Raw genomic sequence first — 54392 nt, forward strand, 5'->3', positions numbered from 1 at the left:
ATTCATGCTAATCAGCCAGCGCAGCCTTCACGCAAGGTGTTTGTCGTGCGCCCAGGGCCACGCTGCCGACCGGATGGGTAGGGAAGTGCGGGGGAAGCACGCGGCACTCTTCCGGCCTGCTGTCCGGCCCGGCGCTGGCCACGACCCTGAGCCGGGACTCCGGGACAACCCTGGGATCCGCCTCCGCTGACCGCAACCAGTGGTGTACCTGGGTACCCGGGTACCGCAACTCGGGTGGTATCCGCGGTGTCCGCCCACGTCGGACGCCCTCCGCTGCGTCCTGACGCGACCGTAGGCGGCATGGAAACGGTTGCCGCCTGCCTGCTGGGCCTCACCACCGCCGGGTATCCCGCCCTGGCCGGTGCGGGGCTCGGCCTTGGCATGCTGCTGCGCTTCCTGGGCCGAACCCCGGCCGAGCGGCGCCGCGTTCTCGGCCGCACCGCCGCGCGCCAGCGCGCCCACGACGTGTGGCTGCTGGCCGCCGCCGCCTTCCTGTCGTGCGGCTTTCCCTCCCTCGCCGCCGGCCTGGTGGCCGGGCTGTGGCCGCCGCTTGCGCTGCTCACCGCCGGGACGCTCGCCCGCTACGCCGGGTACCGCGCGCGTGCCGTGGACGCCGTGCTGGCCGGGAGCTGGGCGGCGGCCACGGGCTGGGCGTGGCTGCTGGCCTCGTTCCTTAGCCGCGACCCGCTCCGGCCGGGCACGGGGGCCGCCGCCGCGCTGACCGCCGTCGCGGTGCTGCTGCTGTTCGTCACGCACGGCACGGCGTACGCGGCGCTGCGGCTGACCGGCGAGCCGTTCCAGCGGGCCCGGCAGTTCGCGGGGCGGCAGGCCGGGCGCCGTTCGCTGCCGCTGAGCGCCGCCGTGCTGGCGGCGCTGCCGCCGCTGTCGGGCGCGCGGCTGCCGCTGGCCGAGCACGCCGCCGCGGCGCCTGTGCTGGGCGTGCTCATTCCGCTCGTTCCCGCGGTCTCGTGGTGGCTGTGGCGGCGCGCGCTGCGGGGGACCGGGGGAGCCCGGTGGCCGGACGGCGACCGCAGCGGACCACTCAACGACTACCGCTGACTGACCGATGACCAACCCATGGCCAACCCATGACCGAGGAGGCACACCGATGACCACCACGCACCAGAACGCCGCGCCGCCGCCGGCGCCGCCACCCGGGCGCCCCGGGGTGTTCGAGCGTCTGGCGGGCTTCGCCTACCGCCGCAAGTGGCTGGCCCTGCTGCTGTGGGTCGCCGTTCTCGTCGGCGTGCAGGTCGCGTCCTCGGCCATCAGCAACGACTACCGCAACGACTTCTCGCTGCCGGGCACCGAGTCGCAGCGGGCCACGGACCTGCTCACCGAGCACGGCTCGGACCGGGCGGGCGACACCCTCGACGTCGTCCTGCACGATGAGTCCGGCCTGAGAAGGCCCGAGGTCGAAAGCCGCGTCAGCGGCATGCTCGCGGACGCCGCCGAGCTGCCGCACGTCGTGCAGGCGGTCAGCCCGTACGAGGACCAGGCGGCGATCTCCCGCGACGGCACCATCGGCTACGGCACCCTCGTGCTCGACGTGAAGTCCGAGGCGATGTCCCGGACCGACGTCGAGCGGATCTACGAGACCGTCACCACGATCGAGGGCGACGGGCTGCGCGTCGAACTCGGCGGCGAGGCGGCCCGGGCGCTCACGGAGGACGAGGGCGGCGCGGCCGAGGGCATCGGCATCATGGCGGCGCTCGTCATCCTCGTGTTCATGTTCGGCACGGTCATCGCCGCCGGGCTGCCCGTCATCACCGCGGTCTTCGCGGTCGGCAGCTCCATCGGCGCGATCGCCCTCTTCTCGCACCTGTTCACGATCGCCGACTACACGCCGTACGTGATGATGCTCGTCGGCCTCGGCGTCGGCATCGACTACGCGCTGCTGATCTTCGCCCGCTACCGGGGCGAGCTGGTCAGCGGCCACGGCTCCGAGCAGGCCGCCCGGGCGGCGCTGGACGCGGCGGGCCGCACGGTCTTCTTCTCCGGCTGCACCGTGATCGTCGCGCTGCTCGGGCTGGTGGCGCTGGGCATCGGGGCGCTCCAGGGCATGGCGCTGTCCGTCGCGCTGACGGTGCTGGTGACGATGGTGGCCTCGCTGACGCTGCTGCCGGCGCTGCTGGGGCTGTTCGGCGAGCGTTTCGCCCGGCAGTTCACGGCCAAGGCCGCCAAGCGGAAGGCCAGGGGCAAGCCCGCCAGCGGCGAGGCGTGGCGCCGGATGGGCGGGGCGGTGCAGCGTCACCCGGTGGTGTCGCTGGTCGCGGCGGTCGCGGCGCTGCTGGCGCTGGCCTTCCCGGCGCTCGGCCTGCGGCTGGGCTTCGCCGACGCGGGCAACGACGCTCCGGACTCCACCAGCAGGCAGGCGTACGACCTGCTCTCGGAGGGCTTCGGTCCGGGCTTCAACGGCCCGCTCGTCGTGGTGACCGACGCCAGCGGTGCCGACGGCGGGGCGGAGCAGGCGGCGGGCGCGGTCTCCCGCGTGCTCAACGAGACCCCCGGCGTGGCCTCGGCGACGGACCCGATCCCGGCGTCCGAGGACGGGCAGCTCGCGACCGTGCTGGCGTTCCCCGAGTCCTCGCCGCAGGCGGAGGACACCGCCGACCTGGTGTCCACGCTGCGGGATGACGTGCTGCCGGCGGTGGCGTCCGACACGGGCGCCGAGTACCTGCTCGGCGGGCCGACGGCGGCGGCGCAGGACTTCTCCGCGACCGTGGCGGAGCGGATGCCGCTGTTCGTCGTCATCGTCGTCGGGGTGTCGATGCTGCTGCTGATGACGGTGTTCCGCTCGGTGCTGATCCCGCTGAAGGCGGCGGTGCTGAACCTGCTGAGCATCGGCGCCGCGCTCGGGGCGATGGTGCTGGTGTTCCAGGAGGGCAACCTGGGCGCGGAGCCGGGGCCGATCGAGGCGTTCCTGCCGGTGATGATCTTTGCGATCGTCTTCGGGCTGTCGATGGACTACGAGATCTTCCTGGTCTCCCGCATCCACGAGGAGTGGACGCACAGCGGGGACCACTCGCGGGCGGTGCGCGAGGGCCTGGGGCACACCGGGTCGGTCATCACAGCGGCCGGAGCCATCATGATCGTCGTCTTCGCGGCGTTCATGCTGTCCACGGAGCGGATGCTCCAGCAGATGGGCTTCGGCATGGCGGTGGCCATCTTCGTGGACGCTGTGATCATCCGCTGCCTGATCGTGCCTGCGGCCATGCAGCTGATGGGGCGTGCCGCCTGGTGGCTGCCGTCGTGGCTGAACCGGTGGCTGCCCAGGGTGCAGCTGGAGCGCGAGGAGCGCGCGGCCGAGCCGGCCGTCCGGTCCTGACGGCCCCGGGCGGGGCGGGATGCGGGAGGGCCCGTGGTCCCGCTCCGCCCGGCGGCGTTTCAGTCCAGGAATCCGGTGGCCAGCGACGGCGTCTGCGGCGCTTCGGCCGCGGGCTGGCTCGCGGGCCCGGCGGCCGGCGCGGTGCCGGCCTGCCGTGCCGCGGCCGCGTAACCCGCGTAGATTCCCTCCACGACGCGGTGCCCGGGGGGACGGCGAAGCCCCAGCGGGCCGGCGGCGTTCCGCAGGACGGCCGCCACCGTGTGGCCCGCCCGCTCCAGCTGCTCCGGCAGCAGCTCGGCGGGGGCCTCCCGCACGGCCATCCCCTGCCGGATGACGTCCGTGAACACGGACTGCACCCTCTTGTACGCCAGGTACCGCGGCAGGTCCTTGACCAGACCGTCCGCCGCGCCCGGCCGGGCCGTCTCCATGGCACCCGCCCAGCGGACCACCATCGCGTGCTCCTGGGCACGGGGGTACCCCATCAGGTGCAGGTGCGTCGCCAGGTCGTAGACCGGGTCGCCGAGCAGCGCCAGCTCCCAGTCGATGGTCCACAGCGAGCCGTCGTCCTCACCCACGATGAGGTTGTCGCGGTGCAGGTCGCCGTGGAGCAGGCAGAACGGCCGGTCCGTCAGCCGGCCGGCCGCGCGCCCCAGCGGCCCGTCGGGCGCCAGGACGCCGGGATCGATGCCCAGCGAGGCGAACAGGGATCCGAACTGGGGGCGGTGGGTGTGCCACACGCGTGTCCTGGTGAAGCGGAGCAGGCTGTGCAGGAACTCCGCGCTGGTCCGCGGCCGCTTTCCGGGCGGGCAGCTGTGCACGAGCGTGAGCGCGGAGGGAGGGACGGCGGCCATCTGGCCGAACAGGCTGGCCAGCTGCCGCAGGTGGACGCGGGCCAGGGATGTGCCCTTCGGGCGGAGGGCGGACAGCACGGTGCCCTCGATGTAGCCGTGGACACGTATGTCGGCGGGGTCGCCGTGCTCGCTGGAGGAGAGCCGGTAGACCGGCGGGACGCGGTCGAAGCCCAGGAGGGCGAGTTCGATGAGGAGGTCTTCCTCGTTGCGGAAACAGCGGGGGTCGAATCGGTGGACTCCCAGCCGCGGCCTGGCGGCCTTCAGCCGCCCGAGGGCGGCGAGTTCTCCCTGCGGACGCAGGATCTGCCAGACGCGGTGGTGCCCGCGCAGGGTGGTGGTCCGGGTCAACTGCTGGCTCATGTCGGTGTGCTCCAGGGCAGCGGTAGGGCGGACACGTGGGGTCCGCGAAAAGGGCTGGAACTGGGGCTAGAACTTCGGTCGTGCAGGTGTCGGTGTCGCTGTCGGAGTCATTGTCGAGCCGGTGTGCGGGGGTGCGCGGGTTTACCGGGTAGCAGCACGGTACGCCCGGTACGTCCCCCTGCCGATGGCTCACTTGACTCATTTCACCCGCGCGTTGCGGTGATCAGGGCAGTGAGTATCTCGTCCAGCGACCTCACCACGAGCGGTGCGCCCGCGTCTTTCAGCCGTGCGGCGGCCGCCGGCGTCGGCGCATAGCCGAGGAACGCGACATCAGCCGCGCGGGCGGCGAGGCAGTCGGTGGGTGAGTCGCCGATCATCACGGCGTGTTCCGGGGGCGTGCGGGTCGACGCCAGGGCGCGCAGCAGCGTGTCGGGGTGCGGCTTCAGCAGCGAGGTGTCGTGGGTGCGCCCGTGGATGCGGCCGCCGAAGTAGCCGGCCAGCGAGTGGCGCGTGAGGTAGTGCTCGACCGCGAGCGGAGAGTTGTTGGTGGCCACCGCCACCTGGCGGCCGCGCGCGGTGAGCGCGGCGATCAGCGCGGCGGCGTGCGGGGTCGGGCGCGCGGTGCCGGCCGCGGCTATCTCTTCGCTGGTCAGCGCGGCCTCGACCCGGCGCACCACCGCCGCTCCCGGGCGCTGGGCGGCGACGCCCAGGAGGACGACCTGCGGGTCGGGCGTGGCCCGTAACTCGTCGGTCAGCAGCTGTGAGGCGCCGATGGCCTCGATGTGGTCGCGCAGCCTGCGGGCCACCGACTCCGCGGGGCGAGCGGCGAAGAGATGACAGACAGGGCCGTCGAAGTCGAAGAGAACACAGCGCGCGTTACTGACGATTCCCCTCATCTAACCGAGTGTGAGCGGTTGCGCGAGCGTTGACCAGAGGGACTCGAACCACTCCTGCGACTCCGCCACGAACGCGGCGTCCTGCTCGTCGCGCCCTTCGGGGTCGGCGGAGGCGCGGAAGACCTTCGAGTTCAGGCCGAGCACGTCGTAGATCTCCAGCTGCTCCTGCTCGTACTCCACGGTCCGCGGCAGCACCTGGTAGTAGGCCGTCAGCACCTCGGTGCCGTTGAGAATGTACAGCTTCTGCACGGGTGTCAGCGGCACGCCCCGGATCTCGACGTTCACCTTCGGCACGAGCCGCATCTCGGCGAGCGAGGTCAGCTGGTGCCGCAGTGAGGTGGCGAACGTCCGGGTCAGCTGCGCCAGGCGGGCCCGGGGGCGGGCGTCGCTGGCGTCCGAGACCAGCCGGGGGTACGCCAGCGGGCCCTCGGGGTCGGGCAGCAGAATCCGCACGGTGATCGAACGGGGCGTCAGCTCGCCCGCCGAGATCGCGATCAGCGGCGCGGCCAGCGCCGAACTGAGCGTCTCCGTCGTCAGCGAGAACGCGTCGATGGAGACGTCCTCCGCCTGGAACGCCACGGCGATGCGGTCGGCGACCTCCACGCCCGCCGGGCGCGGCCCGTCCTGCCCGGGCAGCGTCACCACGGCGGGCGCGCCCCGGCCCCGGGCGCTGAGGTACCCCTCGCGCTCCAGGATGGCCAGCGCCTGGCGCACGGTGGCGCGGTTGACCTTGAACTCCTCGACCAGGACCCGCTGGGTCGGCAGCTTGCTGTGCCGCGGCAGCGCTCCGGAGCGTATGCGGTCGCGCAGCTCCCCCGCGATGCGGTCCGCGGACGGCGCATCCTCGTGACTCACGCGGGACACCATACAACTTTCGGTCAGTTCCGGAGGGTTATCCAATCAGTGTTTGCTCAGCGTGGCCAACCGGGCATCACAGGCATATAGTTGGCGTACAACTTGACCAACTCGCAGTCATCTCGGCGAAGTTGGATGCTCCTGGGGGTCAGGGCCCCCGGAGTTCTGGGTGATCCGGGAGTTCGCGGCGGTCAACGAGGTCACAGGGATCAAAGGGATTCGTATGAGGAGAGGAGGGGCCATCATGCTCGTTTCCACGATCGTTGTCGCTGCGGTGGGCATCGTGCTGGAACGGGCAGTAGAGCTCCAGTACGGACTGCCAGGGCTGATCGGGCTTCTGATCATGCGGACGGGCTTCCGCAAGCGGAACGTCACGTGCACCGCCGTGGGCGTCACCGTACTGGTGACGCTGGCCGTCAGCGCGCTGTGACGGGGGCGCGCGACGGGGGATGACAGCGGCCCGGCGGGAGAGCGGGCCGGAACCGGCGGCCGCGGGGAGCGCGCGGCACCGCGACGGGAACGAAGACCGGACACAGGATCGGGACGGGCACGCACCAGCCAGAGGACATCGGAACAAGACAGGACGGGCAGGCGCCAGGGCTCGGCGCCTGCCCGTCCGCGTGCGGCCAGCAGCAGCCGGCCGGAAACAGCCGCTAGAAGATGTCTAGGCAGAACGGCCGCCGCGCGGTGCGCAGCATGAGATCGGCACGGGCCAGCGCTCCGGCCCGCTCCTCGCTGACGAGCCCGAGCGCCGCCAGCCGTGACGCCGGCTCCTCCCCGAGGTACAGGCGGCTCAGCGCGCCCGTCGTCAGCGCCAGGTCCGGCTCCTGGCCGGTGGGCACGCACCGCGCCTCGCCCGTCTCGTCAGCCTCCAGCAGTACCCTGCCGCCCGCGAGCCCCAGGGGATCGGTCACGTCCAGCACCAGCCGCCCCGGCACGGCGTAGGTCCGGGCGGCCAGCATCCGCGGCAGGTCCAGCGGGCGCAGCCACAGGAAGTCGCCGCGCGTCGTCAGCCGCGCCGCCCGCGGGTCGGGCAGCAGGTCCGGCAGCAGCGCGTCCGGCGGGCAGCTGCCGGAGTCCACCGTCTCCATCCAGTCCAGCGAGATCAGCAGGTGCCACAGCGCGCGCTCCGCCTGCGGCGTCGTCGCCAGGAAGCCGGACACCTTGGCAACGTCGGTGGGCTGTGTGCCGACCTCGGACTTCTCCTCGACGGTGAACGAGGCCATGCCCTGCGGCTGACCGGAGGCGTCCCGGTACACCGCGAAGTACGGCTCCAGGTAGGGGCCGCCGAAGGAGACCTCGCCGGTGTACAGCCGCCACCACAGCTCATCACGGCTGATCGCGCCCGGCTGCGCGCGCCGGTAGGCGTCGTGCAGTCCGGGGCCGATCTCGCGGATCTCCGCGGCGTCCGTCAGCGTCACGCTGCCGTCGCCCGCCGCCTCGGCGGCGGTGCGGGCGGTGACGCCGGAGCGCGAGGCGGTCACCCGCCAAGTGGAGTACGAGGTGGCCGGGCCGAAGCCGAACCGGCCGTAGATCCGGTACTCGGAGGCCACCAGCGTCGCCACGGCGTCGCCGCGCTCCTTGGCCTCCGCCAGATCCCGCTCGATGAACCGGCGCACCAGTCCCTGGCGCCGGTAGGGGGCCGTCACCGTCACCGCCGAGACCGCGTTCGCGGTCAGCGGTGCGCCGCCCGGCACCGTCAGCTCCTGCGGGAAGCTGCGGTACGTGGCCACGCACCTGGGGCCGTCGAAGACGCCGAGCGCCCTGCTCAGATCCTGCTCCTTCAGGCGGGTACGGACGCTCTCCGGGGACGGCCGGTGGGGCCGGAGGAAGCCGTAACCCGCCGCGTACATCCACGCCTTAGCGGCGTCGGGGTCATCCGCGACGTTGCGTATGTCCAAGGCCATGGCCCCGACCCTAGGTCAGGGCTTTTCCGGGGTCACCGCATTTTCCGTGCCCTCCGCCGGGCCGCCCTGGGCCGCGTGGCCGAGCAGGTCGTCCACGCGCACCTGGCCCTCCCGGTACCGCCGGGCGATCTCCGCGCCGCACTCGTCCGCCGTGCGGTGCAGCTCCTGCCGCCGCCGCGAGATGCGGGACTCGTGACGCGCCAGCCGGGCCAGCGCCCGGCGCAGCTGCAGGTCGTCCAGCGCGCTGAGGTCCGACAGCTGCACCTCGGCGAGTATCTGCTCCGCGAGCCGCCGGTACTCCTCGCTCACCGGCGGCGTCAGCGTCACGTGCCGGGCCGAGGAGCGCTGCGGCGGCGGCCCGTCGGCGAGGATCCGGGCGAGCCGGTCCGCCAGCGGGCCGGAGCCGCCCGCCTCGGACCGCCGGCGCCGCTGCTCGGCCAGGAGGATGTCGATGCGCCCCTGCACCAGCCGCCGCACATAGCTCAGGTCCGCCTCTTCGCGGTGAGCGGTACGGCGCAGCGTCCGCAGCTCGGCCAGGCTCAGCAGCCGCGCGTCGGGCGGAGGGACGGCACCGGAAGCCGATGTGATCATGCGTTTTTTGTCCTTCGTCCCCTGTTTCGGTGAGCCTTCAGCGTCTTCTTCGGGATGTGGCCTGGTACGTACCCAGTGCCAGGCATCGTGTCACCGCTACGCCAACGAGGGCACCCATCCGGCCGCTTCAGGCAGGATGAGGGGCATGAGAGCGGTAGTGCAGCGAGTCGACGGAGCCGCCGTCGAGGTGGACGGCGAGACCGTCGGCAAGATCGAGGGTGAGGGCCTGTGTGCCCTGGTCGGTGTCACCCATGAGGATGACGCGGCGACGGCGGCGAAGCTCGCCCGCAAGCTGTGGACGCTGCGGATCCTCGAGGGCGAGAAGTCCTGCTCGGACACCGGGGCACCGCTGCTGGTGATCTCCCAGTTCACGCTCTACGGCTCCACCCGCAAGGGCCGTCGGCCCAGCTGGCAGGCGGCCGCGCCCGGCGAGGTCGCCGAGCCGCTCGTCGACGCCGTCTGCGCCGAGCTGCGGTCGCTCGGCGCCCGCGTCGAAGAGGGCCGGTTCGGAGCCCTCATGAGGGTGAGTCTGACCAATCACGGCCCCTTCACCGTGCTGGTCGAGGTATAGGACCGCCGTCCGGGTCGCTCCGGCGGGCGCCCGCCGTGTCTGCGGAATAACCGCTGGCGGACTGCCGATTGTCGCTAGACATGAGGAAGACACCCGCGACGGACCTGGGCCGTGTCGGCATCTGGAGCCCCGCCCTGCGGGCGGACGACGCCGGTCGCCGCTCCGAGACCGCCGACGCCGCCCGGACCATCGAGGAACTCGGCTACGGCACCGTCTGGCTGGGCGGCAGCCCGGGCATCGCGCACGCGCTGCCGCTGCTGGCGGCCACCACCCGGCTGACCGTCGCCACCGGCATCCTGAGCATCTGGGACCACCAGCCCGGCGACGTCGCGCGGGAGACCGCCCGCGCCAACGCCGCCCACGGTGGCCGGTTCCTGCTGGGCCTCGGCGTCAGCCACGGCGCGCGCCCCCGGCCGCCCTACACGGCGATGACGGAGTACCTGACCGCCCTCGACGAGGCGCCCGAGCCGGTCCCCGCCGGGCAGCGTGTGCTCGCCGCCCTCGGCCCCCGCATGCTGCGGCTCGCCCGCGACCGCGCGGCCGGGGCGCACCCGTACTTCGTCACCGCCGACTACGTCGCCCGCGCCCGCGCCGCACTCGGACCGGACGCGCTGCTGGCACCGGAGCTGAAGGCCGTGCTCGACCCCGACCCCGAGCGGGGGCGCACCATCGCCCGCGGCTACCTGGCGACGTACCTGGCCCTGCCCAACTACACCAACAACCTGCGGCGGCTCGGCTTCACCCAGGCCGACTTCGCCGACGGCGGCAGCGACCGGCTCATCGACGCGACCGTGGCCATCGGCGAACCCGCGGCCGTCGCCGAGCGCGTACGCGGCTTCCTGGCCGCGGGCGCGGACCACGTCGCCGTCCAGGTGGTGACGGGGGAGGACCGCGCCCTGGCCGTCCCCCTCGACGCCTACCGCGCCCTGGCCGCCGAACTGGCCGCCGAACTACGCGGCTGACCCGCCTGACGGGACGGGGCGGGGCCGGGGGCCGTCACCGGCGCGCGGGGCGCGCGCCGGTCAGGCCGGGACGATGACCTCCTGCGCCGCCGTCGTCGTGCCCGCGAGCAGCGTCGCGTCCGTCGGGGTGTTCCGCTTCACCACGGCCAGCGCGATCGGCCCCAGCTCGTAGTGGCGCGCCGACGTCGTCACCACACCCAGCTGCCTGCCCTCGGGCCCGTCCGCCGCCAGCCGCACCGGCGCGCCGTGCTCCGGCAGCGTCACCTCGCTGCCGTCCAGGTGCAGGAAGACCAGCCGCCGCGGCGGCCTGCCCAGATTCTGGACCCGGGCGACCGTCTCCTGGCCCCGGTAGCAGCCCTTGTGCAGGTGAACGGCGGTCTTCAGCCAGTCCAGTTCGTGCGGGATGGTGCGGTGGTCCGTCTCCCGGCCCAGCCGCGGCCGGTGCGCCTCGACGCGCAGCGCTTCCAGCGCCAGCACGCCGATCGCCGGGCCGTTGGCCTCCGCGAACGCCCGCAGCGACGCCCGCGGCAGGAACACGTCCCGCCCGTACGGCGTCTCGCGCACGACGGCGCCCTCACCCGGCTCGGCGATGGACCCGGCGGGCAGGTGCACCACCGCGTAGTCGCCGCCGCGGTCGGCGATCTCGACCCGGTACATGAACCGCATCGACTCCAGGTAGGCCACCAGCGGACCCGCCTGCCCCGGCTCGGTGTGCAGCCACGTCGTGGTGCCGTCGTCCACCAGGTACAGCGCGTGCTCGATGTGCCCCTTGGCCGACAGGATCAGCGCCTCCGTCGCCTGCCCCGGCGGCAGCTCGGAGACGTGCTGCGTCAGCAGCAGATGCAGCCACGGCAGCCGGTCCGGCCCCGAGACCGTCACCACGTCCCGGTGCGACAGGTCCACGAAGCCCTCGCCGCGGGCCAGCGCGCGCTGCTCGCGGAACAGGTCGCCGTAGTGTGCGGCCACCCCCGCGTCCGGCTCCTCGGCCGGCACCGCGCCCGGGAGGGCGAGCAGCGGGCTCGCGTACGCCGCCGTATCCGTCATGCCGACGCGCTCCTCTCGCCGGGACCGCCCGGCCCGCCGCCGCGCTCGGCGGCCTTGGCCGAGCACTCCTGGCAGCGGCCGTAGAGAGCGAAGTGCTTCAGGTCCGTGTCGAAGCCGAACGCCGCGCGCAGCTCGCGCGTGAACCCCTCGGCCACCGACACGTCCGCTTCCTGCACCTTCTCGCAGTCCCGGCACATCAGGTGAAGGTGATGGTGACGCTCGGCGAGGTGGTAAGCGGGAGCCCCGTGCCCCAGGTGAGCGTGGGAGACAAGGCCGAGCTCCTCCAGCAGGTCGAGCGTCCGGTAGACCGTCGAGATGTTGACCCCGCCCGCCGTGCGCCGCACCTCGGCCAGGATGTCCTCCGGCGTCGCGTGCTCCAGCTTGTCCACGGCCTCGAGCACCAGCTGCCGCTGCGGGGTCAGCCGGTACCCGCGGTTGCGCAGGTCGGTCTGCCAGTCGGTGCTCACCACCCTGCCAGTGTAGAAGCCCGCGCGAGGCACGGGCCCCGCCCGAGGGGAACGGCGGGGCCCGTGCGAAGGAGGCACTCCCATCTTGGCGGCCGGGCTGTCAAACCGCCGTAAGCACCGCGGGCACAATGGGGGAATGGATCTGGGACTGGCTGAACGCGTGTACGTCGTCACGGGTGGCAGCAAGGGACTCGGCTTCGCCACGGCCGCCGCACTGGTGGCTGATGGCGCGCGGGTCGTGCTGGCCTCCCGCGACGAGAAGAACATGGCCGAGGCGGTGACCCGCCTGGAGGAGCAGGGCGCGGCCGGCCGCGCCATCGGCATCGCCGCCGACCTGGCCGACCCCGAGGCCGCGGGCCGTCTCGCCGACGCGACGCTGAGCCGGCACGGCAGGCTCGACGGCGCGCTGATCTCGGTCGGCGGGCCGCCTCCGGTGCGCGCCGCCGACGCCACGGACGACCAGTGGCGCGACGCGTTCGAGACCGTCTTCCTCGGCGCCATCCGGGCCGTGCGGACGATAATCGACCGCATGACCGGCGAGGGCGCGATCGGCCTGGTGCTGTCCACCTCGGTCCGCTCCCCGATCGCCGGCCTGGGCATCTCCAACGGGCTGCGCCCCGGCCTGGCGATGGTCGCCAAGGACATGGCCGACGAGTTCGGCTCGCGCGGCATCCGCGTCTTCGGCCTGATGCCGGGCCGCATCGCGACCGACCGCATGAAGGAGCTGGACGAGGTCACCGACCCGCTGGCCCGCGAGCAGGCCAGGGCGGCGATCCCGCTGGGCCGCTACGGCGAGCCGGCCGAGTTCGGCCGCACCGCCGCGTTCCTGCTCTCCCCGGCCGCCGGCTACATCACCGGTTCCGTCATCGCCGTGGACGGCGGCGCGCTGCGGTCGCTGTGACGGCGGCGGGCGCCCGGCGGGCCCGGGCGCCCCGGTGGCCGCCGGGCGGGCGGCTCCTCAGCGGAAGAAGGCGATCCCGTCGTCGGGCAGGTCCTTGATGTCCTTGATCCACTCCCGGGGGTCCACGACCTTCTTCAGGTGCGCGGACATGTACGGCCGCAGCGGCACGTTGGGCGTGGCCTTCTCGCCCACCCACATCAGGTCGCCCTTGACGTAGCCGTACAGCCGCTTGCCGCCCGTGTACTCCGGCGCGGACGGCGTGCGGGCGACCGCGTCGGTGACGAGGTCGATCTGCGGCTTGCCCTCCGCGATCTCGCCGTACCAGATCTCGGCCACGCCGTGGTCGCGCACGAGCACGGCCTCGACCTGGCGCGCCTGAGGATCGCTCATGCGCCAGAAGCCGCGCTCGGACTCCAGCGGCTCGCCGCGCGTGCCGTCCTTGTCGAGGCGCCAGGAGCGCGCGGAGTACTCCAGGAAGTCTCGGCCGTCGTGCGTGAAGCTGATCTCCTGGCCGGCGTTGCACGCCTCCTGGCCCGGGTACTCGGCGACGCCCGCGCCCTGCCAGGTGCCGAGCAGGAAGGCCAGAGGGGTCAGCGAGGGGTGCAGGTCGGCGGGAATCTCGATCATCAGCGCTGACCCTGGTACAGCTTTGCCACCACCAGGGCGGCGAAGCCGGCGGTGCCGGCGCCGACGAGGACCATCATGGTGATGAAGAAGGCCTCAAGCACGTGGTGTCTCCGTGTGGCGGGGCGATAGTCGTAGGCAGCCGAGTGTAGTCGCCGCGGCCGGGCGGGGCTGTCCGCGGGGGTGCCGTCCCCGGGTGGGGCGGAAAGGATGGTTTTGACCGTTCCGTGATCACAGGGAATGAACGCGTTCGCCGCCTCGTGCGTCTAACGGCGTGGAGAGGATGTGATCATGAATTGTCCGAACTGTGGCGCGATGATGTACCAGGGACCCAGGGGCGACTGGGTCTGCGGCAACTGCGGCACCGTCCGGTAGCACCCTAGCTCCCGATACCGTGGCGTCATGGCCGACAAGCTGGTGATCAAGGTAACGGCGGGGGCGGACGCCCCCGAGCGGTGTTCTCAGGCGTTCACGGTAGCGGCCGTCGCGGTCGCCAGTGGCGTCGAGGTCTCCCTGTGGCTGACCGGGGAGTCGGCCTGGTTCGCCCTGCCCGGCCGGGCGGCGGAGTTCCAGCTGCCGCACGCCGCGCCGTTGCCCGAGCTGATCGACGGCGTCATGGCCGGTGGGCAGATCACGCTGTGCACCCAGTGCGCCGCGCGACGGGGCATCGAGAAGGAGGACGTTATCGACGGGGTGCGCATCGCCGGGGCGCAGGTCTTCGTCAGCGAGATCATGGCGGACGGCGTGCGGGCGCTCGTCTACTGAGAAGCCACGCGAAACCACCCACGTGTTCACTGCAAGGCCCGACATGACGGGGTAACGGGGACACGGGCCACGGAGTACCACCGCGGATGAATTCCTCACCGCACAGCGCACCGACGACGGCCGCGCCCTGCGTCCGGCAGAACGCAGGGCGCGGCCGTCCCACGCGTCGCGGCCGCGTCACACGGCGATGGACACCTCGGTCAGACCGCCGCGCGTCGCGACGACCTTCCGGTCGGCGGTGGCGCCCGGTACCAGGGCGCGCACGGTCCAGGTGCCCTCCGCGGCGTAGAACCGGAACTGGCCGGTGGCGGACGTCGGCACCTCCGCCGTGAACTCGCCGTTGCTGTCCAGCAGGCGGACGTATCCGGTCACCGGTTCACCGTCGCGGGTGACCGATCCCTGGATCGTCGTCTGCCCGGGCTTGGCGGAGGCGGCGTCGGGGCCGCCGGGCTTGGCTCCGCACATGGCGCGGTCCGTTCCTTCCTCGCGTATCCGCTGCTTGCTCGCCGGGCTACTTGCCGGAGCCGGTCTCGACGGGCACGCCGACCAGCGAGCCGTACTCGGTCCAGGAGCCGTCGTAGTTCTTCACGTTCTGCTGGCCGAGCAGCTCGTGCAGCACGAACCAGGTGTGCGCGGAGCGCTCACCGATGCGGCAGTAGGCGATGGTGTCCTTGGACAGGTCCACGCCCTCCGACTCGTACAGCTCCTTCAGCTCCTCGTCCGAACGGAAGGTGCCGTCGTCGTTGGCCGCCTTCGACCACGGGATGTTCCGCGCGGTCGGCACGTGGCCGGCGACCTGCGACTGCTCCTGCGGCAGGTGGGCCGGGGCCAGCAGCTTGCCGCTGAACTCGTCGGGAGAGCGGACGTCCACCAGGTTCTTCTGGCCGATGGCCGCCACGACCTCGTCGCGGAAGGCGCGGATGGAGGTGTCCTGCGGCTTGGCCTTGTACTGGGTCGCGGGCCGGGTCGGCACCTCGGTGACCAGGTCGCGGGAGTCCAGCTCCCACTTCTTGCGCCCGCCGTCCAGCAGGCGGACGTCCTCGTGGCCGTAGAGCTTGAAGTACCAGTAGGCGTAGGCGGCGAACCAGTTGTTGTTGCCGCCGTAGAGGACGACGGTGTCGTCGTTGGCGATGCCCTTGGCCGACAGCAGCTTCTCGAAGCCCTCCTGGTCGATGAAGTCGCGGCGGACCGGGTCCTGCAGCTCGCGCTTCCAGTCGATGCGGATGGCGTTCTTGATGTGGTTCTTGTCGTAGGCGGAGGTGTCCTCGTCGACCTCGACGATGACGACCTTCGGGTCGTCGAGGTGCTCCTGTACCCAGTCGGCGTCCACCAGGACGTCACTGCGGCTCATGCTGTATCTCCTTCGGCGAGTGGCAAGGGGAGGCAACGCCGGGGAGCGCCCGGCGCGCGGTGCGGTCGCGTGGAATGGCGGGCGGCACGAAGAGGGCGGAGACGTCAGCCCATGCCGCCGCCGGCGGAACGGCGGCGGGTACACAGCATGGCGGCGACGCGGCAGTAGTCCACTGCCCGTCGCTTGGTCAGCCCCCCGGCGGGGGTGCCCGCAGCCTGTCGCCTCATGCCGCGATCGTACGGATGCGGTACGGGTTGTGTCATCGGTGTTCCACATCGTGAGATACACCGATTCGGTATGTGGACGAGGGATGCCGGGGGCCCGGCCCGCGGCGTCAGGCGATGCTGAGGTCCGAGCCGGCCACGTGCAGGAGCAGGCCCGCCTCGGTCGGCTCGACCGACGTCAGCGACAGCCCGTCCGGCAGGTTCTGGATCGTCCGCTCGACGTTCAGCTCCTCCCGCAGCCGCTCGCGGATCCGCTCGCTCTCGACATCGGGGAGCTGGTCGTCCGGGACCTGGAGCCGCACCCGGTCGCCCTCGAGCACGACCTCGCCCTCGGCATCGCCCACGTCCACGCTGTGGCCCATCACCGTGGCCTCCAGCGCCAGCAGCAGCCTGCCGTCACCGCCGTAGCTGAACGTGACGCTGAGGTTGCTGCCGCCGACCTCCAGCAGCTCGCCGTAGGCCCGGCTCAGCTCCTGGTACGAGATCACGCCGTCCCCCTCGGCGCGCGCGGCGACCGCGCTGTCGTAGCCGGAGCCGATCGTGGTGTCGGTGATCTCCAGCTCCAGGTCCTCGACGGTGACCGTCTGCCCGTCCACCTCGGCCTGGTAGCCCTCGAGCCCGAGCCGCACCTCGTCCAGATGCCTGCCGAGCACCTGCGTCAGGAAGGGGAAGCCGCGGATGGACACCTCGGGGTCCTGCTCGAGCCCGAACTCCTCCCGCGCCTGGCTCGCCACCTCGCTCTCCGCCACCTTCACCGCCACCCGGTCGGCGATGACCAGCAGTCCGATCACCACCACGAGCAGGACGGCGGTTATTCGGAAAGCCTTGCTCTTCAGGACGCGCATCGGCCTGGTTCCCCCATGTGGTCGTTCGGAGTACCGCGAGCCTAACCCGGCTGGCGCGTCACACCCGGGTGCGGGGACACGCTTGCAGCACCCCCGTTACACGGCGGTTCACGCCGCGGCGTGCGCCAGCGGGTACACGGCCGGAGCCGCCGCCGTCAGCGGCAGCGCCACACCCGCCGTGAAGTGCACGAAGCGCGAGGGGAAGTCGTAGCTGGCGGTCCGCAGCCCGGCCAGCGCGCAGCAGCCGCCCGCCGCGCCGGCCGCCACCGCCCAGCCGGCCGCGCCGCCGGCCCCCCAGCCGGCCGCGCCCGCCGCCGCGCCCGCACCGGCGCCCGCCAGCAGGCCCAGCACGACGCCCAGCGCCGCCGGGCCCGGCACGGACCGCGCCAGGGCCGCGGCCGCCACGCCCAGCGCGGCCGTCACCACGGTCGCCCCGTCCACGCCCGCCGCCGCCAGGTGCGCGGCGGCCACCACGGTCAGCAGCGTGGCCGCGGCCGTCGCCGTCAGCGAGTCCAGCCGTTCCTCGGCCGAGCCCCGGTGGCGCAGCTGGAGCAGCAGCACCAGCAGAAACCATCCGCCGAGCGCGCCCATCATGGCGTGCGGCACCCGGTCCTCCGGCGCCAGCAGCAGCGCGGCATCCGCGGCCAGCCCGCCCGCGAAGGCCAGCGCGATGCCCTGCCGCGCCGGCCACATGCCGTTGAGGCGGAACCAGCCCGCGGCCGTCACGGCCTGGAGCACAACCACGGCGGGCAGCAGCGCGCCCTGCCCGAGCGCCGCCGTGCCCGCCACGGCGCCGGCCAGCGCCGCCGTCAGCAGCGCGGGCAGCGGCCCGGGGTGGATCAGCGGCGAACGCGCCCGGTGCCGCGCCCGCCCCTCGCCCCTGCCATCAACTGTGGTGTCCGTCACATTCTCCGCCTTCATCCGGGCTCACCCACCGCTCACCTGGAACCGCCGGCGAACGGCGGCAGCACCTCGACCGTCGCGCCGTCGGCGAGCACCACCTCTTCGTGCGGCCGCGAGCCGACCTGCTCGCCGTTCACGAGAAAGGAGCAACGCCCCAGTACGCGGGCGAAGTCCGGGCGGTGGGCGTGGCGGTCCCTGGCGGCCCGCAGCGCCTCGGCGAGCGTGTCCGCCGTGAAGGCCTCCTCGGCCGTCCCGGCGGCTGCCTTGGCCGCCGCCCAGTACCTGATCGTCCCGCTCGCCATGCCGCTCGCCATGCCCGTCTCTCTCGCGCTTTCTTCCGGCTGTCCGCCGGTCATCGCCGGACACCGGGACCCTACTCTGCCGCTCCCGTGCCCGTCGCACCCCTGCGCCAGGCGGCCCGGTTCGGCTATGCTGCTGAGAACGAAGCTAAGGATCCGGTCGGTACCAGGCATTGATGCCAGCCCCGGGTCCTTTCGCGCTTTTCAGGGCAGAGCCGCTCACCCCGTCCGCCGCGCCAGGACATCAGGAAGGACCGCCCCCCGTTATGAGCTCGCTGCTTCTCCTGACCAACGCTCTCCAGCCGTCCTCACAGGTGCTCCCCGCCCTCGAACTCCTCCTCCACAACGTCCGCGTCGCGCCCGCCGAGGGCCCCGCCCTGGTGGATGCCCCGAGCGCCGACGTCATCCTGATCGACGGCCGCAAGGACCTGCCGCAGGTGCGGTCGCTGTGCCAGCTGCTCCGCTCCACGGGCCCGGGCTGCCCGCTGATCCTGATCGTCACCGAGGGCGGCCTCGCCGCCGTCACGGCGGACTGGGGCGTGGACGACGTCGTGCTCGACACCGCGGGCCCGGCCGAGGTCGAGGCGCGGCTGCGCCTGGCCACCGGCCGCCAGCAGCTCACCGCGGACGACAGCCCCATGGAGATCCGCAACGGCGACCTCTCCGTGGACGAGGCCACCTACAGCGCGAAGCTCAAGGGGCGCGTGCTGGACCTGACGTTCAAGGAGTTCGAGCTGCTGAAGTACCTCGCCCAGCACCCGGGCCGGGTGTTCACGCGGGCCCAGCTGCTCCAGGAGGTGTGGGGCTACGACTACTTCGGCGGCACCCGCACTGTGGACGTCCACGTCCGGCGGCTGCGCGCCAAGCTGGGCCCGGAGCACGAGTCGCTCATCGGCACCGTGCGCAACGTCGGTTACCGCTTCGTGGTCCCCGAGAAGGAGCGCCCGGAGGAGGAGAACGCCCGGGCCGTGACGCGCGAGGCCGAGCAGGTCGTCAAGGAGGCGGCGCGCCGGCGCTGACGAGCGCCCCCGGGACGGAACGGGCCGCGTACGCACGGTACCCGGGAGCGTGACTGCGCGCGTAGACTCCCGGGCGTGGGCAAGGTGACGCGGGACGACGTGGCACGGCTGGCCGGGACTTCGACGGCGGTCGTCAGTTATGTCATCAACAACGGCCCGCGCCCGGTGGCGGCCAGCACCCGGGAGCGGGTGCTGGCGGCGATCAGGGAACTGGGCTACCGGCCCGACCGGGTGGCGCAGGCGATGGCCTCCCAGCGGACGGACCTGATAGGACTGATCGTTCCCGATGCCCGGCAGCCGTTCTTCGCCGAGATGGCGCACGCGGTAGAGCAGGCAGCGGCCGAGCGCGGGAAGATGGTCCTGGTCGGCAACTCCGACTACCTGGACGAGCGTGAGGTCCACTATCTGAGAGCGTTTCTCGGCATGCGGGTCTCGGGCCTGGTGCTGATCAGCTCCGGCCCGAGCGAGCGCGCCGCCGCCGAGATCGACGCCTGGGACGCCCGCGTGGTGCTGCTGCACCGGCGCCCCGAGGCCGTCGACGAGGTCGCCGTCGTCCTCGACGACGTCGATGGCGCGCAGCGCGTCACCCAGCACCTGCTCGGGCACGGCCACCCGTACGTCGCCTGCCTCGGCGGCCTGGAGACCACCCCGAAGTGGGGCGACCCGGTCACGGACCACGTCACTGGCTGGCGGCGCGCCATGGAGGCGGCGGGCCTGAGCACCGAGGACCGCCTGTTCCCGTGTGCCTACAACCGCTACGACGCCTACCGCGTCGCCCTGGACCTGCTGTCGGGCCCCGACCGGCCGCCCGCCCTGGTGTGCGCGACGGACGACCAGGCCATCGGCGTGCTGCGGGCCGCCCGCGAGCTGCGCATCGACGTGCCGGGCGAGCTGGCCGTGGCAGGGTTCGACGACGTGAAGGAGGCGGCGCTGACGGACCCGCCGCTGACGACGGTCGGCTCGGACCGCGAGGCGATGGCCCGCGCGGCCGTGGACCTGGCGATCGGCGAGCCGGCCTCCGGCGAGGGGGAGCGGCCGGCGCCGGACCGCATCCGGCAGTTCCCCGTGACGCTGCGGATCCGCCAGTCCTGCGGCTGTCCGGCCGACTCGTAGAGACTCTTCAGGCGCGGCTCAGACTTCTCTCATCTTCCGGGCGCACGCTCGGAAGCATGAGCGCTTATGAACCCTTCCCGCCGGTCCCGGAGCACGCGCCGCCGCGGCCCGCCCACGAGCCGCCGTCCGGCAGGGCCCGCCGCCGCGGCCCGGCCGCCGTCCTGGCCGCGGTCGCGCTCGTCGCCGCGGCCGTCGGCGGCGGCACCTCGGCCCTGGTCACCGAGGCGCTCAGCGGCGACGGCGGCTCCGCCGCCGCCGTGCCCGGCACCAACGTCTCGGTCCAGGCCGGCAGCAGCGTCGCCGACGTCGCCGCGGCCGTCGCTCCCAGCGTTGTGGAGATCACCACGGGCTCCTCGACCGGCGCCGGCGTGATCCTCAGCGAGACCGGCCAGATCCTCACCAACAACCACGTCGTCTCCGGGGCGGAAGCCGCCGAGGTCACCTTCCACGACGGCAGCACGGCCACCGCCGCCGTCACCGCAACCGACCCGGACAGCGACCTGGCGGTCATCCAGGCCCAGGACGTCCGCGGCCTGACCCCGGCCACACTCGGCGACTCCGACTCCGTGGCCGTCGGCGACCAGGTCGTCGCCATCGGCTCGCCCGAGGGCCTGACCGGCACCGTCACCAGCGGCATCGTCTCCGCGCTCGACCGGGAGGTGACCGTCAGCCGGGAGGACGGGCAGCGCCAGGGAAACGGCGGCGCGTGGCCGTTCGTCTTCGACGGCGGCACGTACCACGGCGACCCCGGCCCGGCCACGACGACGTACGAGGCGATGCAGACCGACGCCTCCCTCAACCACGGCAACTCCGGCGGCCCGCTGATCAACATGAACGGCGAGGTCATCGGCGTCAACTCGGCGATGTACAGCCCCACCCGGGACGGCGGCAGCACCGGCCTCGGCTTCGCCATCCCCATCAACACGGTCAAGGACGTCCTCGGCCAGCTCGGCACCGAGGTGTGACCCCCGTCACCGGTGCGAGACTTGGCCCATGAGTGCCGCGAGCGATGCCCCCCGTGTGCTGATCGTGGACGACGAGCCCGCCGTGAGGGAGGCCCTCCAGCGGAGCCTCACGTTCGAGGGCTACGCCACCGACACGGCCGTGGACGGCGTGGACGCGATGGCGAAGCTGGAAAGCGGCGGCACCCCGGACGTGGTCGTGCTGGACGTGCTGATGCCCCGCATGGACGGGCTCACCGCCGCCCGCCGCCTGCGCGCCGCCGGAAACCGGGTGCCCATCCTCATGCTGACCGCCCGTGACACCGTCGGCGACCGCGTCACGGGGCTCGACGCCGGGGCCGACGACTACCTCGTCAAGCCCTTCGAACTCGACGAACTCCTCGCCCGGATCCGCGCCCTGCTGCGGCGCAGCTCCTACGAACACGCCGCCGCCGGCACCGGGGGCGGCGGCAGCGGCGAGGAGGAGCGGCAGCTGGTCTTCGCCGACCTGCGGATGGACCCGCTCACCCGGGAGGTGAGGCGCGGCGACCGCGAGCTGGAACTGACCCGGACGGAGTTCACGCTGCTGGAGCTGTTCATGCAGCACCCGCGCCAGGTGCTGACGCGCGAGCAGATCCTGCGGACGGTGTGGGGCTTCGACTACGAGCCGGCCTCCAACTCCCTGGACGTGTACGTGATGTATCTGCGCCGCAAAACCGAGGCCCAGGGGGAGCCCCGGCTCGTGCACACCGTGCGAGGCGTGGGCTATGTGCTGCGCGACGGCCGGTGATGGGCAGGTTCTCGGCGCTGCCGCTGCGGACCCGGCTCGCGCTGCTGACGGCCGTGGCCGTGGCGCTCGCGGTGGCCGTGTGCGCCGTCGTGGCGTGGATCCTGGTCCGCCAGCAGCTGACGGCATCCCTGGACGAGCAGCTGCGCAAGGACCTCGATCCGATCGAGCACCGCCAGATCGTCGCGGGACTCCAGGAGGGCGACTGCCGCCCGGAGCCCCGGGAGCCCGCCGAGGGCATGATCTTCCAGTCCCGCTTCACGCTCCAGGTCGTCTGGGAGGCCGACAGCTGCATCTTCCTGGGCGCCGCCAGCGTCACGCCCTCCGACTCGGACATCCAGGTCGCCAACCGGCTCCGGCACGAGGCCGTGCACAACGCCACCGGTTCGGACGGCGAGACCTACCGCGTCCTGACGCGGCCGCTGAGCGGCACCACCAACGCCGCCGTGTCCATCGCGCGCCCCCTGGACGAGGTAACGGACCCGCTCAGGTCGCTCGCCCTGGTGCTCACCCTGGTCGCCGCGGCAGGGGTGGTCGGCTCGGCGGGCGTCGGCGTGGCGCTGGCGCGGGCCGGGCTGCGGCCGGTGGACCGGCTGACCGAGGCGGCCGAGCACATCGCCCGCACCGAGGACCTCAGCGTCCGCATCCCCGTGCACGGCGACGACGAGGACGAGATCGCCCGCCTGACGCGTGCCTTCAACTCCATGACCGCCGCGCTGGCTTCCTCCCGGGAGCTCCAGCAGCAGCTCATCGCCGATGCGGGCCACGAGCTGCGCACCCCGCTTACCTCGCTGCGGACCAACATCGAACTCCTCGCGCGCAGCGAGGCCACCGGGCGGCGGCTCCCGGAGGACGACCGGCGCCGCCTGCTGGAGTCCGTCACCGCGCAGATGAAGGAGCTGGCCGCCCTCATCGGCGACCTCCAGGAGCTGTCCCGGCCGGAGCCGGGGCCCGGCAGGCGGCTTGAGGTCGTCGCGCTGCATGACGTGACGCGCCGTGCCGTCGCCCGCGCCCGGCTGCGCGCCGGGGACACGCCGGTGCGGGATGACATCCAGCCCTGGTACGTGCGCGGTGAGGCGCCCGCGCTGGAGCGGGCCGTGGTGAACCTGCTGGACAACGCCGTGAAGTTCGGCGGCGGCGCCCCCGAGGGCGTGACGGTCGAGCTGCGCGGCGGCGTGCTGCGGGTGCGGGACCACGGGCCGGGCATCCCCGCCGAGGAGCTGCCGCACGTCTTCGAACGCTTCTGGCGCTCGCCCGGCGCCCGTTCGCTGCCCGGCTCGGGGCTCGGCCTGTCCATCGTCGCCCGCACCGTCCGCTCCTCCGGCGGCGACGTCGTCCTCCGCCCGGCCCCGGGCGGCGGCACGGAGGCCGTGGTCACCCTTCCGGGCGCTCCCACCCCGCCGCCGGGGGCCCCGGCGTGACCGCCCGCGGCCGGAGGCGGGCCGTCACCCTCTCTTCTGCTGCCGCGCCACCCTGTTCCGCCCTGGCGGCGACGGCAGCCTCGAAGCGTTCGTCGCTCGGAAACGGCACGGCGACGCCGCAGCTGCCGCCCAGACAGCGTCGTTCCCGGTTCTCCTCCTGGCGGGGCCGGAAGCCGGACAGCGGGAAGAGCGCCGTCTCGCCGTACTCGTTCTTCTCCACGAAAACACCTGGTCGCGCCCCACGTCCTCGCCGCCGCTGGTGGCCGAGCGGGCCCGCGTCGTGGGGCGTCAGCACGACCTGCCCGCGCGGACTGGTGGCCCGTCCTGATCAGACGGTACTGAGGGCCTCGTCGAGGAGGGCGCGGTCGGCGGGGTGGGTCAGGCGGGCGCGGGCGGCGGGCGGGGGGAGCCAGACGAGGGCGTCGATCTCGTCGCTGGGGCGGAAGGCACCGCCGGTGGCCTGGGCCGACCAGTAAGAGACCTCCTTGGGCCGCCCCCGCACCAGGTAGCGGGCGGTGGTCAGGGGAGTCACGAGGCGGCAGGTCATGCCCGTCTCCTCCGCGACCTCCCGCAGCGCGGCGGCCTCGGGCGTCTCGCCGGCCTCCAACTTGCCCTTCGGGTGCGACCAGTCGTCGTACTTCGGCCGGTGCACCAGCGCGATCTCGACGCCGCCCGGCGCGCCGGGGGCACGGCGCCACAGCACGCATCCGGCGGCCCGCACCAGTCCGCCGCCGGGCCCGTCAGCCTCCCTGGGCGGCACGCCGCTTCCTCCGGGCCTCGTCGATCAGCAGCTCCTGCACGTTGCGCAGCGGGCGCCCCTCGGCGTCCACGGCGTGGCGCGTCCACCGGCCGTCGGGCCCCAGGTGCCAGGAGGCGGTCCGGTCGGACGTGCCGGTGGCCAGCAGGCGGGTCAGGGAGGCGCGGTGGCCGGGATCGGTGACGCGCACCAGGACCTCGATGCGGCGGTCCAGGTTGCGGTGCATAAGGTCGGCGCTGCCCAGCCACACCTCGCTGTCGCCGCCGTTGGCGAAGGCGTACACCCGGGAGTGCTCCAGGAAGCGCCCGAGCACGCTGCGCACCCGGATCGTCTCCGACAGCCCCGGCACGCCCGGCCGCAGCGCGCAGATGCCGCGCACCCAGATGTCGACCGGCACGCCCGCCTGCGAGGCCCGGTACAGGGCGTCGATCACAGCCTCGTCGACCAGCGCGTTGAGCTTGATGCGGATGGCGGCCGGCCGCCCGGCGCGGTGGTGCTCTGCCTCGCGGCGGATCCGGGCAATCAGGCCCTCGCGCAGCGTGCGCGGCGCCACCAGCAGGCGGCGGTAGCTGTCGCGCCGCGAGTACCCGGAGAGCCGGTTGAACAGGTCGGAGAGGTCGGCGCCGACGTCCGGGTCGGCCGTCAGCAGCCCGAGGTCCTCGTACCGCCGGGCCGTCTTCGGGTGGTAGTTGCCGGTGCCCACGTGCGCGTAGCGGCGCAGCGTCTCGCCCTCCTGGCGCACGACGAGCGACAGCTTGCAGTGCGTCTTGAGGCCTATCAGCCCGTACACGACGTGGCAGCCCGCCTCCTCCAGCTTGCGGGCCCACTTGATGTTGGCGTGCTCGTCGAACCGCGCCTTGATCTCGACGAGCACCAGTACCTGCTTGCCGGACTCCGCCGCGTCGATGAGGGCGTCGACGATGGGGGAGTCGCCCGAGGTGCGGTACAGGGTCTGCTTGATCGCCAGCACGTCGGGATCGGCGGCCGCCTGCTCCAGGAACGCCTGGACCGACGTCGAGAACGAGTCGTAGGGGTGGTGCAGCAGCACATCCCGCTGGCGCAGCACCGCGAAGACGTCCGGCGCCGAGGCCGTCTCCACCTCCGCGAGGTCGCGGTGGGTGCCCGCGACGAACTTCGGGTACTTCAGCTCCGGCCTGTCCAGCGCGGCGATGCCGCACAGGCCCGTCAGGTCCAGCGGGCCGGGCAGGGAGATGACCTCGTCGTGGCTGATCTTCAGCTCCCGCACCAGCAGGTCCAGGATTTCCGGGTCGATGGACTCCTCGACCTCCAGGCGCACCGGCGGGCCGAAGCGGCGGCGCAGCAGCTCCTTCTCCAGAGCCTGGAGGAGGTTCTCCGCGTCGTCCTCCTCCACCTCGAGGTCCTCGTTCCGGGTGACGCGGAAGATGTGGTGCGCGAGCACCTCCATGCCCGGGAACAGCTCCTCCAGGTGTGCCGCTATCACGTCCTCTACCGGCACGTACCGCTGCGGGGACGCCTCGAGGAAGCGGGACAGCAGCGGCGGCACCTTCACGCGCGCGAAGTGCGTGTTGCCGCTGGCGGGGTTGCGCACCTCGACCGCGAGGTTCAGCGACAGGCCGGAGATGTAGGGGAACGGGTGCGCCGGGTCCACGGCCAGCGGCGTGAGGATGGGGAAGATGCGCTGGCGGAACAGCGAGAACAGCCGCGTCTGCTCGTCCTCGGTGAGGTCGGGCCACCGCAGCAGGTGGATACCCTCCCCGGCCAGCTGGGGCGCGACCGACTTGTGGAAGCAGGCGGCGTGCCGCGCCATCAGCTCGCGCGAACGGTGCCAGATCGTCTCCAGCACGGCGCGCGGCGGCTGCCCGGTCACCGAGCGCGTGGCGACGCCGGTCGCGATGCGGCGCTTGAGGCCTGCCACCCGCACCATGAAGAACTCGTCCAGGTTGCTGGCGAAGATGCTGAGGAAGTTGGCGCGCTCCAGCAGCGGGGTGTCCGGGTCCTCGGCCAGCTCCAGCACCCGCTCGTTGAAGTCCAGCCAGCTGCCCTCCCGGTCCAGGAAGCGGTCGGCCGGCAGCGGCGCCGCCGCGCCGGCGGCTCCGGGCGCGGCCGCGGGCTGGCGGCGCCCGGCCGCGTCCGCCGGGGGCGCCGGCGGCTCCGGCGTCATGGTGGTGCGCGGCGTGCGTGCGCTCCGTTCCGCTTCCTGGGGCATATCCCCATTCTTCCCCGTCCCGGGCAAACGCGGCATGTCCGAACGGTAGCGGTCAGCCCAGCGTTTGGCGGTGCTGCGGGCAACGCCGAAGTGCGCGGCCGCCCGCCGCAGCGACCATCCGTCCACCACGACGGCGCGGGCCAGCCGCGCGCGGTCGTCATCGCTCCACGGACGCCTCGGCCGCTCCATACGACCGAGGGTATGGGCGTCAGGTCTCCGTGCGGTACATGAGATCGGTCTCGTGCGTGCGGAAGCCGAGCTTCTCGTAGAGCCGCACGGCGGCGGTGTTGTCGGCGTCCACGTACAGCATCGCGGTCGGCAGGCCCCGCACGTCCGCCAGGTAGCGCAGGCCGACGGAGGTCAGCACCCGCCCCAGCCCCATGCCCTGCGCCTCGGGCGCCACCCCGAGCACGTAGACCTCGCCGAGCCGCTCCTGCGCGTGCACCTTCGTCCAGTGGAACCCGAGCAGCCGCTCGTCGGCGCCCTCGCCGGTGACGGCCAGGAAGAAGCCGTCGGGGTCGAACCAGTCCTGCGCCTTCCGGGCGTCGAGGTCCACCTGAGTGAGCGAGCCCTGCTCCGGATGGTGCGCGAACGCGGCGGCGTTGACCGCCAGCCAGGCGGCGTCGTCCGCGCCCGGCCGGAACGTCCGCACCCGCACGCCCTGCGGCGGCTCCGGCTCGTCGAGGGCGAGGCCGCCCAGCGGGCGCCGCAGCTGCCGCAGTTCACGGAAGAGCGTCAGGCCCAGCGCCTGCGCCAGGTGGCGCGCCGCCGGGTGCCCGCCGTGCGCCCACACGCGCAGCCGGTGCCCCGACTCGGCCAGCAGCCGCTCGCCCAGCACGCGGCCGTACCGCCTGCCGCGGTGCTCGGGGTGGACGACCAGTTCAGCGGACGGCGCCTCGACCGGGTCCGTGCCGTCCAGCTGCGCGTATCCGGCCAGCGCGCCGTCGACGCGCAGCAGCAGGTGCCGCACGCCGGGGCGCGCGCCCCCGGTGAGCAGCAGCCGCCCCTGCTCGGAGACGGCGCTCTGGCCGTCGGCACGGGCGGCTTCACCGATCAGGGCGAGGACGGCGTCCACGTCTCCCGCGTCGACCTCGTCGGTGACCTCGACGTCGCTGTTGGCTGCGCTCATGAGGGGAGGGTAACCGCCGTCGCGCATCTTCATCTTCTTGTCATGCCAGACCCCTGCCGCGCTACGCGCGTGGCGCCTAGGGTGCCCGCCATGCACGCAACGCAGGCGCGACGACGGACACGAGGACGGACACGAGGAAGGAAAAGAACGGCAGCGGCGGCCGTCGCGGCGGCCCTGGTGGCCACGCTCCCGGCGGGACAGGCCGCGGGCGACCCCCGGGGCGGGGGACACAGTGAGGGTCACGGTGGGGGACACGGTGGGGGACACGGCCGGACCGTGGACCTCCAGGTCCTGGCCATCAACGACTTCCACGGCGCGCTGGAACCCCCCACCGGCTCCTCGGGCCAGGTGACGCACGAGCACGAGGACGGCACCACCGAGCAGATCGACGCCGGCGGCGTCGCCTACCTGGCGAGCGCCCTGCGCGAGGCCCGCGAGGGCCAGCAGCGCTCGGTGACCGTCGCGGCCGGCGACTCGGTCGGCGCCAGCCCGCTGCTGTCCGGGCTGTTCCACGACGAGCCGACCATCGAGGCGTTCAACGAGCTGGGCATGGACGTGGCCGGCGTCGGCAACCACGAGTTCGACGAGGGCTGGGAGGAGCTGGTCCGCCTCCAGGAGGGCGGCTGCCACCCCGTGGACGGCTGCTACGCGGACGGCCGCGAGTTCGAGGGCGCCGGCTTCCCGCTGCTCGCCGCGAACGTCGTGGACGAGGACACCGGCGAGCCCGTGCTCGCCCCGTACACCATCGAGAACCTCCGGGGTGTCCGGGTCGGCTTCATCGGCGTCACCCTTCAGGGCACGGCCGACATCGTCACGCAGGAGGGCATCGAGGGCCTGGAGTTCCTCGACGAGGCCGAGACCCTCAACCGCTACACGGCCGAGCTGCGCGACCAGGGCGTCAACGCGGTCATCGCCCTGATCCACGAGGGCGGCTACCCCGCCTCCGAGGCGTACAACAGCGACTGCGACGCCGAGGGCCCCGGCTCCGGCATCTCCGGCCCCATCACCGACATCGCGGAGCGCACCGACGCGGGCGTGGACGTCCTCATCACCGGTCACACCCACGAGGCGTACGTGTGCACCCTCCCCGATCCGGAGGGCAACGACCGGCTGGTGACCTCGGCCGCCACCAACGGCCTGCTGTTCACCGAGCTGACGATGGAGTACGACCGCGGCACCCGCGACATCGTGAGGGCCTCGGTCGCGGGCAGCAACCGCGTCGTGGACCGGGAGCGCGAGCCGGCGGCCGACATGACCGAGCTGATCGCCTACTGGAGCGAGCTGGCCGCCCCGATCGCCAGCCGCCCCATCGGCTGGATCGCCGAGGACATCGCGGGCCGGGGCGCCGACACGGCCGAGACACCGCTCGGTGACCTGATCGCCGACGCCCAGCTCGCCCACGCCCGCACCCTCGACCCGGAGACGGACCTCGCGCTGATGAACCCCGGCGGCATCCGCGCCGACCTGACCTATGCCGACTCCGGCGGCGAGGGCGACGGCGTGGTCACCTACGGGGAGGCGTTCACGGTGCAGCCGTTCGCCAACACCGTGAACCTGCTGGACCTCACCGGCGAGCAGCTGCTGGCGGTCCTGCAGGAGCAGGTGTCCGGGGCGAACGAGGAAGCGCCGAAGATCCTCCAGCCGTCCGAGGGGCTGACCTACACCCTCGACCTGACACGCACCGGCGCCGAGCGGATCGTGGCCGACTCGGTGCGCATCGGCGGCGAGCCGCTGGACCCGTCGGCCGTCTACCGGGTGGCCGTCAACTCCTTCCTCGCGGGCGGCGGCGACGGCTTCGCCACCCTCGCCGAGGGCGCCAACCCGGTCGTCGGCGGCGACGACCTGGCCGCGCTGGAGACCTACCTCGCCGAGAACTCCTCGGCGCAGTCCCCGATGCCGGCTCCGGCCGCCGACCGCATCACGGTCGTGTCGTAGCCGGAGCGGCCCGCGCCACGGCGATGGCCGTCACGAGCAGGCCGCGCCGCGCCACCCAGCGGCCGGTGAAGCCGGACAGCCGGACGCCGTCCACGACCGGGCCGGGGACCAGCAGCCTCGCCGTGAAGCTGCCGGTCTCCGGCCCGCGGCCGTTCCCGGTCCGCGCGCCGCTGCCGCCGTCGTCGTCGGCGTCGTCGTCGGGCCGCAGCGTGACAGCGGCCTCCTCGAAGTCCAGCCAGGCCCGGGTGAGCGGGAACCACGCCTTGTACACGCTTTCCTTGGCGCTGAACAGCAGCCGCTCCCAGCTGACGCCCGGCCAGCGCGCGGCCAGCTCCTTCAGGGCGGGCCGTTCCTCTGGTAGCGAGATGACCTCCAGCAGTCCCTCGTTGGGCAGCGGCTCGTCCGGCTCGGCGTCGATGCCGACCGAGGCCAGGGCGTCCGTGCGCGCCACGGCCGCGCCCCGGTAGCCGAGGCAGTGCGTCATGCTGCCGGTGAAGCCGTCGGGCCAGGACGGGGCGCCGCGCTCGCCCGGCAGCAGCGGCACGCGCGGGCCGCCGAGCCGCGCCAGGGCGTCGCGCGCCAGCGCCCGGACCGTGGTGAACTCGCGCCGCCGCTTCTCGACGGCCTTGGCCACGTGCCGCTCCTCCTCGGGGAAGAGGAACGGCTCGGCCGCCTCGTCCCCGAACGCCTCCCGTGCCGCGACAAGTCCGGGCAGCAGCCCGGCGAGGAGCCCTTCGCCGCCGCTCACCGGAAGCCTCCCGGCGACAGCGGGGCCGGGACGGCGGGCGGGAGGATCTGCACCGGCCGCCCCGGTACGGCCGGGCGCGGCTGCCACTCGCGCGGGTAGCCCAGGGAGACCTCCTGGTGCGGGATGCCGTGGTGCCACAGCAGGCGCGGGATGTGCAGGTGGCCGTAGACGACGCAAGAGGCGCCGTACCGCTCGGGCCAGTCGGCGGTCTCCTGGGTGCCGCACCACAGCGCGAACTCGGGGTACCGCAGCACGCGGGTGGGCTCGCGCACCAGCGGCCAGTGGCTGATGAGGACGGTCGGCACGCCCTCGGGCAGCTCGGACCGCAGCCGGGCCTCGGTGGCCTCCAGCCGGGCGCGGCACCAGGCCTGCCGGGTGGGGTACGGGTCGGGGTGGAGCAGGAACTCGTCGGTGCAGACCACGCCCGCCTTCTCGGCGACGGCCAGCGCCTCGTGCGTGGTGTGGGTGCCGGAGGGGCGGAAGCTGTAGTCGTACAGCAGGAACAGCGGCACGATCACGGCCGGGCCGCCGTCGCCCTCCCAGCGCGGGTAGGGGTCCTCGGGGGTGACGACCCCCAGGCCCCGGCACATCTCCACCAGGTGCCGGTAGCGGTCCTCGCCGCGCAGCGTGACGGGATCCTCGGGGACGGTCCACAGCTCGTGGTTGCCCGGCACCCAGATGACCTTGGCGAAGCGGCGGGCGAGGAGGCTGAGTGCCCACTCGATGTCGGCCGAGAGCTCGCCGACGTCCCCGGCGACGATCAGCCAGTCGTCGCTGGATTCGGGCACGAGTTCGCTGACGATCTGCCGGTTCTCGTCGTACCGGACGTGCAGATCGCTGATCGCTACGAGCTTCCCCACCGCAACTCCCGTCGTCGCACGGTTTCTTCACGCTACCTGAGGTCGGGACGCGAAATAACCTCAAGCTAGGTTGAGCTTGGCTGCGTACACTGCGCGTATGCGGATCGCCAAGGAACTCACCATCGGGCAGCTCGCGCGGCGCAGTGGCGTCGCTCCCTCGGCGCTGCGGTTCTACGAGGAGCAGGGGCTCATCTCCAGCCGCCGCACGCCGGGCAACCAGCGGCGGTACCGCCGCGACATGCTGCGGCGGGTGGCGTTCATCCGGGTGTCCCAGAACGTGGGCATGCCGCTGGCGGCCATCCGCGAGGCGCTGAACAAGCTGCCGGAGGGCCGGACGCCGACGCGGAACGACTGGGCCGTCGTCTCCGAGGGCTGGCGGGCCGAGCTGAACGCCCGGATACGGCAGCTGGAGCGGCTGCGGGACAACCTGACGGAGTGCATCGGGTGCGGGTGCCTGTCGCTGGACAGCTGCATGCTGGCGAACCCGTACGACGTCTGCGGCGACCACGGCTGCGGCCCCCGCCGCCTCCTGGAGGACCCGGCCCCGGAGCCCGCCGGGGGGCGGCGGTCTCCGGCCGGGGACTGCGCCGCCCCCGCCCAGCGGCAGCCGGCCTGAAGCCCGGCGGCGCGGTCAGAAGCCGCGGGTGCGCTTGGCGCCGCGCCGCCGGAACGCCGGGAACTCAAGCGGCGTCGTCAGCCCCGGCGTCCGGATGAACAGCCGGGCGATCTCACCTCCGAGGTTCACCCCGACGGCGATGGCGAGCGCCAGCGTCACGGCCCGCAGCAGGTACTCCATGCCCTGGTCCACGTCGCCCAGCGCGAAGCCCAGCAGCCCCAGGTAGAACGCGCTGCCCGGCAGCAGCGGCCCGATGGCGGCGGTGACGTACGGCAGCGATGACGCGAACCGGTACCGCGACAGCAGCTGGCCGAACAGCCCCACCATGCCCGCCGCCACCGCCGTCGCCGCGAACGGCGAGAGGTGGGCCACATCGTGCATCGAGCCGTAGACCAGCCAGGCCACGCCGCCGTTGAGGGTGGCGGGCAGGACCGTGCCCCGGTCCTGCTGGAGCAGCACGCAGAACGCCAGCGACAGCAGCAGCGCCGCGGCGAGCTGCACGGCCGGCCGCACCTCGCGCACCGTCGCCTCGGGATCGAGCGAGACGCCCGACGTCTCCGCCACGTACAGCACCGCCAGCACGCCGCAGACGATGCCGACGATCAGGTACACCACTTCCAGCAGGCGGGCAGAGGCCGTCAGGTAGTACCCGGTGAGCCCGTCCTGCACCCCCGCGACCAGCGCCCGCCCCGGGATCAGGGCGAACAGGCCACCGGTGATCATCGCGGCGGCCTCCGCCTTGCCGCCCCCGCTGGTATGCCCGGCGGCCCACAGCGAGCCGATGACCGCCGGGGCCATCGCCGCCGCCACGAACTGGTAGAACTCCGGCAGCCCGCGCCCGGACGCCACCCAGGCCAGCCGGTCGCCGATCATGGCGCCCAGCGCGGCCAGCAGGAACACCTGCCAGTCGCCGCCCACGAGCGTGCTGGCCGCCCCCGCCAGCAGCCCGCTGGCGCAGGTGAGCTGCCACTTGGTGTAGGGGTGGCGGTTGCGCCGCATGCTCGCCAGCCGCCCGTACGCCTCCTCCAGCGTGATGGCGTGCTCGGTGATGTCGGCGACGAGCTCGAAGACGGCCGCCAGCCGCGTGTAGTCGGTGCCGCGCCGCCGCACCGTGCGGCTGAGCGAGACCGGCGGGTCGACCAGGGACGGCTGGTGCGTCACCGAGATCAGGGTGAAGGTGACCGTGACCTCGCAGCGGTCGAGCCCGTAGGCGTGGGTGACGCCGTACATGGCGGCCTCCACGTCCTCGGCGCCCTCGCCGCCCGCCAGGAGCAGTTCGCCGATGCGCAGCGTCAGGTCGAGCACGCGCGGCACGGGCGGGGCCGCCTCGCCGTCCTCGCCGTCGCCGTCTCCGCGCGCCACGTACTCCGGCGCGGGACGCTCGGCGAGGGGCAGCCGGACGAGCGTGCGCATCCGGTCCTGCCACGGCATGCCCCGCGCGAACTTCGGCACGCCCCCCGCGGGAGTGAACTCGCTGCGCGGCGGAGCCGACGGAGGGAGCGTCAGGCCCTCGGGCACCGCGAACTCGGAGGTCGGTTCGTCCTCCGCACTGGACGGCGGTTCGAGGCCCTCGGGTACGGCGAAGCCCGAGGTGGTCGTCTGGACGTCCTGCTCCTCGTTCTCCCCTGCCACTGGTCGCTCCCTGAAAACGGTCCCAACCGCGAAGCATAGGATGATCGCACCGGAAGCGCTCAACGGGGCAGGGAACCGGGCAGCGGGCGCGGGCCGCTACTCCCCTTCTGCGAAGAGATGCGAGAAGGCGTCCAGGTTGCGGGTGGACTCGCCGCGCGAGGTGCGCCAGGCGTGCTCCTTGCGGATGGCGCTCGCGAAGCCCATCTCCAGCAGGGTGTTGAATGAGCCGTCGGCCTGCTCCAGCACGGTGCCGAGCACCCGGTCGATCTCCTCGGGCGTGACGGCGGCCAGCGGCAGCTTCCCGACCAGGTACACGTCGCCCAGCCGGTCCAGGGCGAATGCCACCCCGAACAGCCGGGTGTTCCGCTCCAGCAGCCAGCGGTGCACGGCCTCGTGGTTCTCGTCGGGGCGGCGGATGACGAAGGCGTTCACCGACAGCGCGTGCGTACCGACGATGAGGGAGCAGGTCGTCGACAGTTTGCGCGTGCCGGGCAGCGTGACCACGTAGTGCCCCGGGCCGGGGCTCTCCCATGCGGCGCCGGACTCCGCGAGTGCTTGTTCGATGACCTGACGGGGATCAGCCATGGGCCCGATGCTACGGCCGCGGCCGCGTGGCCGTGCTACGAGAAGTCGGTGTCCTTGGGGTGCCGGGGCGAGGCGTAGACCACCCACACCCGGCGCCGGTCGTGATCGACCAGGTAGCGCACCCGGCCGCCGCTGGTCACCTCGTACTCCCACTGCTCCAGCAGCTGCCCGTTGTGCCGGTGCACCGCCAGGTCCCCGCGCAGCCGGTGCTGGCGCAGCGGGTGCGCCCGGGAACACGGGTCCGTGCGCAGGGCCCGCAGACAGCGGCGGGTGTTCGCCAGGGCCAGGCGGCACAGCTCCTGCCAGCCCTTGACGGCCTCGCTTGTGCCGAACAGCACGTCCCATTCGTCGTCGGGCGGGGGGACCGTGACCCGGTCACCTCGCTTCGGCGTCACCCGTCGTTCTCCACCCGTCGGTCTTGCAGTGCCAACCGTGCCTAACAGTCGAGCGTTACCCGCCCGAAGTCACCCTCCGTGGGCTCGAGTGCCTCACGGTACTGCATGGGGTCCGCCTTGATGCGGGCGGTCGCCCGCCAGGACGCGATGACCTCCTGGGCGTGGCCGTCCCAGTTCAGCTCGGAGGCATCGGAGAGCGCCTCGGCCAGCTCGGTGGTGAACGCCCTGACGTCGCTGTCCGGCAGGTGCCGGATCCACGGGAAGACCTCGCGCATCGCGCGCAGCATGCTCGTCAGGCCGTCGTCCTGCCGCAGCAGCGCGAGGAAGACAGCGGCCGACGTGCTGAGATTCGCCTCGCGCTGCTCTTCGCGCTCGGCGGCGGTGAGATAGAAGTCGTCCGAGTCGCGGTGCGTGACCCGGACCCTGCCGAGGCGGGCGGCCCGCTCGGCGACCAGCCGGGGACTGCGGGAGAGGTCGGAGAAGGTCACCGTTTCCGTGCCGCTGATGCTCATCTGTCCATGGTACTCAGAATGCGTTCTGATGTCTGCGGTCGGCGAGGGCGCTGCCGTACGCCGCCAGCGTCTCCGCCGCCGTCGCGGCCCACCCGAAGCGGCGGGCGTGGCGGGCCGCCGCCGCACCCAGCCGGGCCGACAGGGCGGGATCGGCAGCGAAGCGGGCGAGCGCGGCGGCGTAGTCGGCCGGATCGTGCCCGTCGATAAGGAAGCCCGTGCCGCGGTCGCGCACCACCACGGGCAGCCCGCCCACAGCCGCCGCCACGACCGGCGTGCCGCACGCCTGCGCCTCGGCGGCCACCAGGCCGAACGACTCGCTGTACGACGGGACGACCAGCACGCTCGCGGCCCGGTACCAGTCCGCCAGCTCGTCCTGGCTGACCGGCGGGCGGAACCAGACGACATCGGCGATGCCCAGCCGCGCGGCCAGCTTCTGCATGCCCTCGGGCCGTGCCAGGCCGGAGCCGCTCGGCCCGCCGACCACCGGGACGACCAGCCGGTCCCGCAGCCCGGGATGCCGGTCCAGCAGCTCGCGCACCGCGCGCAGCAGCACGTCGGGTGCCTTCAGCGGCTGTATGCGGCCCGCGAACATCGGCACGAGTGCCTGCTGCGGCAGCCCCAGCCGGGCGCGGGCGGCCGCCCGGCCGTCGCCGGGGTGGAACCGCTCCAGGTTCACCCCGGGGTGCACGACCGCGATGCGGCGCGGGTCGGCGTCGTAGTAGCGCACCAGCTGCGCCGCCTCCTCCGCTGTGTTCGCGATCAGCCGGTCGGCGGCGCGCACGATCTGGGACTCGCCGATGACCCGCGAGGCCGGCTCGGGGGTGTCACCCTCGGCCAGCGCGGCGTTCTTCACCTTCGCCATGGTGTGCATGGCGTGCACCAGCGGCACGCCCCAGCGCTCCGCCGCCAGCCAGCCCACCTGGCCGGAGAGCCAGTAGTGGGTGTGCACCAGGTCGTAGTAGCCGGGCGGCTCCCCTGCCCACACCTGCGTGACGCCGTGCGTGAAGGCGCACAGCTGGGCGGGCAGCTCCTCCTTGCTGAGGCCCTCGTACGGGCCCGCGTCCACGTGCCGGACCAGCACCCCGGGGAACAGCTCGACCGCCGGGTCGAGCGCGGCGGATGTCGCGCGTGTGAAGATCTCCACCTCGATGCCGAGGGCCGCCAGCTGCCGTGCCAGCTCGACGACGTAGACGTTCATGCCGCCCGCGTCGCCGGTGCCCGGCTGATGCAGCGGCGAGGTATGCACGCTGAGCATGGCGACCCGGCGGATGTGTGGCACAAAGCCTCCTGACGTCGTACCTCCGGATGTACCTCCGGACAGGCCCCTCGGGCAGAACATGTGCGGGGCCCCGCGTCTTCCCGTGTTGCAGAACCGTTACGCTCGACCAATGCCCGAGGGCTACGTGACACGGGGGACGACGGGCCCCAACCGGCTGCGGCGCATGGACCGCTGGATCGCCGCCACCCACGCCGCAGCGCTGCGCCGCGCCGAGACGGCACCGCTGGCGGTGGACCTGGGATACGGGGCGGCGCCGTGGACCGCCGTCGAGCTGCTGGACCGGCTGCGCGCGGTGCGGCCCGACGTGCGGGTGACGGGGGTCGAGATCGATCCGGCCCGGGTGGCCGCCGCGCGGCCGTACGAAGCACGGCGGCAGGGGCTGGCGTTCGTGCGCGGCGGCTTCGAGCTGCCGCTGCCGGGCGGGGAGAAGCCGCTGCTGATCCGCGCGGCCAACGTGCTGCGCCAGTACGAGGCGGCGGAGGTCCCGGCCGCCTGGGAGCGGCTGCGCGGGCGGCTGGCCCCGCAGGGTCTGCTCGTGGAGGGCACCTGTGACGAGATCGGGCGGCGGCACGCCTGGGTCGCCCTGGGGCCCGAAGGGCCGCGCTCGCTGACCTTCGCGGCGCGGCTGGCGACCCTGGGCACGCCGTCCGACCTGGCGGAACGGCTGCCGAAGGCCCTCATCCACCGGAACGTGCCGGGGGAGCGGATCCACCGGCTGCTGGCCGACTTCGACCGGGCGTGGGCGGGTGCCGCCGGGTACGGCGCCTTCGGGGCGCGGCAGCGGTGGGCCGCCGCCGTGCGGTCGCTGTCGGGTGACTGGCCGGTCCTCGACGGCCCCCGCCGGTGGCGCCAGGGCGAGGTCACGCTCGCCTGGTCCTGCGTCGCGCCCTGGTAGGCCCCGCGGGCCGGGAGCTAGCGGGCCATGATCAGGCTCATGGCCTCCGAACGCGTCGCGGGGTCCCGCAGCTGGCCGCGCACCGCCGAGGTGAGCGTCTTGGCGCCCGGCTTGCGCACGCCCCGCAGCGTCATGCACATGTGCTCGCACTCGACCACGACGATGACCCCGCGCGGTTCCAGGATGCGCATCAGCGAGTCGGCGACCTGGGTCGTCAGCCGCTCCTGCACCTGCGGGCGGCGCGCGAAGACATCGACCAGCCGGGCCAGCTTCGACAGCCCGGTGATCTTGCCGCTGGTGGAGGGGATGTAGCCGATGTGCGCGTAGCCCACGAACGGGGTCAGGTGGTGCTCGCAGCTGCTGAGCACCTCGATGTCCTTCACCAGGACCATCTCGTCGTGGCCCAGGTCGAACGTCGTGGTCAGGACGTCCTCGGGCCGCTGCCGCAGCCCGGCAAAGATCTCCTTGTAGGCGCGCGCCACCCGGGCCGGGGTCTCGCGCAGCCCCTCGCGGTCCGGGTCCTCGCCCACGGCGATCAGCAGCTCGCGCACCGCGGCTTCGGCGCGCTTCTCGTCGAACTCACCGACCGCGTTGCCGCTGCCTGGCAGCGTCACCTGGTCCGTCATGCCGTCCTCGTTCCTGTTCGCACATATGTCCGCGCCCCTCACACTAAACGTGAGGGGCGCGGTGGGCATTCCGCTGGCCGGGGCGGGTCAGGGGCGCTCGGGGCGCTCCTCCGGCTTCTTGTCCAGCGACGTTCCGCTGCTCGTGCCGGACCCGTTGGCCATGCTCAGTTCCTTGGTGGGGAACGCCACCGGCGGCCGCGTCGACGGCGTGCGCCGGGCCGAGCCGGTCCACGCCGGACGCGGCGGGCGCTTGACCACCGGCGCGAAGATCTCGGCCAGCTCCTCCTTGTTCAGCGTCTCCTTCTCCAGGAGCGCCAGCACCAGGTTGTCCAGGACGTCCCGGTTCTCGACGAGGATCTCCCACGCCTCGTTGTGGGCGTTCTCGATGAGCTTCTTGACCTCCTCGTCGACCAGCCCGGCGACCTCCTCGGAGTAGTCCCGCTGGTGGCCCATCTCCTTGCCGAGGAACGGCTCGGAGTGGTCGGAGCCGAACTTGATCGCGCCCAGGCGCTCGGTCATGCCGTACTGCGTGACCATGGCGCGCGCCGTGGCGGTGGCCTTCTCGATGTCGTCGCCCGCGCCGGTGGTCGGGTCGTGGAAGACGAGCTCCTCCGCGGCCCGGCCGCCCATCATGTACGCGAGCCGGTCGAGCATCTCGTTCCGCGTCGTGGAGTACTTGTCCTCGTCGGGCAGGACCATGGTGTAGCCCAGGGCCCGGCCGCGGGAGAGGATCGTGACCTTGTGCACCGGGTCGCTGTTGGGAGAGGCCGCCGCGACCAGGGCGTGGCCGCCCTCGTGGTACGCGGTGATCATCTTCTCCTTCTGGCTCATGATCCGCGTGCGCTTCTGCGGACCGGCCACGACCCGGTCGATCGCCTCGTCCAGGAACTTGTTGTCGATCAGCTTCGCGTTGCTGCGGGCGGCCAGCAGCGCCGCCTCGTTCAGCACGTTGTTCAGGTCGGCACCGGTGAAGCCCGGGGTGCGGCGCGCCACGGCCTCCAGGTCCACGTCGGGCGCGACCGGCTTGCCCTTCTGGTGGACCTTGAGGATCTCCAGGCGGCCCTGCTTGTCCGGGCGGTCCACGGCGATCTGCCGGTCGAACCGGCCCGGGCGCAGCAGCGCCGGGTCGAGGATGTCGGGACGGTTGGTCGCGGCGATCAGGATCACGCCGCCCTTGACGTCGAAGCCGTCCATCTCGACCAGCAGCTGGTTCAGCGTCTGCTCGCGCTCGTCGTGACCGCCGCCCATGCCGGCGCCGCGGTGGCGGCCGACCGCGTCGATCTCGTCCACGAACACGATCGCCGGGGCGTTGGCCTTGGCCTGCTCGAACAGGTCACGGACCCGGGAGGCACCGACACCGACGAACATCTCGACGAAGTCGGAGCCGGAGATCGAGTAGAACGGCACGCCTGCCTCGCCCGCGACCGCGCGCGCCAGCAGCGTCTTGCCGGTGCCGGGCGGGCCGTACAGCAGCACACCCTTGGGGATCTTGGCGCCGACGGCCTGGAACTTCGCGGGCTCCTGGAGGAACTCCTTGATCTCCTGGAGCTCCTCGACCGCCTCGTCCGCGCCGGCCACGTCGGCGAACGTCGTTTTCGGGGTGTCCTTGGTGATCAGCTTGGCCTTGGACTTGCCGAAGTTCATCACCCGCGAGCCGCCGCCCTGCATCTGGTTCATCAGGAACAGGAAGACGATGATGATCAGCAGGAACGGCAGGATCGACAGCAGCATCCCGACGAACGGGTTCTGCGACTTCGGTGAGACCGTGTACCCGTCGGGCAGCAGCTCGTCCTGGAACTTCGACTGCAGGGTGCTGGCGAGGTTCTCGCCCTGACCGTCGATGTAGTCGGCCTGGACCCGGTTGCTGCCCTCGATCTCGACGCCGTCCTGCAGCTCGACCTTGATGGTCTGCTCATCACCGGTGGTCAGCTCGGCGGACCTGACCTGATTGTTGTTGATCGCCTGAACGACCTCGCCGGTGTCCACACTCTTGTAGCCCTCGGAGGAGCTGAACACCTGCATCAGCAGAATCACGGCGAGGACGGCCAGCACGATCCACATCACTGGCCCACGGAAGTAGCGCTTCACGTCCATCCATACGGGGTGGCGCGGCCCCGTCCCTCCTGCCACGTAGAGGCACAGCCCCCGGTCAGGGATCTGCTGTGCGCGCGGTGTCCTGTCTCGGCCGTAATGCGCCCGGCCTGGTGTCGCTGACTCACTGCTGACCTACCGCGACGGTACCTCAGCTATGCCCCCCGGCGCTGCCGGGCGGCGGGGAGTGCTTTGGTCCTGCCCTAAGGCAACGGTAGGGCAAAGCCAGGTGTTCCCGCCCCGCCGATGAGCCCGCCGGCCGCTTAAGAGTCCCGGCCGTTGTAGACGTGCGGCGCCAGCGTGCCGACAAAGGGGAGGTTGCGGTACTTCTCGGCGTAGTCCAGGCCGTATCCGACGACGAATTCGTTGGGGATGTCGAAGCCGACCCATTCCACGTCGATATCCACCTTGGCCGCGTCCGGCTTCCGCAGCAGCGTGCACACCCGCAGTGAGGCGGGCCCGCGCGAGCCGAGGTTCGACAGCAGCCAGGACAGGGTCAGCCCGGAGTCGATGATGTCCTCGACGATGAGCACGTCCTTGCCCTGGATGTCGGTGTCCAGGTCCTTCAGGATGCGCACCACGCCGGACGACTGCGTGCCGGCGCCGTACGACGACACCGCCATCCAGTCCATGGTCACCGGTGTCGACAGGGCCCGCGCGAGGTCGGCCATCACCATCACCGCGCCCTTGAGCACGCCGACGAGCAGCAGGTCCCGCCCGGCGTACTCCTCGTCGATGGTGGCGGCCAGCTCCGCGAGCCTGGCGTCGATCTGTTCCTTCGTGATGAGCACCGACTTCAGGTCGGCGCCCAGATCTTTCTCTCGCACCCGCGCTGCTTCCTACTGGTTCGCCTGCTGGAGAACCAGTGTGCCACCCTGCCTTCTCGCCTCGACCCGCCCGGGGAGGTTCAGCGGGCGCTGGCCGCGCCAGGCGGTCACCAGCCGGTCCGTCTCCTCGATGTGGCGGGCGAACAGCGACCCCGCGGGCGCCCCCGCGGCGATGGCGGCCCGGCGCAGCACCCGGCGGCGCACGGCCGGCGGCAGGTCGCGCAGCGCGGCGATGTCCAGGGCGCCGTCCTCGCGCGTGGCCGCGCGCTGCGCCTGATCGGCCCAGGCGTCGAGCGCGTCGGCGTCGTCCCGCGACAGCCGGGCCGTCCGCGCGAGCGCCTCGACCACGCCGCGGCCCAGCGCCTTCTCCAGCACCGGCAGCGCCTCGTGGCGCACGCGGGAGCGGGTGTAGGCGCGGTCGGTGTTGTGCGGGTCGTCCCACACCGGGAGCGACTGGGCCAGGCAGGCGCGGCGGGTGCTCTGCCGGTCGATCGTCAGGAACGGGCGCCGGTAGCGGCGCGCGGCGCGGGGATCGTCCGCCGGGGTGCCCGCGGGCGGGCCGGAGACCGGCGCCATCCCGGACAGCGAGCGGATGCCGGAGCCGCGGGCCAGGCCGAGCAGCACGGTCTCCGCCTGGTCGTCGCGGGTGTGGCCGAGCAGCACGGCGGCGGCGCCCAGGCGCCGCGCGGCGTCGTCGAGCGCGGCGTACCGCGCGGTGCGGGCGGCGGCCTCGGGGCCGCCCTCGCCGCCGACGGTGACCGTGGCCACGTCGACGGGATCGAGGCCCAGCGCGGTCATGCGCTCGGCGACCTCGCGGGCGCGCGCGTCGGAGCCGTCCTGGAGGCCGTGATCGACGGTGACGCCGCCCGCCCGCACGCCGCAGCGCGGGGCCTCGAAGGCGAGGGCGGAGGCGAGGGCCATCGAATCGGCGCCGCCGGAGCAGGCCACGAGGACCAGCGGGGCGGTGGCCCCAGGAGATCCGGGAGACCCCAGAGACCCCGGAGGCCCCGCGGACGCGCGCGGTGCGGGGGGCGCGGCGGCGGAGAAACCGGGGGTGCCGGGGGAACCAGCGGAACCGGGGGAGGGGCCGCGGTGAGGGCTCGGCTCGCCAGGCGCCTCGTGGCGCCACTCATGGAGGATGTCATGCAGCGTGCGGCGGACCGCCAGGCGTATCGCCGCGACCGCGGGGTGGGGACCCATGTCCGACTCACTTCTTTCCGGGGGAGATTCCTGTCAGTGATCAGATAAGGCTGCCGGGGGAGGGAAGCCCTGCTCCCGTCACTCAGGTCACGCAGGGTGCGTAAATGGTGACAGAGGTGCGCTGTTACCCGAGCATCGCACGCCTGGCATGCCGCGACGGTCCCTCGTAAGGGTGAAATTGTCGGTGTTTGACTCCCTGGCTCCTGGCCGGAGCACCAAGATGCGCGACCCCGCGCTTATCAGGCCTTTCGGGCCGCTGTGCGCCCCGCACGCCCTTTCACGCCGGGGCGGACCCTACGCGGAGGCCGGTTTCACCCGCGCGACCCACTGCTCCGGTGAGGCGATCTCCTCTTTGGTGGGCAGCGTGTTGGGGGACGTCCACACCTTGTTGAAACCGTCCATGCCGGCCCGCGCGACCACCTCCCGCACGAACCGCTCGCCCTCCCGGTACTGCCGCAGCTTGGCGTCGAGCCCCAGCAGCCGTCGCAGCGCGCGGTCGAGCCGCCCCGCGCCCGTCTGGCGGCGCCTGGTGAACTTCTCCCTGATCTCCGCCACTGTCGGCACGACGTCCGGCCCGACCCCGTCCATCACGTAGTCGGCGTGCCCCTCCAGCAGCGACATCACGGCCGTCATCCGGTCGAGGATCTCCCGCTGCCGCGGCGTCTGCACCAGGTCCACGATGCCCCGGCCGCCCTCGCCCTCCCCGGCGCCCTCCGGCGAGCCGCCGCGCCCGCCCACCGCCTGGGCGGCCTGCCGCAGCCGCTCGACCAGCGTGGCCGGATCGACGTCCGCCTCGTTCAGGAACGCCTGGATCTCGCCCTCCAGGTGGTCCCGCAGCCAGGAGACCGCCGAGAACTGGGTGCGGTGCGTCTCCTCGTGCAGGCAGACCCACAGCCGGAAGTCATGCGGATCGACGTCCAGCTCGCGCTCGACGTGCACGATGTTCGGCGCCACCAGCAGCAGCCTGCCGCCGCCGCGCTGCCCCTCGGGCACCGGCATCCCGGGCGCGGCGGGGGCGAACGTCTCGTACTGCCCGAGCACCCGCGAGGACAGGAACGCCAGCAGCATGCCCACTTCGACGCCCGTGACCTTGCTGCCCACCACGCCCATGGCGGCGCCCCCGGGCACCCCGGCGCGGCGTTCGCGGACCCGGTCCATGAACGGCTGGAGCACCTGCCGGAAGCCCGCCACGTTGGCGCGGACCCAGCCGGGCCGGTCCACGACCAGCACCGGAGTGTCGGCCGTGCCCGTGTCCATGCCCGTGAACGCCCGCACGTGCTGCTCCGAGGTCCGGGCGTGACGCCGCAGCTCGGCCACGACCGCACGGGCCTCGTCCCGGCTCACCTCGGGCCCGGGCCGGGCGATGCGGGTCGCCGTGGCGACGGCGAGGTTCCAGTCCACCAGGTCCGGTGCGCCGAGACTCGTCATGCGTCAACGGTACGGCGGGACCGGGCTCAGCGACAGGCGCAGGTAGCCAGTGCGGTGGCGGCCGCGTCCAGCGCCGCCTCCGCGCCCGCCGGATCGGTGGTGTCCCCGGCGAGGAAGGCGAACGCCAGCAGGCGGCCGCCGGGGGTCACCGCCGTGCCCGCCAGGCTGTTCACGCCGGTCAGGGTGCCGGTCTTGGCGCGCACCAGGCCGGCGCCGCCGTCGTCCGCGGAGTAGCGGCTGCTGAGGGTGCCGGTGAAGCCGGCGACCGGCAGGCCGGTCAGGGCGGGGCGCAGCTCGGGGCGGTCCGGGCTGGCGGCGGCCGTCAGCAGGTTCGCCAGCAGCGCGGCCGTCACCCGTCCGTCGCGGTCCAGGCCGCTGCCGTCCGCGAGGGAGACCCCCGCCAGCGGCAGGCCGAGCTCCTCGAGCACGCCGGTGGCGGCGCGGGCCGCGCCGCGGAAGTCGGCGCGGTGGCCGGTGGCCAGCGCGGTGTGGCGGGACAACGCCTCGGCCAGGTCGTTGTCGCTGTGGGTGAGCATACGCTCGACCAGGACGGAGACCGTGGCCGAGTGGTGGCGGGCGAGCGGGACGGCGTCCTCGGGCGCGGCGCCGTGGCCGGGCTCGCCGCCCCGGACCCGCAGGCCCGCGTCGGCCAGGTGGGCGGCGAACCGCTCGGCGGCGGCCGGGGCGGGGTCCCCGGCGCGGGGGGCGGGGCCGTGGCTGCTGTCGTCCAGGCGCCCGGCGTTGACCTGGAGCGGGGTGATCAGGGCGATGTTCTCGTTCACGCCGATCGGGTGACGCTGCGTGGGGTACAGCGAGTCGTCGTAGCCGACGCGGACGGACTCGACGCCCTCCTCGGCGAGGGCGTCAGCGGTGCGCTCGGCGAGCCGGGCCAGGTCGTCGTCGGTCAGCGTCGGGTCGCCGCCGCCGATGAGCGTCACGCGGCCCGCCCCGGCGTCCCACACGGCGGTGGTGGTCAGACGGTGGCCGCCGCCGAGGGTGTGGAGCGCGGCAGCGGCGGTGACGATCTTGACGGTGGAGGCGGGCGCCATGCCCGTGCGCGCGTCCTGGCTGAAGACCGTCTCGCCGGTGGCGACGTCCACGACGGCCGCCGCCGCGCCGCCCGGGCCGAGCGCGGGGTCCGCCAGCGGGGCGCCGAGCGCGCGCCGCAGCGCGGCCGGAGCGGGCGCGGCGCCCTCCGCCTCGAGGGGGGCGAGTACCCGGGCGGCGGTCGCGGCGCCCGCGACCTCCTCCTCGGCGAAGCCGGCCGCGCCGGCGCCGGGCGTGGCGTCCGCCGCGCGGTCCCGCTCGGCGGCGCGCTGGCCCCCGTCCCACGGGCCGGCGGCGGCGACGATCCCGGCGGTCAGTGCCAGGCCGGCGGCGGCGGCGACGGTGGCCAGGCGGACCACCGGGTGCGACGTCCGCGTCCTTCGCGCCAGTGCCCGCAGCGCGTCCACGACCAGCCCCTTTCGCCAGCGGAAGCCTCCGTGAGGGACACTTAACCACCTGTCGCGTGCACAGAACGGTTAAGGAGTGCCCTGAAGTGGAGTTCGACGTCACCATCGAGATTCCGAAGGGTTCGCGGAACAAGTACGAGGTGGACCACAAGACCGGCCGGATCCGGCTGGACCGCCACCTGTTCACCTCGACGGTGTACCCGGCTGACTACGGCTTCGTGGAGGGCACCCTCGGGGAGGACGGCGACCCCCTGGACGCGCTGGTGCTGCTGGAGGAGCCGACGTTCCCCGGCTGCGTCATCGCCTGCCGCGCCATCGGCATGTTCCGGATGACGGACGAGGCGGGCGGCGATGACAAGCTGCTGTGCGTGCCCGCGTCCGACCCCCGCATGGAGCACCTGCGGGACATCCACCACGTCAGCGAGTTCGACCGGCTGGAGATCCAGCACTTCTTCGAGGTCTACAAGGACCTGGAGCCCGGCAAGTCCGTCGAGGGCGCCGACTGGGTCGGCCGCGCCGAGGCCGAGGCCGAGATCGAGGCGTCGTTCAAGCGGGCCGCCGAGGCCGACAAGCAGCACTGACGCCCGCCGGGCCGTGCACCGGGGCCCGTGCCCGGTCACGGCCCCGCGCGTGACCCGGACGGACGAGCCGGTGTGCGACCATGACGGGCAGAGCCCGACCGGCTCCTGGACGAGGTGCGCCGTACCCAGCCCACGACAAGACGGCGCGGGGAGACTCACTGCAATGGCGTGGATCGTTCTCGTCGTCTCCGGAGCCCTCGAAGCGGTCTGGGCGACCGCGCTGGGCAAGTCCCAGGGCTTCACCCGGCCGCTGCCGACGGTGGTGTTCGCCGCCGGGCTCCTCGCCAGCATGGCCGGGCTGGCGTACGCCCTGCGGTCGGTCCCGGTGGGGACCGGCTACGCCGTGTGGGTAGGCATCGGCGCCGCCCTGACGGCCGGGTACGCGATGGCCTTCGAGGGTGAGCCCGTCTCCGCCCTGAAGATCGTTTTCCTCGCCGGCATCGTCGGCTGCGTGGCCGGCCTCAAGCTCGTCCACTGACGCGGCCGCCCGCCGCCCGGCGCGGTCAGCGGGCGGCGCGGAAGAAGTCGAAGCCGTCGCTGCTGCGCGGCTTCGGCGCGACGACCGGGCGCGCCTGCTCACGCTCGCGCTGCCGCGCCGCGCTGCGGGAGAGCCGGGACAGCGCCTCGTACGCCTGGAGGTACGTCAGCGGCGTCGGTGCGCCGCCCGCCGTGCGGTGGTCGGTGGCCTGGGCGGGCAGCGCCTTGGCCGGCTGGGCCGCCTCCAGGGCGAGCTGCCGCCGCCCCTCCAGCGCCTTGGCGCGCTCGCTCTCGGCGGTGGCGTAACGGCGCAGCAGGGCGGCGTGCTCGGTGCGCAGCCGGGCCAGCTCGGCGCGCTTGCTTCGGACCTTGGCCTCCAGCTCCCCGACGCGCTGCCTGGCCTCCTCCAGCTCGGCCTGGCGCTCCTCCAGGCGCCAGGACAGCCCGGCCTTCGCGGCGCGCTCGCGGGCGACGTCCAGGCCCGCGCGCAGGTCCCAGCGGCGGAGCACCACGGAGACCGTCACGGCGGCGAGCGCCGCGCCCGCCGCCAGCAGGCGCAGCACGAGGGGCTCTCCCGTCGTCCACGCGGCGGCGGCGCAGGCCGCGGCGGCGGTAGCGGACCACAGGGGGATGTGCACCCGGTGCAGCGCCGAGTTGCGGTGGCGTCCTCGTGCCATGGCTGAAACTTACCGTGGCGCCAGGGCAGCGGGGGAGTGCGCGATACAGATGGTGATCTGGGCGTGACGCGTCAGCCCAGCAGGCCGTGCTCCTCGAGGTACTCGGCGGCCACGTCCCGCGCCTTGCGGCGTTCGAGGTCGACCTGCCGGTTCAGCTCGATGAGGTCGTCCGTGGTGAGGGTCTGCGTCAGCTCGTCGAGGGCCTGGGCGATCTCGGGGTCACCGGCGGACTCGGTGTTGACGACGGGCAGCAGGTTGTCGGCCTGCTGGAGGTTCCTGTCGTCCTCCAGCAGCACGAGGTCGTACTCCTCCAGCGTGGCGTCCGTGGTGGTGACCAGCACCATCTCGTCCTCGCCGTTCTGCACGGCCCGTTTGGCGTTCACCGTGCCGACGCCCAGGGGGTCCACGCCGTCGATCTCGATGCCGTAGGTCTCCTCCAGGCCAGGCTGGCAGAACGGCCGCTCGGGGCAGTCGTCGCCCGCCGCCAGGGTGACGGACAGGCCCGACGCGCCGAGATCGGAGAGGGTGCTCAGGTCGTGCTCGGCGGCGAAGTCCTCGTGGACGGCGAAGGCGTTCTGGTCGACGGCCTCGCCCGGGTCCAGGACGGTCAGGCCGCGCGGCTCGGCCAGGTCGCGGAGCGCGGCGACGGTGTCGTCCACGTCGGCGGAGGCGACGCCGGGCGCCTCGGTGCCGTTGACCTGGTCGTTGAGGAACTCGGCCAGCGTGGCGGCGTACTCGGGGACGACGTCGATCCGGCCCCGCTCCAGCTCCGGCTCGTACAGTTCGCGGCTCTCCAGCGTCTCGATGGAAGTGTCGTAGCCGCGGTCGCGCAGCAGCTGCGCGTACAGCTCGGCCATGATGCGGGCCTCGGTGAAGTCCGCCCCGCCGACGGTCAGCGAGCGGCCGCCGTCCTCCCCGCCGGAGCCGCCGGAGCCGCCCCCGTCCCGCTCCTCCAGGCTCTCGCCGCCGCAGGCGGTCAGTATCAGCGCGGTGGCGGCCCCGGCGGCGGCCGCCGCGGTTATCTTCCTGGCGTTCCTGGCGGTCACAACTGGCTCCCCTCAGACGTCAGGCGGATCAGGCCGGACTGGTGACCGACTCCACCCTCTCAGCGGACGGCGGCTTCCGCGACCGGTTTGCGGATCCCGCCGCCGGGTGGCGGGCCCGGCGCATCGGGTCCGCCAGCCGCTCGGCGAGCACGAGGACGGCCTCGACCAGCAGCGCCAGGACGGCGACCAGCACAGCCCCGGCCACGACCTGCGGCGTGCGGTTGGTGGCGAAGCCCGCCGTGATGATCCGGCCCAGCCCTCCGCCGCCCGGCAGCGCCGCCAGCGTGGCGGTCGCGACGATCTGCACCGCCGCCGTGCGGACGCCCGTCATCAGCATCGGGAAGGCCAGCGGTGCCTCCACCCGCGCCAGCAGCTGCCACCGCGACATGCCCATGCCGCGGGCGGCCGCCACCACGTCCCGGTCGGCCTCGGCGATCCCGGTGTAGGCGTTGGTCAGCAGCGGCGGCACGGCGAACAGCACGAGCGCCACGATCACCGGCACGTCGCCGTGACTGCCCAGCGGGCCCATGCTGAGCACGACCAGCACGGCGAACGTCGGCACCGCGCGCCCCGCGTTGGACAGGTTCACGGCCAGCGCCGCCCGCCAGCGCCGCCCGCCGCCGTGGCCCAGCCACAGCGCCAGCGGCAGCGCGATCGCGCACGCCAGCAGCAGGGAGACGGCGGTCAGGTACAGGTGCTCGCCGGCGCGGTGCCACACCCCGCCCGGGCCCGACCAGTGCGCGGCGGTCGTCAGCCAGGTCCAGCTCTCGCCGATCACCTCAAGGTCCACCTCAGGCGCTCCTTCCCGCGCCGCGCGTCCAGGGGGTGAGCAGCCGCTGCGCGCCCAGCAGCAGCAGATCGGCGGCGACGGCCAGCGCCACGCACAGCACGGAGGCGGTCAGCACCTCCGCTTTGAAGTAGGTGTCCATGCCGCTGTAGATGAGGTTGCCCAGGCCGCCGTGGCCGACGATCGCACCGACCGTGGTGAGCGAGACGGCGGAGACGGTGGCGATGCGCACCCCGGCCATCAGCGCGGGCAGCGCCAGCGGCAGCTCGACGCCGAACAGCAGCCGCAGCCGGCCGTAGCCCATGCCGAGCGCGGCCTCCCGTGCCTCGGCGGGCACGGCGCGCAGCCCGGTGAGCGTGTTCCGCACCAGGATGGTCAGCGAGTAGAGCACCAGGCCGCAGACGACCACCGAGGCCGAGATGCCGAACCACGGCAGCAGCAGGGCGTACATCGCCAGGCTGGGGATCGTGTAGAGGATGGTGGTCAGCGACAGGATGCCGCCGGCCGCGAGCCGCCAGCGGCGCGCCAGCAGGGCCAGCGGGAACGACACGACGACGGCGAGCGCGACCGCCGTCACGGTGATGGCCACGTGCTCGATGGTGGCGTCGACGAGTTCGCCGGACCGGGAGCGGAGGTATTCGCCGCAGATCCACTCGTTGGCCGTCAGACAGTTGCTCGGAGCAGCGTCCACCGGGACGAGCCTAGACCCGTCCCGGCGGCCGGCCGAGGCGAAAACGCGCCCTATCCGGAAAGGTCCGCCAGCGCGACCTCCACGGCGCGGTGGAAGGTCGGGTACGCGTAGATCATGTGGGCCAGGGTGGAGACCGGGACCTCGGCCTGGACGGCGACGGCGAGGCCGTAGAGGATCTCGCCGCCGGCGGGGCCCGCCGAGGTCGCGCCGACCAGGACGTTCCGCTCGGCGTCGACGACGAGCTTGATGAAGCCCTGGTTGCCCGCCTTGTGGATCCAGCCGCGCGACGACGACGGCAGCTGGGCGGTGCCGGTGCGGACGTTGATGCCGCGTTCCCGCGCCTGCGCCTCGGTCAGCCCGGCAGCGCCGATCTCCGGGTCGGTGAACGTCACGCGCGGCAGCGCCCGGTAGTCCGCCTCGGGCCCGCCCTGGCCGAGGATGTCGCGGACCGCGATCTCCGCCTGGTACATGGCGACGTGGGTGAACATGCCCTTGCCCGTCACGTCGCCGACCGCCCACAGGCCGGGCACGACGCGCATCCTGCCGTCCACCGCGATGGCCCGGGCGTTCGGGTCCAGCCCGGCGCTCTCCACGCCGAGGCCCGCCAGCCGGGCGCGGCGCCCGGTGGCGACGAGCAGGCGTTCGGCGGACAGCGTGCTGCCGTCGGCGAGGGTGAGGGTGAACGTGCCGCCGTCGGGATCGCCGTCGTGCGAGACGCGCGTGGCCCGGGCGCCGGCCCGCACGGTGACGCCCTCGTCGCTGAGCACCTGTTCGATCAGCTCGCCGGACTCCGGCTCCTCGTGGGGCAGCAGCCGGTGCCCGGCCTCCACGACCGTGACCTCGGAGCCGAAGCGGGCGAAGACCTGCGCCATTTCCAGGCCGATGGGGCCGCCGCCGAGCACGAGCAGGGAGCGCGGCGGCTCGGTGGCGGCCACGGCCTGCCGGTTGGTCCAGTACGGCACGGCGTCCAGGCCGGGGACCGGCGGCTCCTGCGGCGTGCTGCCGGTGGCGAGGACGATGCCGCGGCGGGCACTGATCCGCTGCTCGTCCTGGTCGCTTCCGCCGGCGGGCGTGACCGTGACGCGGCCGGGGCCGGTGAGCCGGGCGTGGCCGCGCAGCACGCGGCAGCCCTTGCTCGTCAGGCGGTCCGCGGCGACCTGGTCGTTCCAGTCATCGGTGGCCTCCTGCCGGATGCGGCCGGCCACCGCGGCGAACGAGGGGCGGACGTCCGCCTCGCCCGCCAGGCCGGGGATCCGCCGGGCCTCGGCCACCAGGCCGGCGGCGCGGACCATCATCTTCGTCGGCACGCACGCCCAGTAGGGACACTCGCCACCGACGAGTTCGGCCTCGACGGCCACGACGTCGAGTCCCTCCTCGGCCAGCCTGCCCGCGAGATGTTCGCCGGCCACGCCCACGCCCACGACCACCACGTCGGCTTTGGTCTCCGCCATCGTCACCCGCCCTTGTGTCTCGGCCACCTGACGGCCTCGCGCCGCCACGGCACCACCGTAGGGCTCTGTGAGCGTTCTCGCCCGGTTTTGCTCGCAGACTGACAGACTGGTTCCATGCTGCGCTTCGAACGAGTTTCCAAGCGGTACCCCAACGGCACGCTCGCCGTGGATGACCTGAACCTCGAGGTGAAGCGCGGCGAACTCGTCACCCTGGTCGGCCCGTCCGGCTGCGGCAAGACCACCACCATGAAGATGGTCAACCGCCTTGAGGAGCCCACGACGGGCCGCATCCTCCTCGACGGGCAGGACATCGCCGAGGCCGACCCCGTCGAACTGCGCCGCCGCATCGGCTATGTCATCCAGCAGGTCGGCCTCTTCCCGCACCGCACCGTGCTGCAGAACACCGCGACCGTGCCGCACCTGCTCGGCTGGGGCAAGGCCAGGGCGCGGGCCCGCGCCGCCGAGCTGCTGGAGCTGGTCGGGCTCGACCCGGCCGTCTACGGCGACCGCTACCCGGACCAGCTCTCGGGCGGGCAGCGGCAGCGGGTCGGCGTGGCCCGGGCCCTGGCGGCGGACCCGCCGGTGCTGCTGATGGACGAGCCGTTCGGCGCCGTGGACCCCGTGGTCCGGGAGCGGCTGCAGAACGAGTTCCTGCGGCTGATGGCCGAGGTGCGCAAGACGGTGCTGTTCGTCACCCACGACATCGAGGAGGCGGTCCGGCTCGGCGACCGGATCGCGGTGTTCGGCGCGGGGCGGGTCGAGCAGTTCGACACGCCCGCCGCCGTGCTCGGGGCGCCCGCCAGCGAGTACGTCGCCTCGTTCGTCGGCAGTGACCGGGGCCTGAAGCGGCTGTCAGTCACGCCCGTGGAGGAGGGCGACCTGGAGCAGCCGCCGGTGGTGCGGCTGTCCGACCCGATGGACCGGGCGGCGGAGCGGATGCGGCGCGACGACGTGCGCTGGGCCGTTGTCCTCGGCGACGACGGCACGCTGCACGGCTGGGTGCCCGTAACCGGGGCGGCGCGCGGCGGCGGGACCGTCGCCGACCACGCCCGCCGCATGGAGGCGTGGCTGCCGCTGGGCGCGCCGCTGAAGCAGGCGTTCAGCACGATGCTCCAGTACGACGCCGGCTGGATCGCGGTGCTGGACGACCAGGACCGGTTCCTGGGCGTGCTCACGCCCGCCAGCCTGCACGAGGCGCTGCGCCGCTCCATCGGCGCCGACCAGCGCGACGTGGCGCGCGCGGAGGTGGAGCTGGAGACCGTCAGCGGTCCCCGGGCGTCCTAGACGGAGGACCCGGCCGGGCCGTCGCCGCCGTTCTCGTCGTCGTCGGGCAGCCGGCACACCCGCTCCAGGAACAGCCCCGCGATCACCACCGCGATGCCCGCCACCACCGCGCAGCCGGCGTAGACCGCCTGGTCGCGCCGGTTCGGCACGTCGAGCCGCTCCAGCACCAGCCACAGCCCGAACCCGCCGTACATCCCCGCCGCCAGCGCCGACACCAGCGCGCTGGCCTGCCCGAACACCACGGCACGCGCCGCCATCATCCGGTCCACCGGCCGGGCGTCGGGCCGCCGCTCCCGCTGCGCCCGCAGCCGGGAGCGCAGCGACAGGGCGGTCGCGAACAGCACCACCGCGATCAGCGCCAGCACCACCGGCGCCAGCAGCGGCACGCTGGGCGTGGTGTTGCCCAGCCGGTCCCACGTGTCGGCGCCCGCCCACGACAGCGCGACCGCCGCCGCGAACAGGGCCGCGAGCGTGCCGATACGCAGTTGGTTCACCGCCGCGCAACCCTCATCGTTCGTGGTCGGACATGATCGGACGGGTGCGTGACCGCCCCGGGCGGCCGCCCGCGCTCACTCGGGCAGGACGAGCGCGAGGTCATCCCGGCGCACGACCCCCTGCCCGGCCAGCGAGGGCAGCAGGTCGGCCACAGGGCCCCGCCCGGGCACCTCGGCACCCGGATCGACATCGTGCCACGGCACCAGGACGAACGCCCGTTCGTGTGCCCGGGGGTGCGGGAGCGTCAGCGACGGGTCGTCGGAGACCACGCCCTGGTAGGCGACGATGTCCACGTCGATCGTGCGCGGGCCGTAGCGGCTGTCGCGCACCCGGTGGAACGCCTCCTCGATGGCGTGCGCCCGCTCCAGCAGGGATCCGGGCGGCAGCGTCGTCTTCACCAGGACGACGGCGTTGAAGTACGTCGGCTGGCTGCCGGGCTCCACGCCCCAGGGCTCGGTCTCGTACACGGGCGAGACGGCCTTCACGCGCACGCCCGGCGTCTCCTCCAGGGCGTCGATGGCGCCCTGGAGCGTCTCCAGGCGGTTCCCCAGGTTGCTGCCCAGCGAGAGCACCGCCCGTTTGGGGTTGTGCAGCGTGGAGTCGGCCGCGTCCACCTGCTGGACGACGGAGACCGGCACCGGCTGCACGGTCGGGTCGGGGGCGGCCTTCTGGTGGGGCGTGCGGGGGGCGTTCGCAGCGTCGGCGGGGTTGGCAGGGCTGGTGGAATTGCTCGGCGTCATGCGCGGCTCCGCTTGATGGTGATGGACACGTCGTCGAAGGGAACGGCGATCGGGGCCTGCGGCTTGTGCACCGTCACCTCAACCTCACGCACCGGCTCGTAGGCCAGGCAGCGGTCGGCGATGCGCTGTGCCAGGGTTTCCAGCAGCTCGCACGGCTCGCCCGTGACGATGGCCGCGATGTCTTCGGCCACCACCCCGTAGTGCGCGGTCTTCGTCAGGTCGTCCGCCGCCGCGGCGTGACTCGTATCGAGGCCCAGGTCCACGTCGACGACGAAGATCTGGCCCTCGGCACGTTCGTGCGGGAGCACGCCATGGAAGCCCCGGGCGCGCAGCCCGCGCAGCCTGATGCGGTCCACGGTGCGTCCTCCCTCTTCCTCTTCCGGTGAGCTCACTCGGTCCGGCTGGTTCGCGGCAGGCAATCGAATCTACCTGCGACGGGTGATCGCCTTTGTCAGCGCCGCCTACCCGCGTGGTGTTCCCCGTACGCCGGTTTCCGCTCCGCTGCCGGGCGGTCTGCCGGCCGGGAGGCCGCCGCGGCGGCCTCCCGGAAGCCCCTACCCTGGAACCATGAGCATCTCCCGCGCCCATGTGACCGGGCTGCCGCACTGGGACCGCTGCGCGGTCATGGGCGTGGTCAACGTCACACCGGACTCCTTCTCGGACGGCGGGCGGTGGTTCGACGCGGAGTCCGCGGTCAAGCGCGGGCTCGACCTCGTGGCCCAGGGCGCGGACCTGATAGACGTCGGCGGCGAATCGACCCGGCCGGGCGCGACCCGGGTGGACGAGGCGGAGGAGCTGCGGCGCGTGCTGCCCGTGGTGCGGGAGCTGACCGCCGAGGGCGTCCTCGTCAGCGTCGACACGATGCGCGCCTCCGTCGCCGAGCGCTCCCTGGAGCTGGGCGCCGCGGTGGTCAACGACGTCAGCGGCGGGCGGGCCGACCCGGCCATGGTGCCGATGGTGGCCGACGCCGGGGTGCCGTTCGTCGTCATGCACTGGCGCGGCCCGAGCGCCGACATGAACCGCAAGGCCGTCTACGGCGACGTGGTCGCCGAGGTGCTGGCCGAGCTGCGCGGCGCCATCGAGCAGGCCGTCGAGGGCGGCATCGCCCCTGAGCGGATCATCGCCGACCCGGGGCTGGGCTTCGCCAAGCAGGCGACGCACGACCTGGCCCTGGTCGCCGCCACCGGGCGGCTGGTCAGCGAGCTGGGGCTGCCGCTGCTCGTGGCGGCCTCCCGCAAGCGGTTCCTGGGCCGGGTGCTCGCCGGGCCCGACGGCACCCCGCCGCCCGCGCGCGAGCGCGACGCGGCCACGGCCGCGGTCTCCGCGCTGGCCGCCGACGCCGGCGCCTGGGCCGTGCGCGTGCACGAGGTGCGCGCCAGCGCCGACGCGGTCCGCGTGGTGCGGGCCCTGCGGGACGTCGGGGCCGGCTGATGAGCGGCGGCGCGCGGACGGACGTGGCGGCGGTCGAAGCGGCCAACGCGGCGCTGTACGACGCGCTGGAGCAGGGCGACCTGGACGCCGTGGCCGAGCAGTGGCTCGACGAGGGCGTCAGCGTCGTCCACCCCGGCTGGCCCGTGCTCAGCGGGCGCGACGAGGTGCTGCGCTCCTACGCCCTGATCATGGCGAGCACCGAGTACATCCAGTTCTTCCTCACCGACGTCGAGGTGTCCGTGCAGGGCGACACCGCGCTGGTGACCTGCACGGAAAACATCCTCAGCGGCGGCCCCGCCGAGCCCGACGGCAGCGCCGGGCCGCTGGTCGGCGGCCTCGTCGTCGCCACCAACGTCTTCCGCCGCACCCCGGACGGCTGGAAGATCTGGTCCCACCACGGCTCGCCCGTCCTCGTCGAGCGCGAGGACGAGCCCGGGGGCCCGGGGCCCGCCGAGGAGTCCGGAGACGCTCAGGAATCCGGGGACGGCGCGTAGCCGCCGCCGGTCAGCCACCGCTCCGGGCCGGCGCCGCGGCGGCCCAGCCGGGAACG

Annotated in this window: 59 protein-coding genes, 1 pseudogene and 1 riboswitch (1 of these 61 running past the window's edge); of the genes and pseudogenes, 20 read left to right on the forward strand and 40 right to left on the reverse strand. The window is 73.3% G+C overall.

Features of this window, described 5'->3' with window-relative positions; genetic code table 11:
* Window positions 1–300: 300 nt before the first annotated feature.
* On the forward strand, window positions 301–1059 hold the full coding sequence (locus JK356_RS17975; protein ID WP_201869461.1) for a cytochrome d ubiquinol oxidase subunit II: 759 nt from the start codon (window positions 301–303) through the stop codon (window positions 1057–1059).
* Window positions 1060–1108: 49 nt separating this feature from the next.
* Entirely contained in the window at window positions 1109–3328 is a 2220-nt protein-coding gene (locus JK356_RS17980) for an MMPL family transporter (protein ID WP_201869468.1), read from the forward strand.
* A 59-nt stretch (window positions 3329–3387) separates the two neighbouring features.
* Here the strand turns inward: JK356_RS17980 and JK356_RS17985 are convergent, their stop codons facing one another.
* From JK356_RS17985 to JK356_RS17995, 3 genes are all read right to left on the reverse strand, one after another.
* Window positions 3388–4539, reverse strand: a complete 1152-nt coding sequence (locus JK356_RS17985; RefSeq protein ID WP_201869470.1) for an aminoglycoside phosphotransferase family protein — start codon at window positions 4537–4539, stop codon at window positions 3388–3390.
* A 203-nt stretch (window positions 4540–4742) separates the two neighbouring features.
* A complete protein-coding gene (locus tag JK356_RS17990) occupies window positions 4743–5435 on the reverse strand; it encodes an HAD family hydrolase (RefSeq protein WP_201869472.1) in 693 nt (230 codons plus the stop codon).
* Window positions 5436–6290, reverse strand: a complete 855-nt coding sequence (locus JK356_RS17995; protein ID WP_307815702.1) for a winged helix-turn-helix domain-containing protein — start codon at window positions 6288–6290, stop codon at window positions 5436–5438. It lies immediately after the preceding gene.
* Window positions 6291–6534: 244 nt separating this feature from the next.
* Between JK356_RS17995 and JK356_RS18000 the strand changes: the two genes are divergently transcribed.
* Window positions 6535–6720 carry a hypothetical protein gene (locus JK356_RS18000; protein ID WP_201869476.1) on the forward strand — a complete coding sequence of 62 codons (186 nt, stop codon included), beginning with the start codon at window positions 6535–6537 and terminating at the stop codon, window positions 6718–6720.
* Window positions 6721–6943: 223 nt separating this feature from the next.
* Here the strand turns inward: JK356_RS18000 and JK356_RS18005 are convergent, their stop codons facing one another.
* Both JK356_RS18005 and JK356_RS18010 read right to left on the reverse strand, forming a co-directional pair.
* Complete coding sequence (locus JK356_RS18005) at window positions 6944–8197, reverse strand: GNAT family N-acetyltransferase (protein WP_201869478.1); 1254 nt, start codon at window positions 8195–8197, stop codon at window positions 6944–6946.
* A gap of 15 nt (window positions 8198–8212) precedes the next feature.
* Window positions 8213–8788: an aerial mycelium formation protein gene (locus JK356_RS18010; RefSeq protein ID WP_201869480.1), complete on the reverse strand. Its 576-nt coding sequence runs from the start codon at window positions 8786–8788 to the stop codon at window positions 8213–8215.
* A 145-nt stretch (window positions 8789–8933) separates the two neighbouring features.
* On the opposite strand from JK356_RS18010, the gene dtd reads away from it, so the two are divergent.
* Together dtd and JK356_RS18020 are read left to right on the forward strand one after the other, a co-directional pair.
* A complete protein-coding gene (dtd, locus tag JK356_RS18015) occupies window positions 8934–9359 on the forward strand; it encodes a D-aminoacyl-tRNA deacylase (RefSeq protein WP_201869481.1) in 426 nt (141 codons plus the stop codon).
* Window positions 9360–9439: 80 nt separating this feature from the next.
* Window positions 9440–10321 (forward strand): TIGR03620 family F420-dependent LLM class oxidoreductase, encoded by an 882-nt coding sequence (locus JK356_RS18020; protein WP_201869488.1) that lies wholly within the window; start codon window positions 9440–9442, stop codon window positions 10319–10321.
* Between the two features lie 60 nt (window positions 10322–10381).
* Here JK356_RS18020 and JK356_RS18025 read toward each other — a convergent pair whose 3' ends face one another.
* The gene (locus JK356_RS18025) at window positions 10382–11365 is read right to left on the reverse strand and encodes a folate-binding protein YgfZ (protein ID WP_201869490.1); all 984 of its coding nucleotides are present in this window, start codon (window positions 11363–11365) and stop codon (window positions 10382–10384) included.
* A complete protein-coding gene (locus tag JK356_RS18030) occupies window positions 11362–11835 on the reverse strand; it encodes a Fur family transcriptional regulator (protein ID WP_201869492.1) in 474 nt (157 codons plus the stop codon). Before JK356_RS18030 ends, JK356_RS18025 begins: the two co-directional genes overlap by 4 nt.
* A 133-nt stretch (window positions 11836–11968) precedes the next feature.
* Between JK356_RS18030 and JK356_RS18035 the strand changes: the two genes are divergently transcribed.
* Entirely contained in the window at window positions 11969–12733 is a 765-nt protein-coding gene (locus JK356_RS18035) for an SDR family oxidoreductase (RefSeq protein WP_201869494.1), read from the forward strand.
* Window positions 12734–12790: 57 nt separating this feature from the next.
* Here the strand turns inward: JK356_RS18035 and JK356_RS18040 are convergent, their stop codons facing one another.
* A complete protein-coding gene (locus JK356_RS18040) occupies window positions 12791–13360 on the reverse strand; it encodes an FABP family protein (RefSeq protein WP_201869499.1) in 570 nt (189 codons plus the stop codon).
* Window positions 13361–13759: 399 nt separating this feature from the next.
* Here JK356_RS18040 and JK356_RS18045 point away from each other — a divergent pair, with 399 nt between their 5' ends.
* Window positions 13760–14122, forward strand: coding sequence for a DsrE family protein (locus tag JK356_RS18045; RefSeq protein ID WP_201869501.1), 363 nt, complete (start codon window positions 13760–13762; stop codon window positions 14120–14122).
* 177 nt (window positions 14123–14299) lie between these two features.
* On the opposite strand, the gene JK356_RS18050 is transcribed toward JK356_RS18045, so the two are convergent.
* The 6 genes from JK356_RS18050 to JK356_RS18070 all read right to left on the reverse strand — a co-directional run bounded on the left by JK356_RS18050 (window position 14300) and on the right by JK356_RS18070 (window position 17747).
* Window positions 14300–14587 carry a DUF1416 domain-containing protein gene (locus tag JK356_RS18050; RefSeq protein ID WP_201869503.1) on the reverse strand — a complete coding sequence of 96 codons (288 nt, stop codon included), beginning with the start codon at window positions 14585–14587 and terminating at the stop codon, window positions 14300–14302.
* A 46-nt stretch (window positions 14588–14633) separates the two neighbouring features.
* Window positions 14634–15473: a sulfurtransferase gene (locus JK356_RS18055; protein ID WP_201869505.1), complete on the reverse strand. Its 840-nt coding sequence runs from the start codon at window positions 15471–15473 to the stop codon at window positions 14634–14636.
* A gap of 104 nt (window positions 15474–15577) precedes the next feature.
* Window positions 15578–15700 (reverse strand): hypothetical protein, encoded by a 123-nt coding sequence (locus JK356_RS22250; RefSeq protein WP_269137156.1) that lies wholly within the window; start codon window positions 15698–15700, stop codon window positions 15578–15580.
* A 107-nt stretch (window positions 15701–15807) separates the two neighbouring features.
* Entirely contained in the window at window positions 15808–16542 is a 735-nt protein-coding gene (locus tag JK356_RS18060) for a DUF2993 domain-containing protein (RefSeq protein ID WP_201869507.1), read from the reverse strand.
* 108 nt (window positions 16543–16650) lie between these two features.
* Window positions 16651–17448 (reverse strand): hypothetical protein, encoded by a 798-nt coding sequence (locus JK356_RS18065; protein WP_201869509.1) that lies wholly within the window; start codon window positions 17446–17448, stop codon window positions 16651–16653.
* Between the two features lie 32 nt (window positions 17449–17480).
* Window positions 17481–17747 (reverse strand): MoaD/ThiS family protein, encoded by a 267-nt coding sequence (locus tag JK356_RS18070; RefSeq protein ID WP_201869740.1) that lies wholly within the window; start codon window positions 17745–17747, stop codon window positions 17481–17483.
* Window positions 17748–18010: 263 nt separating this feature from the next.
* Here JK356_RS18070 and JK356_RS18075 point away from each other — a divergent pair, with 263 nt between their 5' ends.
* The 5 genes from JK356_RS18075 to JK356_RS18095 all read left to right on the forward strand — a co-directional run bounded on the left by JK356_RS18075 (window position 18011) and on the right by JK356_RS18095 (window position 23025).
* Window positions 18011–18763, forward strand: a complete 753-nt coding sequence (locus JK356_RS18075) for a response regulator transcription factor (RefSeq protein WP_201869511.1) — start codon at window positions 18011–18013, stop codon at window positions 18761–18763.
* Window positions 18764–18838: 75 nt separating this feature from the next.
* The gene (locus JK356_RS18080; RefSeq protein ID WP_201869513.1) at window positions 18839–19876 is read left to right on the forward strand and encodes a LacI family DNA-binding transcriptional regulator; all 1038 of its coding nucleotides are present in this window, start codon (window positions 18839–18841) and stop codon (window positions 19874–19876) included.
* 56 nt (window positions 19877–19932) lie between these two features.
* The gene (locus JK356_RS18085) at window positions 19933–20841 is read left to right on the forward strand and encodes a S1C family serine protease (protein WP_201869515.1); all 909 of its coding nucleotides are present in this window, start codon (window positions 19933–19935) and stop codon (window positions 20839–20841) included.
* Between the two features lie 28 nt (window positions 20842–20869).
* The gene (locus JK356_RS18090; RefSeq protein WP_201869518.1) at window positions 20870–21607 is read left to right on the forward strand and encodes a response regulator transcription factor; all 738 of its coding nucleotides are present in this window, start codon (window positions 20870–20872) and stop codon (window positions 21605–21607) included.
* On the forward strand, window positions 21607–23025 hold the full coding sequence (locus JK356_RS18095) for a cell wall metabolism sensor histidine kinase WalK (RefSeq protein WP_201869519.1): 1419 nt from the start codon (window positions 21607–21609) through the stop codon (window positions 23023–23025). The genes JK356_RS18090 and JK356_RS18095 overlap by 1 nt, the downstream gene beginning before the upstream one ends.
* Before the next feature lie 328 nt (window positions 23026–23353).
* On the opposite strand, the gene JK356_RS18100 is transcribed toward JK356_RS18095, so the two are convergent.
* The 4 genes and pseudogenes from JK356_RS18100 to mshD form a co-directional block, all read right to left on the reverse strand.
* Complete coding sequence (locus JK356_RS18100) at window positions 23354–23785, reverse strand: NUDIX hydrolase (RefSeq protein WP_201869522.1); 432 nt, start codon at window positions 23783–23785, stop codon at window positions 23354–23356.
* Window positions 23766–25970, reverse strand: coding sequence for an RNA degradosome polyphosphate kinase (locus JK356_RS18105; RefSeq protein ID WP_374100678.1), 2205 nt, complete (start codon window positions 25968–25970; stop codon window positions 23766–23768). Before JK356_RS18105 ends, JK356_RS18100 begins: the two co-directional genes overlap by 20 nt.
* Before the next feature lie 54 nt (window positions 25971–26024).
* Window positions 26025–26159: pseudogene (locus JK356_RS22040) on the reverse strand (helix-turn-helix domain-containing protein); the annotation flags it as partial.
* 19 nt (window positions 26160–26178) lie between these two features.
* Window positions 26179–27099, reverse strand: coding sequence for a mycothiol synthase (gene mshD / locus JK356_RS18110; protein WP_201869526.1), 921 nt, complete (start codon window positions 27097–27099; stop codon window positions 26179–26181).
* A 90-nt stretch (window positions 27100–27189) separates the two neighbouring features.
* Here mshD and JK356_RS18115 point away from each other — a divergent pair, with 90 nt between their 5' ends.
* Window positions 27190–29034 carry a bifunctional UDP-sugar hydrolase/5'-nucleotidase gene (locus JK356_RS18115; protein WP_201869528.1) on the forward strand — a complete coding sequence of 615 codons (1845 nt, stop codon included), beginning with the start codon at window positions 27190–27192 and terminating at the stop codon, window positions 29032–29034.
* On the opposite strand, the gene JK356_RS18120 is transcribed toward JK356_RS18115, so the two are convergent.
* Window positions 29018–29782 carry a 4'-phosphopantetheinyl transferase superfamily protein gene (locus JK356_RS18120; protein WP_201869541.1) on the reverse strand — a complete coding sequence of 255 codons (765 nt, stop codon included), beginning with the start codon at window positions 29780–29782 and terminating at the stop codon, window positions 29018–29020. The two genes, JK356_RS18115 and JK356_RS18120, sit on opposite strands and share 17 nt — an antisense overlap.
* Window positions 29779–30642: a metallophosphoesterase gene (locus JK356_RS18125; protein ID WP_201869543.1), complete on the reverse strand. Its 864-nt coding sequence runs from the start codon at window positions 30640–30642 to the stop codon at window positions 29779–29781. Before JK356_RS18125 ends, JK356_RS18120 begins: the two co-directional genes overlap by 4 nt.
* Before the next feature lie 97 nt (window positions 30643–30739).
* On the opposite strand from JK356_RS18125, the gene soxR reads away from it, so the two are divergent.
* Complete coding sequence (gene soxR, locus JK356_RS18130; RefSeq protein WP_201869545.1) at window positions 30740–31258, forward strand: redox-sensitive transcriptional activator SoxR; 519 nt, start codon at window positions 30740–30742, stop codon at window positions 31256–31258.
* A gap of 15 nt (window positions 31259–31273) precedes the next feature.
* On the opposite strand, the gene JK356_RS18135 is transcribed toward soxR, so the two are convergent.
* The 5 genes from JK356_RS18135 to mshA all read right to left on the reverse strand — a co-directional run bounded on the left by JK356_RS18135 (window position 31274) and on the right by mshA (window position 35721).
* The gene (locus tag JK356_RS18135) at window positions 31274–32890 is read right to left on the reverse strand and encodes a threonine/serine exporter ThrE family protein (protein WP_201869547.1); all 1617 of its coding nucleotides are present in this window, start codon (window positions 32888–32890) and stop codon (window positions 31274–31276) included.
* 96 nt (window positions 32891–32986) lie between these two features.
* Window positions 32987–33475: a YbjN domain-containing protein gene (locus JK356_RS18140; protein WP_201869549.1), complete on the reverse strand. Its 489-nt coding sequence runs from the start codon at window positions 33473–33475 to the stop codon at window positions 32987–32989.
* A gap of 35 nt (window positions 33476–33510) precedes the next feature.
* Window positions 33511–33870 (reverse strand): hypothetical protein, encoded by a 360-nt coding sequence (locus tag JK356_RS18145; protein ID WP_201869551.1) that lies wholly within the window; start codon window positions 33868–33870, stop codon window positions 33511–33513.
* Window positions 33871–33911: 41 nt separating this feature from the next.
* On the reverse strand, window positions 33912–34382 hold the full coding sequence (locus tag JK356_RS18150) for a DUF6247 family protein (protein WP_201869553.1): 471 nt from the start codon (window positions 34380–34382) through the stop codon (window positions 33912–33914).
* Window positions 34383–34395: 13 nt separating this feature from the next.
* Window positions 34396–35721, reverse strand: a complete 1326-nt coding sequence (gene mshA, locus JK356_RS18155) for a D-inositol-3-phosphate glycosyltransferase (protein ID WP_201869554.1) — start codon at window positions 35719–35721, stop codon at window positions 34396–34398.
* Window positions 35722–35770: 49 nt separating this feature from the next.
* On the opposite strand from mshA, the gene JK356_RS18160 reads away from it, so the two are divergent.
* The gene (locus JK356_RS18160) at window positions 35771–36556 is read left to right on the forward strand and encodes a class I SAM-dependent methyltransferase (protein WP_201869556.1); all 786 of its coding nucleotides are present in this window, start codon (window positions 35771–35773) and stop codon (window positions 36554–36556) included.
* Between the two features lie 17 nt (window positions 36557–36573).
* Here the strand turns inward: JK356_RS18160 and folE are convergent, their stop codons facing one another.
* From folE to dacB, 6 genes are all read right to left on the reverse strand, one after another.
* Window positions 36574–37182 (reverse strand): GTP cyclohydrolase I FolE, encoded by a 609-nt coding sequence (gene folE / locus JK356_RS18165; protein WP_201869562.1) that lies wholly within the window; start codon window positions 37180–37182, stop codon window positions 36574–36576.
* An 87-nt stretch (window positions 37183–37269) separates the two neighbouring features.
* Window positions 37270–39276: an ATP-dependent zinc metalloprotease FtsH gene (ftsH, locus tag JK356_RS18170; RefSeq protein WP_201869571.1), complete on the reverse strand. Its 2007-nt coding sequence runs from the start codon at window positions 39274–39276 to the stop codon at window positions 37270–37272.
* 260 nt (window positions 39277–39536) lie between these two features.
* Window positions 39537–40100, reverse strand: coding sequence for a hypoxanthine phosphoribosyltransferase (gene hpt / locus JK356_RS18175; RefSeq protein ID WP_201869572.1), 564 nt, complete (start codon window positions 40098–40100; stop codon window positions 39537–39539).
* Window positions 40101–40112: 12 nt separating this feature from the next.
* Complete coding sequence (gene tilS / locus JK356_RS18180; RefSeq protein WP_201869580.1) at window positions 40113–41300, reverse strand: tRNA lysidine(34) synthetase TilS; 1188 nt, start codon at window positions 41298–41300, stop codon at window positions 40113–40115.
* 294 nt (window positions 41301–41594) lie between these two features.
* Window positions 41595–42728 carry a zinc-dependent metalloprotease gene (locus JK356_RS18185; protein ID WP_201869582.1) on the reverse strand — a complete coding sequence of 378 codons (1134 nt, stop codon included), beginning with the start codon at window positions 42726–42728 and terminating at the stop codon, window positions 41595–41597.
* A gap of 26 nt (window positions 42729–42754) precedes the next feature.
* The gene (dacB, locus tag JK356_RS18190; protein WP_307815709.1) at window positions 42755–44182 is read right to left on the reverse strand and encodes a D-alanyl-D-alanine carboxypeptidase/D-alanyl-D-alanine-endopeptidase; all 1428 of its coding nucleotides are present in this window, start codon (window positions 44180–44182) and stop codon (window positions 42755–42757) included.
* 86 nt (window positions 44183–44268) lie between these two features.
* Between dacB and JK356_RS18195 the strand changes: the two genes are divergently transcribed.
* Complete coding sequence (locus JK356_RS18195) at window positions 44269–44763, forward strand: inorganic diphosphatase (RefSeq protein WP_201869583.1); 495 nt, start codon at window positions 44269–44271, stop codon at window positions 44761–44763.
* A gap of 87 nt (window positions 44764–44850) precedes the next feature.
* A riboswitch (guanidine-III (ykkC-III) riboswitch) is annotated at window positions 44851–44913 on the forward strand.
* A 13-nt stretch (window positions 44914–44926) separates the two neighbouring features.
* Window positions 44927–45241, forward strand: coding sequence for a multidrug efflux SMR transporter (locus JK356_RS18200; protein WP_201869584.1), 315 nt, complete (start codon window positions 44927–44929; stop codon window positions 45239–45241).
* Between the two features lie 25 nt (window positions 45242–45266).
* On the opposite strand, the gene JK356_RS18205 is transcribed toward JK356_RS18200, so the two are convergent.
* The 5 genes from JK356_RS18205 to JK356_RS18225 all read right to left on the reverse strand — a co-directional run bounded on the left by JK356_RS18205 (window position 45267) and on the right by JK356_RS18225 (window position 49892).
* The gene (locus JK356_RS18205; RefSeq protein ID WP_201869585.1) at window positions 45267–45917 is read right to left on the reverse strand and encodes a hypothetical protein; all 651 of its coding nucleotides are present in this window, start codon (window positions 45915–45917) and stop codon (window positions 45267–45269) included.
* Window positions 45918–45988: 71 nt separating this feature from the next.
* A complete protein-coding gene (locus JK356_RS18210; RefSeq protein ID WP_201869586.1) occupies window positions 45989–46963 on the reverse strand; it encodes an ABC transporter substrate-binding protein in 975 nt (324 codons plus the stop codon).
* 28 nt (window positions 46964–46991) lie between these two features.
* Window positions 46992–47753, reverse strand: a complete 762-nt coding sequence (locus tag JK356_RS18215; protein WP_201869587.1) for an ABC transporter permease — start codon at window positions 47751–47753, stop codon at window positions 46992–46994.
* A 1-nt stretch (window position 47754) separates the two neighbouring features.
* A complete protein-coding gene (locus JK356_RS18220) occupies window positions 47755–48441 on the reverse strand; it encodes an ABC transporter permease (protein ID WP_201869588.1) in 687 nt (228 codons plus the stop codon).
* A gap of 50 nt (window positions 48442–48491) precedes the next feature.
* Window positions 48492–49892: an NAD(P)/FAD-dependent oxidoreductase gene (locus JK356_RS18225; RefSeq protein ID WP_201869590.1), complete on the reverse strand. Its 1401-nt coding sequence runs from the start codon at window positions 49890–49892 to the stop codon at window positions 48492–48494.
* A gap of 114 nt (window positions 49893–50006) precedes the next feature.
* Between JK356_RS18225 and JK356_RS18230 the strand changes: the two genes are divergently transcribed.
* Window positions 50007–51176, forward strand: coding sequence for an ABC transporter ATP-binding protein (locus JK356_RS18230; RefSeq protein WP_201869592.1), 1170 nt, complete (start codon window positions 50007–50009; stop codon window positions 51174–51176).
* Here the strand turns inward: JK356_RS18230 and JK356_RS18235 are convergent.
* The 3 genes from JK356_RS18235 to folB form a co-directional block, all read right to left on the reverse strand.
* A complete protein-coding gene (locus JK356_RS18235; RefSeq protein WP_201869594.1) occupies window positions 51173–51670 on the reverse strand; it encodes a DUF3180 domain-containing protein in 498 nt (165 codons plus the stop codon). The genes JK356_RS18230 and JK356_RS18235 overlap by 4 nt on opposite strands.
* Window positions 51671–51745: 75 nt before the next feature.
* Window positions 51746–52411, reverse strand: coding sequence for a 2-amino-4-hydroxy-6-hydroxymethyldihydropteridine diphosphokinase (folK, locus tag JK356_RS18240; protein WP_201869596.1), 666 nt, complete (start codon window positions 52409–52411; stop codon window positions 51746–51748).
* Window positions 52408–52767 (reverse strand): dihydroneopterin aldolase, encoded by a 360-nt coding sequence (gene folB / locus JK356_RS18245; RefSeq protein ID WP_201869597.1) that lies wholly within the window; start codon window positions 52765–52767, stop codon window positions 52408–52410. Before folB ends, folK begins: the two co-directional genes overlap by 4 nt.
* Window positions 52768–52978: 211 nt before the next feature.
* On the opposite strand from folB, the gene folP reads away from it, so the two are divergent.
* Window positions 52979–53842 carry a dihydropteroate synthase gene (gene folP, locus JK356_RS18250; RefSeq protein ID WP_201869599.1) on the forward strand — a complete coding sequence of 288 codons (864 nt, stop codon included), beginning with the start codon at window positions 52979–52981 and terminating at the stop codon, window positions 53840–53842.
* Window positions 53842–54336 carry a nuclear transport factor 2 family protein gene (locus JK356_RS18255; protein ID WP_201869601.1) on the forward strand — a complete coding sequence of 165 codons (495 nt, stop codon included), beginning with the start codon at window positions 53842–53844 and terminating at the stop codon, window positions 54334–54336. The genes folP and JK356_RS18255 overlap by 1 nt, the downstream gene beginning before the upstream one ends.
* Here JK356_RS18255 and JK356_RS18260 read toward each other — a convergent pair.
* Window positions 54312–54392, reverse strand: partial view of a PH domain-containing protein gene (locus JK356_RS18260; RefSeq protein WP_307815711.1) — the final stretch only. The gene runs 1290 nt beyond the window's last position; 81 of the gene's 1371 nt are visible here — the last part of the coding sequence; its start codon lies off the right edge, out of view; the stop codon is at window positions 54312–54314. The two genes, JK356_RS18255 and JK356_RS18260, sit on opposite strands and share 25 nt — an antisense overlap.

This window comes from Streptomyces sp. 7-21 (assembly GCF_016741785.1).
Taxonomy (GTDB): domain Bacteria; phylum Actinomycetota; class Actinomycetes; order Streptomycetales; family Streptomycetaceae; genus Streptomyces.

Bases quoted from the DNA above. Each gene is read 5' to 3' on its own strand.
- JK356_RS18160 (WP_201869556.1), top strand. From the start codon at position 35,771: ATGCCCGAGGGCTACGTGACACGGGGGACGACGGGCCCCAACCGGCTG.
- JK356_RS18075 (WP_201869511.1), top strand. From the start codon at position 18,011: ATGAGCTCGCTGCTTCTCCTGACCAACGCTCTCCAGCCGTCCTCACAG.
- JK356_RS18205 (WP_201869585.1), bottom strand. From the start codon at position 45,917: ATGGCACGAGGACGCCACCGCAACTCGGCGCTGCACCGGGTGCACATC.
- JK356_RS18090 (WP_201869518.1), top strand. From the start codon at position 20,870: ATGAGTGCCGCGAGCGATGCCCCCCGTGTGCTGATCGTGGACGACGAG.
- JK356_RS17985 (WP_201869470.1), bottom strand. From the start codon at position 4,539: ATGAGCCAGCAGTTGACCCGGACCACCACCCTGCGCGGGCACCACCGC.
- JK356_RS18140 (WP_201869549.1), bottom strand. From the start codon at position 33,475: ATGGCTGATCCCCGTCAGGTCATCGAACAAGCACTCGCGGAGTCCGGC.
- JK356_RS18185 (WP_201869582.1), bottom strand. From the start codon at position 42,728: ATGACGAGTCTCGGCGCACCGGACCTGGTGGACTGGAACCTCGCCGTC.
- folK (WP_201869596.1), bottom strand. From the start codon at position 52,411: ATGACGCCGAGCAATTCCACCAGCCCTGCCAACCCCGCCGACGCTGCG.
- mshA (WP_201869554.1), bottom strand. From the start codon at position 35,721: ATGTTCTGCCCGAGGGGCCTGTCCGGAGGTACATCCGGAGGTACGACG.
- JK356_RS18115 (WP_201869528.1), top strand. From the start codon at position 27,190: ATGCACGCAACGCAGGCGCGACGACGGACACGAGGACGGACACGAGGA.
- JK356_RS18095 (WP_201869519.1), top strand. From the start codon at position 21,607: ATGGGCAGGTTCTCGGCGCTGCCGCTGCGGACCCGGCTCGCGCTGCTG.
- JK356_RS18055 (WP_201869505.1), bottom strand. From the start codon at position 15,473: ATGAGCCGCAGTGACGTCCTGGTGGACGCCGACTGGGTACAGGAGCAC.
- JK356_RS18105 (WP_374100678.1), bottom strand. From the start codon at position 25,970: ATGCCCCAGGAAGCGGAACGGAGCGCACGCACGCCGCGCACCACCATG.
- JK356_RS18005 (WP_201869478.1), bottom strand. From the start codon at position 8,197: ATGGCCTTGGACATACGCAACGTCGCGGATGACCCCGACGCCGCTAAG.
- JK356_RS18025 (WP_201869490.1), bottom strand. From the start codon at position 11,365: ATGACGGATACGGCGGCGTACGCGAGCCCGCTGCTCGCCCTCCCGGGC.
- folE (WP_201869562.1), bottom strand. From the start codon at position 37,182: ATGACGGACCAGGTGACGCTGCCAGGCAGCGGCAACGCGGTCGGTGAG.
- JK356_RS18010 (WP_201869480.1), bottom strand. From the start codon at position 8,788: ATGATCACATCGGCTTCCGGTGCCGTCCCTCCGCCCGACGCGCGGCTG.
- JK356_RS18200 (WP_201869584.1), top strand. From the start codon at position 44,927: ATGGCGTGGATCGTTCTCGTCGTCTCCGGAGCCCTCGAAGCGGTCTGG.
- JK356_RS18040 (WP_201869499.1), bottom strand. From the start codon at position 13,360: ATGATCGAGATTCCCGCCGACCTGCACCCCTCGCTGACCCCTCTGGCC.
- tilS (WP_201869580.1), bottom strand. From the start codon at position 41,300: ATGGGTCCCCACCCCGCGGTCGCGGCGATACGCCTGGCGGTCCGCCGC.
- JK356_RS22250 (WP_269137156.1), bottom strand. From the start codon at position 15,700: ATGAGGCGACAGGCTGCGGGCACCCCCGCCGGGGGGCTGACCAAGCGA.
- JK356_RS18070 (WP_201869740.1), bottom strand. From the start codon at position 17,747: ATGGCGAGCGGGACGATCAGGTACTGGGCGGCGGCCAAGGCAGCCGCC.
- mshD (WP_201869526.1), bottom strand. From the start codon at position 27,099: ATGAGCGCAGCCAACAGCGACGTCGAGGTCACCGACGAGGTCGACGCG.
- ftsH (WP_201869571.1), bottom strand. From the start codon at position 39,276: ATGGACGTGAAGCGCTACTTCCGTGGGCCAGTGATGTGGATCGTGCTG.
- JK356_RS18060 (WP_201869507.1), bottom strand. From the start codon at position 16,542: ATGCGCGTCCTGAAGAGCAAGGCTTTCCGAATAACCGCCGTCCTGCTC.
- JK356_RS18045 (WP_201869501.1), top strand. From the start codon at position 13,760: ATGGCCGACAAGCTGGTGATCAAGGTAACGGCGGGGGCGGACGCCCCC.
- JK356_RS17990 (WP_201869472.1), bottom strand. From the start codon at position 5,435: ATGAGGGGAATCGTCAGTAACGCGCGCTGTGTTCTCTTCGACTTCGAC.
- JK356_RS17980 (WP_201869468.1), top strand. From the start codon at position 1,109: ATGACCACCACGCACCAGAACGCCGCGCCGCCGCCGGCGCCGCCACCC.
- JK356_RS18050 (WP_201869503.1), bottom strand. From the start codon at position 14,587: ATGTGCGGAGCCAAGCCCGGCGGCCCCGACGCCGCCTCCGCCAAGCCC.
- JK356_RS18225 (WP_201869590.1), bottom strand. From the start codon at position 49,892: ATGGCGGAGACCAAAGCCGACGTGGTGGTCGTGGGCGTGGGCGTGGCC.
- JK356_RS18255 (WP_201869601.1), top strand. From the start codon at position 53,842: ATGAGCGGCGGCGCGCGGACGGACGTGGCGGCGGTCGAAGCGGCCAAC.
- soxR (WP_201869545.1), top strand. From the start codon at position 30,740: ATGCGGATCGCCAAGGAACTCACCATCGGGCAGCTCGCGCGGCGCAGT.
- JK356_RS18150 (WP_201869553.1), bottom strand. From the start codon at position 34,382: ATGAGCATCAGCGGCACGGAAACGGTGACCTTCTCCGACCTCTCCCGC.
- JK356_RS17975 (WP_201869461.1), top strand. From the start codon at position 301: ATGGAAACGGTTGCCGCCTGCCTGCTGGGCCTCACCACCGCCGGGTAT.
- JK356_RS18000 (WP_201869476.1), top strand. From the start codon at position 6,535: ATGCTCGTTTCCACGATCGTTGTCGCTGCGGTGGGCATCGTGCTGGAA.
- JK356_RS18035 (WP_201869494.1), top strand. From the start codon at position 11,969: ATGGATCTGGGACTGGCTGAACGCGTGTACGTCGTCACGGGTGGCAGC.
- JK356_RS18085 (WP_201869515.1), top strand. From the start codon at position 19,933: ATGAGCGCTTATGAACCCTTCCCGCCGGTCCCGGAGCACGCGCCGCCG.
- dtd (WP_201869481.1), top strand. From the start codon at position 8,934: ATGAGAGCGGTAGTGCAGCGAGTCGACGGAGCCGCCGTCGAGGTGGAC.
- folP (WP_201869599.1), top strand. From the start codon at position 52,979: ATGAGCATCTCCCGCGCCCATGTGACCGGGCTGCCGCACTGGGACCGC.
- JK356_RS18230 (WP_201869592.1), top strand. From the start codon at position 50,007: ATGCTGCGCTTCGAACGAGTTTCCAAGCGGTACCCCAACGGCACGCTC.
- JK356_RS18020 (WP_201869488.1), top strand. From the start codon at position 9,440: ATGAGGAAGACACCCGCGACGGACCTGGGCCGTGTCGGCATCTGGAGC.